Genomic DNA, 57062 nt, shown 5'->3' with positions numbered 1-57062 from the left:
ATGCGGATATATAATATACTAGCGGCCCAAAAGAGTGCAGCAATCAGGATAAGGCCGTTGCCATAAATAGAATCGATATCAGCCCATGAAAAATCACCGGGATTGAACAAGACGAGCAAACCAACTAGGCCCAAAAAAGATCCCACTGCCCGTGGGCGTGAAAGCCTTTCACCTAGTAATAAATAGGCGGCAGGTATTACCCAGATCGGCGTCGTATAGGCCAGGACCACCGAGCGGCCCGCTGTGACGTATTGTAGACCCAAGCTGACGAATGCGGAAAAGGCTGTCATATGCAGTAACCCGACGGATAGCACTACCGGGAGGTCTTCTCGCTTAGGCACGACCAAGCGTCTACAAGCAAAACACACGACTAACAGTGCCACTGTGCCAACGGCTGACCTCAAGAACACGATCCAGAGAGGCGGAATGTCTTGCAACAATAACTTTCCGACAGGCCAATTCAGTCCCCAGCAAAAGGCAACCAGGACAAGCAGTGACAAGGCTCGATATTTATTCATGATTTTTACTCTACAGAAGGCCTTGGCATCTTGAGCCTATAGGCTGCATCATACTTCAAGGTACACGATGGTCACGTATCAGCACCAGCGCCGTTGTTTCGTAGTGTCCTTGTTTTGGAAGCGGGTGCTTTACCGGACACACGAAGTGATGGCTTTCTGCCAATTCAACGATTCTTCAGCTTTCGTCCTCGCATGAAGCAGAACATTGCCACCGCCTGGACCAGAGCCACCACAGCGAAGAAAAGCATCGACGAGTTCATCGGGGGGCCTGTCGACTCGCGCAGCAGGCCGAACATTACCGGGGCGAACGCATAGCTTGCCTGTGAGATCGCGACGATCATCGGAACGGCTCGCCGGGCATCCTCGCTGGTAAACTCGACCTGTGCGATGAGGGGGGGTAAGGAGGTGGAGTTACCGATGCCCGAGCCGAACAGGACCACGCCAAGCCAGACCAGGACCAAGTGATCGCCCGCCAGCATCAGCACGATCGAACCCCCGAGCTGTGTCGCATAGCCCATGCCGGCTACCAGACGCCGGTCTGTATTCGGCTTCAGCAGCCAACCGACCAACGTTCGGCCGATAATCGCGCAGAGGGTGGCGAGTCCCATTGCCCAGCCGGCCCATTGCTCACCAAGCCGGGGTGCCAGCAGCGAGAACAGGTGTGCGATCAGGCCGATCTGGGCGAACAGTCCCAGCGACATCCCCGTCGCCAGAGTTAGGAATCGCCGACTCATGAACAACAAATTCCCTGGAAGCGACATAGCTGCCGAGGCGGCCCTCCTGGTCGACGTGTCGGCACCGCCACCATCCACATGCTGACCGAGCTGTTCGGGCGTGCGCGAGAATACCAGGGTCGCCAGCGAACTGACGATGGCGACCAGCAGCAGGCCAACTCCCCAGGCGGCGGTGACGAAGCCGAAGGCACCGATCAGCCAGACCCAGAGCGGTGAAAAGATCAACCCGCCTAGGCTGGCCCCGTTATACGCCATGCCTAGCGCCGCGGGCCGTGCGCTGATGAACCACGGCGCGATGATCGCATTGACCGCCGCGGCGCCGAGCGCTGCCCAGCCAAATCCACTGAATAGCGCCGCAGTGAACAATTGCCAGGGCAAGCGAGCCGAGGCCCAACCGAGCACGCCAATCGCGAGCAGCGCTGCACCCAGCACCGTGATGATGGGAATGCCGAAACAGCGATAGAGTCGAGGGAGGTTGGCCACCACCAGGGCGCCACACAAGAAATGCAGCGTTACGGCAGCCGATACCCAGGAGACCGGCCATCCCGTTCGCTGGACGACTGCATGCATGAAGATCGGTGGCCCATAGAAGCCCACGCCCCAACCGCAGGTCGCCAGTACGAAGGTGGCTCCCACCACCGTCCAGCCAAAGAACCTCGTCCGTTGCATGGCTCGGAATCCACGTGGCATATCGAAAAATGCAGTATGCTCAAGACGGACAATCGACACTTCGGGATATATCGAACCATGGATGCGGAAGCGGTCGATCTCAGGCTTTCCGGCACCGCTGCGGCCGTTGCCGATCCAGCGCGAGCCCGTATGCTTTGCAGCCTGTTGGATGGCCGGGCACGAACCGCGACGGAGTTAGCGGCCCTGGCCGATATCGGTGCCTCTACGGCCAGCGGCCATTTCGCAAGGCTCCGCGAGCAAGGGTGGGTCGAGGTCACCGCGCAGGGCAGACATCGCTATTACCGGTTGGCTAATAAGGAAGTGGCAACGGCGCTGGAAGCCTTGCTGAGGGTCGCCGGCGCCTCCCTGGCAACGTTCGAACCCTCCACGCCCCTTGGATTGAGACATGCACGCACCTGCTACGACCATATGGCTGGTGAAGTCGCGGTCATACTGCACGACGCATTGGTGCAGAGCGGCTGGCTACTGCTGGAGGGTACGGATTACCTCCTGACGGAAAAAGGTGAGGAAGGGTTCGTCAGGCTTGGCGTGGATCTCCTTGAAACCCGCAAAAAGCGCCGGCGCTTCGCCTACCCGTGTCTGGATTGGAGCGAACGACGTCCTCATCTGGGTGGGGCATTGGCCGCCGCGCTATTGACGCTGATGAACGAGAAAGGTTGGTTGGTTAAGTCACTGGACTCCCGGGCCTTGCAATTGACGGCCAAGGGCGCTGCACGATTCAATACGCATTTCGGTGCCGAGGTCGAGACGACGAAAGCTGATTGCTCCAGATCCAACAGCGCTCTCCGCTGAGAAGCCCTGGTATTGTCTAGGGCTAGGCTAACCAGCAAGATCTGCCAGATACTCGACCTCAGCGCACACACCGCCGACAAGTCCTGGAAGTCCGCGTGGAAAATCGCACCATCACGGCGTTGAAGTGCCTCATTGCCGGCTGAGTCCCTTTCCGGGAGCAGGGCTATGGATAGCGTAGAGGCATCCCACTATCTGTAGCGTTGACGTAGCGCAAATAGTAAGGTGCTGGAAGCAGAGATACTTTGAGGATAAAAAGATTAACATGTGGTGGTGGGGCATCGGGTGCTGACGGCTGATATCGGGCCAGAGCGGCCATTAGAACAATCACGGAGAAAAGGGCGCTCTGCTGTGGTCAGAGTCACGTCCTTGTTGCCGATGAACATGCCGAAGCGTTCATGCATCCTTTGATAGATACGGCTCTGCCGCTTGCATAGGAACGCCAGTATATTTGGCTGAGTGCCTGTTAAGAGAAATTTCTAATATATTTGTTTAATAAGTAGTTTCAAGATTTTTTCCCACTCAGGAAATACGCAACTTGGGAAGACGATGATGGAGTGTTTCTACATCGATGAGAGCGGCTACACAGGGTTCGACCTATTGAATCCGGAGCAGCGCTTCCAAGGTGCTGCGGCGGTGGCCATCAGCGATGACGAAGCGGCACAGTTGATCCGAGAGTATTTCCCAAAGCTTCAGGCGGCCGAACTTAAGTACCGCGCGCTGGCACGCCGACCGGGCTACCGGCAGCCGCTGATCGACTTGCAGCGCGCCGTGCTCTCCCAGCACAAGTGCGTGACCTACGTTTGCGACAAGCGGTTCCTGCTGCTCCTTATGTTTCTGGACTACGCTGTCGAGCCGTTCTACTACGAGCTTGGTCAGGACTTCTACAAGGATGGGCAAAACTATGCCCTGGCTTCGCTTCTGTACACTGTCGGTCCCACTTTGCTCGGCAAGTCGGCCTTCAATGATCTGCTTGCGGCCTTTCAGAGGGCGATGAAGGAAAAGACCCCGCAGGCCCTGGAGGCGTTGGTAAAGGCGGCCAGGAAGCTCAACTGGAGTGAAATCCCCGAAGCACTGGGGCCGCTTGCGTTTAGGGCGCCTGTGTGCCTGTCCGCGATCGCCACGCCGGGGGTCTCGACCGATGCGGCGATGGTGGTGCTCCAGTCCCTGATCACCCGGATGGAGGTGATGGCATCAGGTCCTTACTTGGTCATGCACGATCAGTCGAAGAACCTGCTCAGGTATCACGAGCTCCTGCAGCGCTACATCGGCCATCAGGATGAAGTCGAATTCAGGCAGACGCAGATCGCGAGCATCCGTTTCCCGCTCAAGCTATCTTCCGTGACCCAGGTCGATTCGAAGACCAGTCCAGCCGTGCAGATCGCCGACGTTATGATCGGCGCCGCCATCGAGGCCGCCAACGGACTGACCGGCCTGCGCCCGCCACTATTGAACCCACAGGCCGTGCTATCTCTGTACGCCGATGAGCAGTTCATTCACTTGGTGCCATCGATCAACTTCGATGAACAGAAGCAATTCCGTGAAGGTGCGCAGGCGGCGGAAATGATCGACTACTTCGCCAAGCACTTCGGCACGAAACCCACGTGAAGCTGCCACGGACGCATACCAGCAGGGAGGAACTACATGGCACGAATCAGGAAAATCGAGATCGCCAACTTTCGCGGCATCCAGCGACTAGCCTGGTGTCCGGCACCGGGCATCAACTGCTTGATCGGTCCGGGTGACAGCGGTAAGTCTTCAGTGCTGGATGCAATCGACCTGTGCCTTGGGGCCAGGCGCAATGTCCAGTTCTCGGATGCGGACTTCTTCGACCTGGACATCACGTCCCCGATCAGTATCACCCTAACGCTCGGTTGCCTTGACGATGCCATGAGGACACTGGAGAGCTACGGCGCTTTCCTGCGTGCTTTCAACGCCACCACCGGCGCCGTCGAAGATGAACCATTGGTCGACGCGGAGGTCGTGCTTTGTCTGAACCTGACCGTCGCGAGTGATCTGGAGCCCTCTTGGACCTTGGTTTCCGAGCGCGCGGCACAGCAAGGCATCGTCAAGACGCTCGCGTGGAAGGATCGCGTCGCCCTGGCTCCCACACGTATCGGCGCGTTCGCAAACGTCAACCTGGGATGGCAGCGTGGCTCCGTTCTGAACCGCGTCTCGGAGGAGCGAGCTGACGCATCAGCCGCCCTTGTCAAGGCAGCCAGGGATGCACGTAGCGCCTTCGGAGACCAGGCCGAACAACAGTTGGGAGAAGCGCTGGGGATTGTCACAGACACCGCTCAGGAACTGGGCGTCAACATCGGCGCTAAGGCCAAAGCGCTCCTGGATTCGCATTCGGTGTCGTTCGGTGGCGGCACCATCTCCCTGCACAACGAAAGTGGCATCCCGCTTCGCAGTCTTGGTGTCGGCTCCACGCGCCTGCTCGTCGCCGGCCTGCAGCGCCAGGCGGCTGGCAAAGCGTCGATTGTGCTCTCGGATGAGTTGGAGTATGGGCTGGAGCCGCACCGGATTGCCCGGTTCCTGGGCTCCCTCGGTGCGAAGGACGACGCTGCTCCGCTGCAGGTGTTCCTCACCACTCACTCCCCCGTGGCGCTGAGAGAACTGTCGGGCGACCAGCTCTTCGTGCTGCGCCGTAGTCCTCAAGGCCACGAGGCCTACCCGGTTGGGACCGACAATGGCATCCAGAGCACGATCCGCCTTTATCCTGAGGCCTTCTTGGCAGGGTCTGTAGTCGTGTGCGAGGGTGCCAGTGAGATCGGTTTGCTACGCGGCTTGGATCTGTTCAATCTCGAGCAAGGAGGCGTGTCGCTGGCGGCGTTGGGGGTCGCTCTCATCGACTGCGGTGGCGGGGATCCTGATCGACCGTACACTCGCGCTGTGGCCTTCCAGATCCTAGGCTATCGGGTCATGGTGCTGCGCGACGACGACAAGAAACCCACGCCGGCAATCGAGCAGGCATTTATCGAGAGCGGCGGCGCCATCGTCGCCTACCGATTGGGCCGTGCGCTGGAGGACGAGCTATTCGGCAGCCTCACGCCAGAGGCGTGCAAACAATTGATCACCTATGCCAATGAGCTGCATGGCGACCTGATTATCGAACACCTGCGTACAGCCTCGAACAACACGCTAACCTTTCAGCAGGTCTGGGACGAGATTCATAACACCGGTGCGCTGGCAGCGGAGCACAGGGCTACCCTCGGTCAGGCAGCGCGCATCCGAAAGGCTGGCTGGTTTAAGTCCATTTCCTGGATGGAGGATGTGGCCAGGACCATCGTCGCGCCAGACCTGCCTCATTGTGATCCGGGCTTTCGTGAGCTGATAGACCAAGTATTCGGGTGGGCCGCAAATGCGCCCCGCTGAAATCGATCTTCGTGTGATCAGTCGCGGTACCGTCACCGCACCGGCTGGCTGCGGCAAGACGCAATTGATCGCCCACACGCTTGCCGGCCATCAGGGCAGCAAGCCCATCCTTGTGCTAACACACACGAACGCCGGGGTTGCGGCCTTGCGCGGCCGACTGGACCGCGCTGGGGTGCCAACGAGCGCCTATAGGTTGAGTACCATCGATGGCTGGGCCATCCGGCTTATCTCGTCCTTCCCTGGGCGCAGTGCCCACAATCCAGAAATACTGCAGTTAGCAGCACCTGCACACGACTACCCGGCAATCCGTGACGCCGCATGGAGGTTGCTGCAAACCGAGCATATTAGCGAGGTGCTGAAAGCCTCGTATGCGCACCTCATCGTTGATGAGTATCAGGACTGTTCGGTACCTCAGCACCACATCGTCTACTTCCTCTCGCTGATCCTCCCGACCTGCGTGCTGGGCGACCCGATGCAGGCGATCTTCGGGTTCCGTGGCAATACGCTGGTCGACTGGAACCAGCAGGTGTGCACACATTTCCCAGTCGTCGGGGAATTGGCAACGCCCTGGCGATGGCGCAACGCCGGTGCGGAAGCACTTGGGCAATGGTTGCTGGAGGCCCGCGGGAGGTTGGTTACGGGCCAGTCGGTGGATCTGCGCAGTGGGCCACCGGAGCACGTAACCTGGATCCAGGCCGTGCCGCCCAACGATCACACCCAGCGCCTAGCCGCGGCGAGGGCAGTGCCACCTACCGCTGATGGGCGAGTGCTCATCATTGCCGACAGCCGCAACCGGGCAGCTCAACAGAACTTTGCGAGCCAGATACCAGGAGCTTCGACGGTCGAGGCAGTTGACCTACGAGACCTCATTGCCTTCGCCAACGGGTTTGATGAGAAATCAGCTGATGCGCTGGGACAACTGCTGGCACTGGCGCAGAGCGTCATGACCAATCTGGGTGTGCCGGAATTGACGCGGCATCTGGGATCCCTGCAAAGAGGAACCGCAAGAAATCCCCCAAGCGTGGCGGAGAGTCGTGCCCTGGCTTTCGCTCAATCGCCATCGCTCACCGGTGCTACAGAGTTGTTGTTGGCCCTGCGTGCGCAGCCGAACGTGCGCGTGCACCGGCCGGCCATCCTCTACGGTGTTCTCAAGGCGCTCCGGGACGCCTCGCCGGGAACCATCCCATTGGCGGAAGCAGCCAGGCGCGTGCGGGAAGAGAATCGGCTGCTGGGACGCCCGCTTCCCAAACGTGCTGTTGGAAGCACGTTGCTGCTCAAAGGGTTGGAAGCTGAGGTGGCGGTGCTAGTGAATACAGAGGGGATGAGCGCACAGCACCTATATGTGGCCATGACCAGGGGCTCTATGAAGCTCGTTGTGTGTAGCCCGAATCCCGTTGTTGGCTAGCCAAACCCCGGGATGGAGTTGACCCGGAGGCGCTTTCAAACGTTCGCTCTTGGCCCGATAGTAGGAACCTACACAATTCAGGTATCATTCTTGTGTTCATAAGCCACCGAAGGGCCCCATATGGATACAGAATTAGCCGATTTCGAAAAACGGATGCAGAAAGAACTCTATGCCTTCTTTGAGCCAAGTTCTCAACGAGGCAAGTCAGCTCAACGCTCAACGTCTATCCCCACCTTCAAGCCCGAAAAGCAAGATGCCAAGGCGATGAAGACGGGCCACATTGTCAAGCTGGCGGTCCGGACCAAGCAGCTTGAGATGGACTCTGTGTTCGAGTATCACTCATCCAGTATCTCCAAGCTAGAGGCACAGATAGAGGCCGAGAGGGTTGCCAGGAAAGCGAGTTACCCCATCATTGGTTATGTAGTCGATATCAAGCGATTCTGAGTAGGTCCAGGGTTAAGATTGTTTTTCAAAGTCTGTCTTGGAGAGTGCATCCAGGTCATCCGGGACGAACTGGCCCTCGATGATCAGCGCGAAGTCGTCGCAGAAAATGCAGAGATGCCGCTGGACCTGTTCGTCACATAAATGGACTTGCAAGGTGCAAAGGAAGATAAGACATCGGGCAGTCATCCTCGTAGCTGATTGCCAGCAGACGCTAGGTGGTCAGATCCGATAGCCACGGATGAGCGGGTTTCGTGAATGAGGCATGGGAATTCTCCCGTTAGAGGAAAGGCGGAGCCCTTCTCCTGCTGGGCAAGAGCCCAGTGGGTGGAGAAGGTGCGAAGTTCGATCATCAGGAATGGTGGCCGGCCGTTTCGTAAGGGTCGTCTACCAACCGCTGTAGTTGAGGATCAGTGCGCCGATGACTCGCCGACGTTCGAGATCGAGCCCGCCCAAGTCAGCCAGCCCGTGAACGCCGACACGCTTGAGTAGCGCTCCGCCGTCCCCGACGTTGTAGAAGCTCACCATGGCGGCGAGAAAGACCTTCTCGCCGGAACTCATGACGCCGATGGTCTGGTGGATGGCCTCAAGATTCGGGCACAGATCCCATTTGCTGACGGCCTCTTGCAGGCCTTGCTGGGTACCGTCGCCGAACAGTTTGGGGCCGGCCAGCTCGACACCGCGTGCCCAGGCATGGAAGAAGGCGTGTGGTGCTTTCGAGAAGTGCCGATCATTGCGCGCGATCTTATCGAAAAGCACATCTTTCGTGATCGTTTTCATGACAAGGTCTCCTTGAGTTGGGAAGGGGATTACGGAGCGAGGCGTTGCGTTCAGGCACCCGTTGCCAGGGCTCGTCTGCTGAGGAGTCGAAGGACATGGTGCGCTCCTGTTCGTAGAAGATCGGAAGCACCCGATCCCGGCGGGATGAATGCTTCCCGTGGATATAAAAGGCATCGGCGCCAGGTCCTGGCGGCGTCCGCGCAAGCGATGCGAAGCGGACTGGAATGGTCAACGTGGAAGGCCCACGGCGCAGTCTTGAAGACCGGGACTGCCTGGGCATGGTGCTGACGCATCAGCAACGCATAGCGAGACATTGGCGATGCCTTGTCATTGTGTCAGCCGACAATGCGCTACGTGGCGCAACCCGCTTACCGTAAAGCCCGCTGCACCCCTACCGTACTGAAGAGAGGGATGGCGCATGTGTCATCTCCTGTTCGGATGAGAGCGCAAACGCTCTTGGCTGCCTGTTCCGAAGGTTGGCGGCGTGCAGCGTGACGAAGGAGAAGACCAAGGAACTGGAGGCCGTGAGCCTCCAGCGAGAGATGAGGAAACCACCCGTGGGCTGTCGCAGGGAACTGGCCGTCGTCAGAGCCGCCCACTGCACCAGCAATCGCACCCGACCCGTATCGTGGCTGAGGTCGGTATCGTTCGGCACACATCCGCGCACAAAGGGAGCCTGTTGTTTCACCGGCGGGCACCGGCACCGAGTACCGTCCACCCCGGAGGGTCTCCTGGCGGCTCGCGTGAGCAAGGCGTCAGGAGACCCGGCGGAACGGACAAAAGCATGGCCGATCAGCGGCATCGCATGAGGCGATACTAGGAGCAGTTGCCTTCTCGTCCTGCCAGCTCTTCGGCCAGGCGGAACACGCACACCGTTGCAAGAAGGGATCGTGTGCTTGGGAGGCCTCGCATGTGCGAGGCAAGTGCCAGGTCAAAACGCCTTGGGCGCTGATCGACGGAGCTTGCGCGATGTCAAGCGTTTGCGACGACCGGCGGGCGTGATGGCCACGCTGCCCTTGCAGTCGGGGTAGCGGCGGCACGACCAGAACGGCCCGGTCTTGCCGCGGCGTTGGCGAGTCGTCTCACCGCAGAGCGGGCAGGGCGGGCCTTCAGGCACCTTGATCGCCAGGCTCGCGCACTGCACCAGTTGTGTGACCCAGGCCGCCTGCTTGCCGACGAAGGTCTCCAGGGTCATCTGTCCCGTCTCGATCATGTCCAAGGCCTGTTCCCAGATGGCCGTCGTACCTGGGTCGGTGATCGTGGTCGGCACGGCGTCGATCAACGTGAAGGCCGCCTCCGAGGCTCGGATGGCACGACCATTCTTGATCAGGTAGCCGCGCGTCAACAGGCCGTTGATGGTGCCGGCACGTGTGGCCTCGGTACCGATGCCTGTCGTCTCCTTGAGCGTCTGCTTCAAGCGCGGATCGGTGACGAGCTTGGCGACGCCCTTCATGGCCTTGATCAGTTCGCCCTGGGTGTAGGGCTTGGGCGGCAGGGTCTTGAGTGCCTTCAACTCGACGTCGCCGATGAGGCAGCGTGTTCCCTCTGCCAGTGGCGGCAAGACTTGACGACGCTTGGCCGGTTCGTCATCCGCATCGGCATCGTGACGCGGCAGTGCCTGATGCCAGCCGGGTACTGCGATCTGCTTGCCGGTGGCGTGCAGTCTCTCGTCTGCGCACGACAGGCGTACCGCGGTGCGGTCGAACTCGTGATGCGGCAGGAACTGCGCCAGATAATGCGCCCGGATCAACCGATACACCGCCAACGCCTTCTCGGACATGGCCGCAAGATTCGCCGGCTCCAGCGTGGGGATGATGCCGTGGTGAGCGCTCACTTTCGCGTCGTCCCAGGCACGTGAACGTTGAGTACGATCCAGCCGATTAAACAGCGGGCGCAGGTCTGGGTCGGTAGCGAGCAGGGCATCGAGGACTGTGGGTACGTCGGCCAGCATGCTCTCGGGCAGGTAGCCTGAGTCGCTGCGGGGGTAGGTGGTCGCCTTGTGCGTCTCGTAGAGCGACTGCGCGATATCCAGCGTCTCCTGCACATCCAGGCCCAACTGCCGGGAACACACTTCCTGCAGGGTACTCAGGCTGAAGGGCAGTGGTGGTGCCTCACGCACACGCTCGGTTTCCACCGACAGCACCTGCGCCTCGTGGGCGCTGCGGATGCGCTCGGCGGCCTGCTGCGCTACTGTCTGTTGCAGGCAGCGGCCCGCTGCGTCCGCGCTGTCGTCCGGAGGCACCCAACTCGTGCTGAAGGACTGGCCGGCGGTCGACAGATTGACCTCGACGGTCCAATACGGCACAGAAACGAAACATGCGATCTCACGGTCGCGATCCACGACGAGGCGCAGCGTCGGCGTCTGAACGCGGCCCACCGACAGCACACCGTCGTAGCCGGCCTGGCGGCCGAGCACGGTGAATAGCCGACTCAAGTTCATACCGATCAACCAATCGGCGCGCGAACGTGCCAGGGCCGAGTCGTAAAGTGGCAGCGTCTCAGCGGACGGCTTGAGCGAGTCCAGTGCCTTGCGGATCGAAGCATCGTTAAGCGCCGATAGCCATAGCCGTTGTATCGCGCCTTGGTAGCCGCATAGCTCGAGGAGCTCGCGGGCGATCATCTCACCCTCACGGTCGGCATCCGTCGCGATGACCAGGTTGGTCGCCTGGGCCAGCAGTCCCTTGACGATCTTGAATTGCTTGGCGGTGGAGGCCTTGACCTCGCTGCGCCAGCGTTCGGGAATAATGGGAAGCTGCTCGATGGACCAGTACTTGTACTGTTCACCATAGGCTTCCGGTGGCGCGGCTTCGATCAGATGACCGATGCACCAGGTGACGACGATACCGGGGCCGTTGTAGCAGCCGTTGCCGCGTTGCTTGGCCCCCAGCACACGCGCGATATCCTTGCCTTGGGAGGGCTTCTCGCAGAGATACAGCCGCATGTCGCCTCCTCGAAATAGCGTGGTGTTCGTCGAATGAGCACCAGCATGTCCGTGGGAGCGGCGACAGGCAGCAAGGAAGGGGGACGCCGTGACCACCGGCTTATTGGCGGGAGAGAGCAGCGCTGCGACAGTAGTGTTCTGCGCTGACCGCAGATCGTTGTACAGACACGTCGTATCGGGAGGGTGACCGGAACTCGGTGGACTTCCTTGACCCTATACCCCGGGTATAGCGATAGAGGATCGGTACTGCCATCGGTGGGACCAGGAGAATGTAGTGGGTAAGCACTGGCGCAACGAGGGCGACAGTAAGTGGCTACTGCCGCCCTCGCGGCACGGTCACGACTCGCTCGGTGGCTCGGGCTCGGACCCCGAGGGTTTGGCGCTCAGGGTGACCTGCTCCAGGCGATAGGGCAGGATGCCGACACTACGCGCGTTGATCTTGTATGTGACGCGGGGATTCTCCTCGCTGTCCTTCCACTCGTCGCGCTCCTGGCGACCGCTGACAACGACGCGCATGCCTTTCTGATACAGCGTCCGCCAGTGTTCGGCGTCGGGATGCCACAGCTCGACCGGTGCCCAGAAACCGCCACGGTCTTCATAGCCGCCATCCTTGGCCGGGACCGGATTATCGAAGTAGACGTTCAGGCGCAGCAACCGGCGCGGCTCGTCGTTGTCTTGCGGGAACTCCCGGTAGTCGGGCGAGGAACCGATATTGCCCTCGCCAAAGAAATGCGTGCTCATGTGGACTCCTTCGGAGTGATGGGGACGTGGCCATGGACACGTCGCTGGTGGATTGCCTCGGCCTGCGCCATCCTGCTGGCGCACTCCTGGGCGTGGCGGGCGATGCTGTGCATCAGGCTGATCTGCATGTTCAAGGTGATGCGCTGTTGCTCCATCGCATGCAAATCGTCGATCAAGGTGCCCGGTGTCGCGGCGCTTCTGATCAATTCCTCCCACAGCGCCACACCCATCGACGATCGGTCGAGGTTGCGCCAGCGCAGGAAGGTCGTGCCTGCCCCCGTGGTCTGCTGAGTCAGTCGCACGGGCAGCAGACTGAAGGGGTAGCCACGTGCCTGCACCAGGACTCGCCGCTGTGCCAGGGTAATCAGGTCGTCGCGCAGCGCCTCGCAGTGGCTGGCCCAGGTCGCAAGCTCCCCATTACCTTTAAAAGGTCGTAAAAGGCCTTTTAGGTAGGCTGCGTGTTCCAGCCGCTGGAAGTCCGGCTGTTCCAGCGCCGTGAAGCGGTTGAGGGAGGTCATGTCGGTGCATCCCCGTCGTCCAGTGACGATGCCTCTGCGACCGATGCCTCACTGGATTCGACGGAGGCTTCTTCATGGGACTCGGCGGCCGTCGTATCGATCTTCGCCGGCGCGGCCAGTGATGAGTGGCGAACGAGTGGCGGTGCGAAGCGCGAGCGCCGGGTGCCTTCCAGCACCTCCTGCGGCAACGGCCCGTACTTCTCCAGTGCCGCGCGTGCCGCAGCGTTATTCGCGGCAAAGTCATCGCGCTGGGTACCTGAGTACTTATACTGCTGAGCCAGCGAGAACAGGCTGCGCAACTCATGAGCGCCTTCGTCGAGCCAGCGTTCCAGGGTGCTGCGATCGATCAGGGCGGTGTGGTGCGCCAGGATCAGGCGCCGAGCCAGGTCGTCATAATCGGCCAGCAGGTAGACCGCCAGGTAGCCGAGCTGGGCATTGATGAATAGGGGAAGCTTGACGGGCTGGACGTTGAGATTTTCTCCCAGGCTGAGCGCTGATGGGACATCGGCCAGGGCCTGGTCGACCTGCTCGCGTAGGGCCTGGAGCTGCTCCTTGGTGGTACCGAGCTTCTCTTCGATGCGTAGCATCCACCAATCGGAATACGGATCGTCCTGCTCGGCGCCGCGCTTCATCTTGTTCATGATGCTGATGAAGCCATTGAGGCCAACGATGCCCGGCTTGCCTTCGGCGAGGGCACGACCATGCCAGATGCGCGAGGCGTGGTGGGTGTGCAGTGTCAGCGAGATCGCACTGCGCAGCGATCCGAGATTCAATTGCAGTTCGTTGGCCATGGAGACTACTCGTCGGTGATGAACGAATCGCCAGCCTAGGAAAATGCCGGAAGGCCATCAGTGAACAAAGCGTATCCGGCGTCGGCCTGTTTACGATGGCCCGGAAGGGAGTGTGTGCCGCTATACCACGGGTATAGATCTATTAAGGGCTATGGTTGTCACATTAACGGGCTTGGTGACTGCTTGCGATCGAGGCTGTGTGAAAACGCACCGGCCGTTATACTTTGCCAAGGTCCGCTGAGGAAATGGTGATGAAGCGATTCGTGGTAGGAGAAGCCCGAGGTCAAAGCACGTTGTTCCCCGCGCTTTTGGACGACTTCATCGCAGACGATAACCCGGTCCGTGCTATTGAGGCGTTCGTGGAGGGCCTCGATCTCAGAGGGCTTGGTTTCAAGGGCGTCGATCCGCATGCGACAGGAAGGCCCGCCTATCATCCCGCTGTACTACTAAAGCTCTATATCTACGGCTACCTCAATCGCATCCAGTCGAGTCGCCGCCTGGAGCGCGAGACGCAGCGTAATATCGAGCTGATGTGGCTAACGGAGCGCCTGACACCGAATTTCAAGACGATCGCAGACTTCCGAAAGGATAACGGCGAGGCCATCCGCCGTGTCTGTCGAGAGTTCATTGTGCTTTGCCGGCGGTTAGATCTGTTCTCACAAGCCATCGTGGCCATCGATGGCAGCAAGTTCAAAGCCGTCAACAACCGCAACCGAAATTTCACGGCGACCAAGATGAAACGTCGCCTTGAGCAGATCGAAGAAAGCTTCAACCGGTACCTTGGTCAGCTTGATGCAGCCGACCGAGACGAGCCTGCTCTGGTCGAAGCCAAGACAGCGCACCTGAAGGAAAAAATCATGAAGCTCCGGGAAGAAACTGCACGATTACAAGCAGTTGAGGAAGAGAGGCTGAAGTCTCCCGATCAGCAAGTGTCTTTGACGGATCCGGATGCCAGAGCGATGGCCACCAATGGCAGAGGTATCGGAAGTGTGGGCTACAACGTACAGGCTGCGGTCGATAGCCAGCACCATTTGATTGTGGCGCATGAGGTGACCAACATCGGGCATGACCGGGGGCAGCTCTCTAACATGGCCAAGCAAGCGCGGGAGGCCACTGGCATCAAGGAGCTGAAGGTCGTGGCTGACAGAGGCTACTTCAAGGGCGAGGAGATTCTGGCCTGTCACAAGGAAGGGATCACTACCTATCTCCCCAAGCCGCTGACATCGCCAAGCCAGGCAAAGGGCTTTTTCCCAAGAGACGCATTTCGGTATCTCCCTGAAAGTGATGAATATTCCTGCCCCGCTGGACAGCGGCTCACATGGCGGTATGAAACAATAGATAAAAGGATGAAGCTGCATGCTTACTGGAGTTCGGCATGTGCAACCTGCGCCATGAAAGAAAAATGCACGACTGGAAAGCAACGACGGATCAAGCGTTGGGAGCACGGAAATGAGTCTTCATATGTTGGCGTACAACCTGAAGCGTGTCATAAAGATCTTGGGAGTCAATGGGCTGATGAGGGCTGCGAGGGTGTAACAGCCCTTTTTCTCATGTTTTCAAAGACCATAAGGGCGAGATATGAGCTTTCTGATGGTTTCATGATTTCCATATCTCACAACAGCATCAGTCGCCAACCATCCAAGCAATGGCTTGTGTGGGCTCAACAGGAAGCTGAGGGGGCAGATTCTTGAGTCAGGCCAGATTTTATCTGTTTTCACACGGCCAGGACCCTTAAGGGGACATTCCGGCAAAGTCATCAGGCCGTACTAAGGTCGTGACGTTTATTCCGGAAGTGAGCCATTAAGCAAGGATATGTAACCTTTGAAAGCAGACCCAGCAACAAGAGAAGTTGAATCCAGTGATACCCTTGACGAAAACCCACCAAGCTAACGGTTGGAAGTTGCGCGGTGGCCCAGCGGGACTCCACCTATTCAACCGCACCACGGGCCTGAACGCCCTTATTGATGAGATCACTGTTCCTGCGTCGCTCTATTCCCGAGCACCACGACAGGTCTCTATTGCGCTCACGAACCGCTGCGATTTAGCCTGCGCTCATTGCTACGCGCCGAAGTCCCGTGACGCACTTCGGTTCGACATCGTCACCCAATGGCTGGCCGAGCTCGACTCGCTTGGTGCCTTCGGCGTCGGTTTCGGCGGCGGCGAGCCGACGCTCTACCCTGAGTTTGAGAGGCTCTGTCAGCACGTGGCGCGGGAAACCGGGCTTTCAGTATCGTTCACGACCCACGGGCACCATATCGATGAAGGTCTCGCCGAGGGCCTCAGCGGCAGCGTCAACTTTGTTCGCGTAAGTATGGACGGCGTAGGAGAGACCTACGAGTCAATCCGCCGGCGATCCTTCCCCGCGCTTCTCGCTCGTCTGAAGCACATCCGATCCATCTGCCGTTTCGGCGTCAACGTCGTGATCAATGAGCGCACATTGCCCGACCTAAATGAAGCCGCCATCGTTGCCGAGGATGCTGGCGCCTGCGAGCTGCTGCTGCTGCCACAGATTCCCGTGAGCGGCGTCCCAGGGATCACGCCGTACATATTGCACGGACTTCGACGTTGGGTCGATGATTACAGGGGGGCGCTTAAACTCTGCATTAACGAGGCGAGCGCCGAAGGGTTTCCGACTTGCAATCCCTTGATCGAGGAACGAGGTCTTCGCGCTTACGCGCACATTGACGCGATGGGCGTGCTCAAGCACTCCTCCTATGCTGAGACCGGCATTCCACTTGGTGAGGGCAGTTTGCTGCCGGGGCTCGACCAACTCGCCCACGACCTCGCGGAGAACGACACATGAAGATCTGGTACCAATATGGCTCCGAGCATTCTGCGAACTTGGTGATGATCGGGCGCTTCGAGAGCGCCGCTGAGGCTACTAGGGCCAAAGAGATCATTGATGCGTTGATGAAACAGGTCGACAAGGATCATTCCAATGGCACTCTCACTTTGGGCAGCCCTTCGGATCGGTACAGCAATGAGATGCTCGATTTGATCGCACGCTTGAACGTCTCCATTGGACCGCAGGAGGTAGAGCAGTTCGCATACGAGGTCACTGTCGAGGTCGATGAGAGTGATATCGTCCTGTCGACGGAGGAACTCGACATCTCAGCATTCCTCAAGGTGATGTTTCTGAAGGGCGCGCGGATCGAAGTCTATTCGGCCCACGACTACCCGGACACTGCTTACGGGAGAGGAAAGTGAGCGTGGAGCCGCAATGCCAGCACTAAACTGGGAGATCTTCAAGGGATTGCCAGCGAGCGCCGAGAACAACTTCGAACTGCTCTGCCGAGGCATCGTACGCCTAAAATTCGGCAGATTCGGTGTCTTTCGCGCCCTCGCGAACCAACCAGGTGTTGAGTTCCATCTCAAGCTCGACGAACGATGCGAATCGCTCGGCGACCCGGGCCGTTGGTGGGGTTGGCAGTGCAAGTGGTACGACCTCGCTGCCAACGGTGCGTTGGGCGCGACAAGGCGAGCAAAGATCGAGGAAGGCATCCGAAAGACAGAGGCCCATCTTCCTGGCCTTACGGATTGGGTCTTGTGGACGCGCCGTACGCTGACCAAGAAAGACCAAGAGTGGTTCAATGGGCTCTCATCGAGGATGAACCTCCACCTATGGACCGGAGACGAGATTGACAACCTCCTCAGCGGTCAGGCCACCGTTCTCCGTAACACCTACTTCGGCGAGCTGGTGCTGACGCCGGACATTCTGCGTGAACTCCACGAGCAGGCTGTCGCTCCGATTCGAGCAAGGTGGCAGCCAAACGTGCACCACGTAGGCGAGGCGGAGCGGGAGCTGTGTCGAATGCTCGGTGAATCAGAGTCGTGGGACGTACTGCGAGTGTTGTCGCGCGATCTGCGCGCGACTACACAGACGGTAGAAAACTCGCCACCAGTGCCCCCTCTGCTCGCACCGCTCGTGTCGGACGTCGTAGCAACGGCAAGGCAATCAGCAGACACACTGGACAGGGTCGCGGAAGGCATCAGCAGCGGCGACCTTGATCTGCTTCGCGACGAACTCAGAGCCAGGCCCCATGTGCTTCCTGAAATCGTGGCGACAACCCCTCGGCGACTTCGAGCCGGAAACCACCGAGCGGGCCTCTACGCGACGAACGCTGTCGCTGGATGCCACGATACCGTACGGGCCCTCGGAGACGTCGAAAGCGCCTTTTCATCTCGAATCGTCGCGGTTCTGGCACCGGCAGGTTGCGGGAAGACGCACCTCGCAGCTCAACTCACCGCAGGAGCACCTGCGCGTCCCCATGGCGTGCTACTGCATGGCCGAGACCTGCACGCGAACCACACCCTCGACGACTTGGCTCGCCGAGTGTCGATCGCGGCTCAGCCCGTTCCGAGCATGGAGTCTCTGCTGGCAGCGGTAGATGCCGCTGGTCAGCGCGCGCGTCACCGGCTGCCCATCCTCATCGACGGGCTAAACGAGTCGGAAGAGCCACGGATATGGAAGCCTCTCCTTGCCTCCTTGGAGACCACGCTCGCGAAGTACCCCTACGTGCTGTTGGTCTGCACGCTGCGCCCCGAGTTTGTGGACGATGCGCTTCCCCATGAGACACGCCGCGTCGAGATCATAGGATATGGATCTGAGACCATCGAGGCAATTCGTGAGCACTTCCGCCACTGGAAGATCGACGCCACGGACGTGTCGTTGCCGGTTGAGCTCCTCGAACACCCGCTGACCCTAAGACTCTTCTGCGAGGTGACGAACCCGACGCGGAAGAAGGTTGTCGGCGTCAGCGCGATGCCGGGCTCTTTAACTGCGCTCTTCGAACGCTATCTGGAGCAAGTAAGCGTTCGGGTGGTCGAGTTGGCCTCTCGTGCACACCGCTTTTACGGGCAGGACGTGAACGCGGCACTTTCGAAGATCGCGAACAAAATGTGGGAGTCGAGAACCCGCGTCGTAGAGTTCGACGAGCTACGAAACCTTCTCGGTGACGCACAACGCCCGTGGGACCAGAGCCTCGTGCGGGCACTGGAGCATGAAGGCGTCCTCCTCCGTATGCCTTCGAACGGGAACGATGCGTTCGTACCCGTCTACGACCTCCTGGGTGGGCACATCATCGCCAACGCGCTGCTTGCGACACATGGTCAGATCTCCTTCGGGAGTTGGATCAACACGCCCGACGCAACGACCTCGTTGGCTGGTGACTACGAGGTCCGACACCCGCTCGCCGAGGATATCGTCCTATCGTTGGTTGGGCAGGTTCCTCGACGGTTTCCCGCGGAGCAGCTCTGGCAGATGGTGGATGTGCCTCTGCGGGGGCATGCTCTGCGGTTGGCGGCATACCTTGAACCAGCGTCTCTGGATGCGTTGACAGTCGACGCACTGCTTGAACTTGTATGCGAAGGAGACGCTGGGCTCCTTGAGCGCCTGTGGGAAGTACGAGGGATGCAAGGCCATCCGCTTAATGCCGAGGCTCTGGACCGAGCACTGCGGACGATGACGGTCTCAGACCGCGACCTTCGGTGGACGGAGTGGCTTCGGAGGAACGCAGACGACGTCCTGGCGAGAGGCCACAGTGTGATCCGTGACCTAAAGTACCTCGAGGAGCGTTGGCGAAGCGAGCAAGTGCGTACAGGCGATCGCCTGCGTGTTCGCTGGGTTATGTGGACGCTAACGAGCACGGTCCGACGACTGCGGGATCAGGCGACATGCGCGCTTTACTGGTTCGGACGCGTCGACCCCGAAGGGCTTTTCACGCTGACCATCGACTCCCTGACGGTAAACGACGCCTACGTGGGTGAGCGCATGCTCGCAGCCTCGTACGGCGTTGTGATGAGTCACCAGCGCACAGACGCGCAGTTTGCGCTCATCCTGAAAACGTTTCTCGAACAGCTCGCATCCTCGCTCGTGGGGACGTCGGCAACCGCCCCCACACACCATTACCTTGCGCGACTCTACGTGAGAGGAATCGTCGTCTTCGCTGCGAAGTTCTACACATCCAGTCTTCCACCCTCCCTGAGTGCCACATGGTCGTTCGCAACGCCTGCACCTGTTCAACCCCTCGTAAAAGGCGCTCCGGGGGCTGACGAAGCAGGACAGACGCTCCACATGGACTTCGAGAACTACACGCTGGGGAAGTTGTTCGACGATCGCAGGAACTACGACATGAACCACACAGGGCACCAAGCAGCGGTGGCTCATGTGCGCGGAGTCGTGCGGGCTCTCGGATGGCGAAAGGCAACCTTCGAGAGGCTGGACAGTAGAATTGATGAGGATGCCTATCGGTATGGCCGAGGAAACCAGCCGCCTGCGGAGCGCTACGGGAAGAAATATGGCTGGATCGGCTATTTCACGTACGCTGGCGTATTGGAGGAGCGCGGGCAGTTTCCGCGTGAGAATCACCCCTTCTCCGATGTCGATATCGATCCATCTTTCCCAGAGACGCCGCCCACTGACGGGGACACCTCGGTTCCCGAGGCATGGCTATTGCCAAACGTGAAAAGACACGAGAACTGGATACGTACGACCACCACGTCAATGCCGCTTAGCCTCCTTCGACGGGATAGTATCGGCGAGTTCGCCGGTCCATGGTTTGCTGTCCACGGCTTCGTCAAGGCCGCCGATCATGTCCTTGGGCGCGAAGCCTGGGCTTTTATCTCGGCCTTTGTAACGGACAAGATGAACGCGCCGTCTTTGTGCGCCGCTCTAGAAGCCGGGACGCGACCGCGGCGGGCTGGGAACGTCCCTAACGACCACTACGTTTTTGCTGACGAGATCCCCTGGCACCCAAACTTTGCCTTCTTAGCCCTCGACGAGGACGCGTACCGAGAGAATGTTCTCATCGGTACCGATACGGTGAACGTCGAGGTGCTAGCGCACGAGTACGCGTGGGAGAGCTACCATAGTGAAATGAATCGTGCGGGCAGCACCCGAGTTCCATCGAATCCCTTCTCCGCTCGGTTCGACCTTCGCAGCGCTCCACAGTCCTTTGACCAGTTCTTACCCGACGGAACTCGAGCCACGATCACACTCGGCGGAGTCGATGGATTTGATGCTGACATTCTCTATGTTCGAGAGGACCTGCTCGAGCAGTACGTAGGCGAGCGCACCATCGTTTGGTTTGTGTTTGGCGAGCGGGAGCTACGACCATATCCATCGTCGCAACCAGAATGGCTTCTGGAGGCGAGCCGGCAACAGGAAAACGCATGGTGCGAGGTGCTGACCGATGCAGACCTCAAACAGAATGCGAAAGTCGCCGGAAGGAAGCGGTGACCACGCCACCACACAGTTGCCTGTGGAGCCGGCTGCAGCGGAGCGTTAAATGAATTTGCGAAATGACCGCTTTTGGCCGCTACTAGACGACTATTGCCATGCCATTCGCTAGCGTGCATCCAATCTACAGAACAGCCTCCAGGCCTTTGCGGTCAAGCAGGTTCAATAGCTTCAGCGATGGCCCGCTGGGGTGCTTGTCGCCTTGCTCCCACTTCCTGACCGTGGATACGCTGGTGTTGAGCACTGCGGCCAGTACTGCCTGGCTGAGTTTGAGCTCTTCGCGCAGGGCACGAATCTTCTCGCTGTCGTAAGCCGGCACTGGCTCGATGCACAGGGCGTCAAATCGCGCCATCTTGCGCTTGTCGATGAATCCCAGGCGGTGCAGATCCTGGGCGGTTTTATGCACGGCATCGAGAATAGGGCTATTGGCATTGGTGTTCATGACAAATCTCCTGTAACGATCCGTCCTGCACGGCCTCATCAAGCTGACGGGATGTGCGCATCAGCAACTCGGCGGCGATGGACTGCAACGCTTCTCGCTCGGACGCCGTGATATTGGCACGGTGATTCTTCGCAAAGCCGAAGACGAAGAACCAGCGGTCGTGCTGGTTGGTGGCGACGAGGGTTCGCACGCCGCCACGTTTGCCGCGACCGGCCAGGCCGACGCGCTTCTTGACAACGCCACCACCCAGATCGGCATCGATCAGGCCCTGGCGCATTTCGCTGACGGCAGCGCAGAGCGCGTGGTCGGTCAGCTCCGTCTTGCGCATCCAGCGCTGAAAGTAGCGTGTCTTGAACACTCGATCCATATGAAATATGCCACTTAGTGGCACCCTTGTCTAGTGAGAACGATAACCCGGAAGGCTGCCTGTTCCGCTATACCACGGGTATAGCTCGCCATTTCTGCTTGGTTGTTCAGGGCAGTCCCAGGGACGAGCGCAATCGGGCGATATGTTCCTGAGCCACCGCGGGGTCGACAGGTGGTTGCGGGGGTGGTCGTGGCTCTGGTGTCGGGCCGGCCCCTGGTGTTTGCTGTCCCGCCCAGGGGTGGAACTCGCCGCGCATGGCCTTCTGGATAAGCCCGAACAGATAGCCAGCCGGGTTGCGTACCGTGCTGGCCCGGCAGCGGGCCTCCCACTCGTCGAGAATCGCCTGGTGCATTGCCGGTTCCACCGATTGCAATGCTGCCAGAGCGCCCGATTGCTGTTCTGCCTTCAGCGCCTTGAAGCGCGCGGGCAAGCGCAGGTCGCTTTGCGCGCGCGGTACCGTACGTACGTCTTTTCTATTACTACGTACGGTACGGTCCGTCTTCGGATACCGAAGAACGCCGGTTTTGCTGGGTTTTCCTCCTGCTTCGGATGCCGAAGAGGGCGGCGGTAAATTTCGAAGAAGGTCGTCCTGGCCGTCTTCGGATTCGTGACCCGCTTCATCCTGTGGATAACCGGCGGTGCCCGCCCAATCCTGGGCCGCCAGTCGCTGCGACAGCACCTGCAGCCGGGTGGGCAGTAGCCGGCCGCTCAACATTGGATCGTCGGCCATCTCCTTGAGCGTATGCACACCGACCCGCTGCACGGCCTTGCTGGCGTGAGCCAGTGCCTGGCTGACCAGGCCCAGGTAGTCCGGGTCGAGCTGCATCGCTTCAAAGGGTGTCAGTGGTTCGTCGTGCAGTACGTACAGGTTGCCCTGTATCCGGCCGCTCGTTGGGTCACGCCGACGACGCACCAAGCTGATCCAGCGCGTCAGCCGCAGCAGGATCAGCGCTCGCGCCACGGTTTCGTGCGAAGCCCTGCCCGCGCAGGGCTTCGACGCCAGGTAGGGACTGAGTTGCTCGTAGGTGGGGAAGGTGGTGATGCCGTCGTCGTTGAGCAGCAGCCAGCACACTTGCCAGGCGTTGCGTTCCAGCGGCGTCAGCCGTGGGTCAAGCAGCAGCGTGCGTGGCACACTGTCATGGCGGTTGCCGCTGAAGAGGATACCATCGCGCTGCGTAACTTCTGGCGGCGACAGCCGTTGCTGGGCCTGGTCGAACAGCGTGTTCAGCGATACCGGCTCGGTGAAGGAGGGCGCGCTCATGGTCAGACTAGCCCTGCATCGATCCATCCGTGGATAGCGCCCCAGATCACCGAGATCGGCAGGTCCATGCGCTCGGCCAGCTCTGCCGTAACGGCGAGCATCGTCATGTCGTCATCGTGGGCGACGTCGCGTTGCTTGACGATGGCCGACCATTGCCGCCACAGCTCCGCGTCCTGCTCTTCGGTAAGCACGGGGTGGCGGCCCTTGCGCTTGGGCAAGCCGAGCACACTGCGACGCAACGCGATCTCCTGGTGCGATAACCCATAAAAACGACTGATCATCTCCGTGCTGGCGCCCAGGCGCAGCAGGCGATCGATCTCTTCGATCTCTTGGGTGGCATTGTCCACTTGGCGTAGCAGGCGCTGTAGCACCTCGCGGTTGACCGTCACTGAGCACCACGACACCCTGGCGTTGACCAGCACGCTGATCAGCGCCGGGTGCTTGAGCGCCTCCAGGTCTTCGTCATCGAATCCTATTGCCTTGCAGCGACGCAACTGGCCGTTGCGCAGGTCGTGCAGTGCCTGGGCGATCACGGCCTGATTGAGCGGATGGGGGCCAGACATGACGTGTTCCGCCTCATGTGCCCGGCATGGCGTCGCCGCCATCCGCCATGCCCGCTTCGATATCGAGCAGGTAACGGGCCAATCGAATCAAACGGAAGAGCTTGACCAGGCCGTCGTCGCTGAGCCGGGGCAGGGCCGGATCTGTCGCCAGCGTGCCTTGCAGTAGGGCGGCCAAGTCAGCGGCCAACGCCGAGGTGCTAGGGAGTGGCGCCGAAGCTGAGGCGGGATAGCTCAACGTCAAGGCGTGGAGCAGGGCCAACAGCACGCGGCGCGGTGGCATCTGAACGCCATCATCGTCCGTATAGCAACGAAAGCCGATGCCATCGTCGATCGCCTCGATATGTGTCGCCAGCTCGGCCTCGGCGGCGATCTCGCTGGCGAACTGCGCGATGTGGATACGTAGCCGCTCAGGCGTACCCAGACTGGGATCGATGTACCAGACATCGGAGATCGGGTAGAGGCCCCCCGCCTGCACAGGGATGGCTTGCAGGACATTGCCCTCGAAATCGGGCGGCGTGTCGCCGGTATGCTCGGCCACCAGGCGCTGAATCGATTGCAGACGCTCGGTGGTAGGCACGGGTGAGACGATATGCTCCTGAAGCAGTGCGCTGCGCTCGTCTTGATCGTCCTGATCGTTCTCGTGTTCCGATTGATCGCTCGCGCCTGGATTGTCCTCGAGGGACGGCGACGGTGGTACTGGCTTAGCCTGCGCACTGGGTGACCGGGCGAGTTTGGACTGAGCCTGGCACTGAGGCGACGTATCGGAGGGCGGGGACGCTGACGTTGCCGCATCGCTATCCTCCGATGCGGCTGATGGTGAGAGCGAGGACGGGATAGCAGGACATGCGGGCGTGCTTTGCCCGGCATCGGTGGGTTCCGTGCTCAGCAGACGCCAGCGTTGGTCGGAATCGTCGATCTCCAGGGCGAGCACGTCGTAACCCGTTCCCAGCAGGTCGACCATCTGGCCGATCAACTCATCCTGGACCCGCGTGACGGAGAAGCTATCGGGATCGCCGTCGAACGTCGCCAGCACGTCCTGAAACAGCGTGGGAAAATCGACCTCCAGCCGGTTGGCCGCGACGCGGGCGGACCACGTGCGTTCGCCGGCGCGCCGCAGGGCGGTCAGTTGCTCGACCTGGTGCCGTCCCAAGCCGCCATACAGCACGCTCGGAATGGCCGGTAACAGGTAGCGCACGGCGTCCTGCATGCGGCTGATGTGAGGTTGGGGCACGGGGTAGCCGTCCACCTTCAGACGCCGGGCCAGTTCGGACTGCGACAGCGACTTACCGTCTTCCTGCTCATAGAGTTCGCGGACTTTCTCGACGGCGAGGGCTCGCTCGATAAAAGACAGGCCGCCATGTAGCTCGTTCTCGGCCAGATGGCCGGTCAGCGCAATGATCTCGCCGCGTTCTGACCAGGGCCGGAACAGGCAGGGGATGCGGAAGAAGCGCGCGTCCTTGGTTTCCGTCCACAACTCCTTGAGGATGGCGAGCCGTGTGTTGCCGCCGTTGCGGATGATGTAGACGTCCTGGCCGGGACGGCGGGTGATCGCGGGTGGGGCGTCCAGGCCGCGTTCGCGGATCGAGGCCCTGATTTCGTCGTAGCGTGGATTGCGGGTGATGCGTGGATCGTGCTCGTAGGGATGAAGCTGGTCCAGTGTCACCACCATCGGCGTATCCGCGAGCGGGTCGCTGAGTGTTGTCGCTGTCGTCTCATCGCGCTGAAAGCCATCGACCAGCAGCTTGGCAGTCATGTCTTGGGGGGAGCTCTCAGCCATGCGATGGCCCTCCCTCCGTTGGTGACGCCTGCGGCTCGTCGGCCTGTCGCTGCGCTCGGCGTAGTTGGGCACGGGCGTTGCGTATGGTTCGGTGGTCGCTGGCGGTCGAGCTGGTGTAGATGGCCGGCAGCCCCGGCTTGACGAATTTCAGATGTCCGCCCGAGGTGCGCATCACCTGCCAGCCCTCGCTCTGGGCAAAGTCGATCAGCGGTTGCAGCCGCTTGTGGCCCCGGGCCAGATTACGGGTGTTGGGCATGGGGCACCCTCCCATCGGGTTTTCCGGAGACTTGGGCGAATGTCTCCCGCCATGGCGGGAACAGCTCGCTCGCCAGGGCGCGGACGATCTCCAGCGCGGCCGGCGCCACCCGGCCCGAGGGGCGCCGATGCTCGACGCGATGGACCGGCAGGCCCTGTGTCGCGGCGCGGGGGAATGCTTCGATCGCCGGCACCTCGGTACGCAGGACCCGGACATCGGCGCGATCGTGGAAGATCTGGCGCAGTGTCTGCTGGATCAGCCGCGCATTCGCTGACACCGAAGGCACCCGGTTGAGGAGCAGATGCAGCGGTGGAGGTGGGATGCCGAGGTGGCGGTAGGGGGCGATCTCCTCGATGAGTTGCAGCGTGCCACGCCGCAGTTCCCGCGCCGCCAGTATCTCGGGCGTGACCGGAGAGAGCGCCAGGTCCGACACCAGCACTGCCATCTCCAACAGCACGCTGCGTGCGCCTTGGGTGTCGATCAGCAGCAGGTCATAGTGGGGCTGGAACACCGGTAGCAGATTGCGCAATCGCAGTCGTCCGTCCGGAGCGTGCAGCAACAGGGTGTTCAGGCCACTGGTGTCGTTTGAGAGCACCACGTCCAGCCCCTCGATGACGGTGCGTGACGCCAGACGCGCGATGTTTCCCTCGTTGAAGGTCAGCAGTTCGTAGATGCCGTTGGGCGCACGGCTGTTCAATGCGAAGTAGCTCGACAGTGTGGGCTGGATATCCAGATCCAGCAGCAGCACGCGAAGGCCCGCGTCGGCCATGAAGCCGCCGAGGTTGGCGGTCGTCGTGGTCTTGCCGACGCCGCCCTTGGTGGAAATGATCGAAATCACCTGCATGACGTCGCTCCGTATCGGGTGAGCACCTGAACGGGCGGTATCAACCGCGCTCCTTGAGACGATCGGCGATCCACTGGTCGATCTCCACGGAATCCCAGCCGACGGCGCGTACCCCCAGGCGCATGGCTTGAGGAAACTTGCCCTCCTTCATCAAGGCGTAGATATGGGCGCGCTTGAAGCCGGTCTTGGCTTCGACTTCGGTGCGGCGCAGGATACGGCGCTCAATGGGCACTGGGGGATGTGTTGCACTTTGATCAAACATGATGGTCACTCCTGAACGCTCATTGGCGTTATTCAGATGTGACTCCAATTAAATATGGCCTGGCGGTAATGGACACCCTAAATGGGGTTTTCGCAGCCCCGGATAGGGTCTTGCCAATCCATGCAATTACAGTCGCCGCTTTGCCTCCGCGAACTTGTTTTCCAGTGTACTTTGAGAGATGCCCAGTAGGTTCCCATGATGGGCGACCAAGGCACTGATGATGGCGTCTTGTGTCTTGAAGTTGGAGTACGGAATCCCCGATGGCGACGTGCTCAACATGAGGTGCACGAGGCCGCCGATGATATGCAGGTAGGTGGCCTCTGCCCGGTGACTCATTTCATTGGGCTGGGAGATTTTTCCCAGTAGACTGGCATGCTGCTGGGTCAGCGCCTGATGCGTGTCCTTCAGGCTCTGCAGTCGCCGATCGGCATGGTTAAACTTATCTCGCCAGACGTCACGCTCAATCAGTAATGCCTGAACGGATTGCAAGGTAATAGCCGGATGAAGTTGCCGCTCGAGATCGTCGAAGAGGAAGGACGGTTTTTGGTTGGGGTAATAGCGTTGCATCCAGCGACGAAGATCGACATGTCGTATTGTGAGGTCTGGATCGTCTAGCAATGATGGATCATTGCATGTGATACCGTACTTCCCATATGGTAGTTCACCATTACGTGAGGCATCCAGAATGCGTTCGATATTCAATCGTAGCAATGGCCACTGTGATAACTCACCACAAGCAGGAATAGTATTGTTTCCTACGACATTGAGAATGTGTGACTCGAACCTAACCAGTCCACTCCAGCGGATGGCTGCTTCAATGGGACGATAGTAGACTTTGGAATAGTAGTGACGGTTATCTTTGCGCATTTCCGGCCCCCTGTCTAACCATTTCAATATAACTGAGTCCTCTTGGTTCGGACGTCGTCATGCTATTGCCGAAGTTGGACGTAGCGTCGACAGTGCTAGTTTGGTAGCAGAGTGAGGATGGTCGTAACGATGTATATGAGCTACTACAGCCCCCCTTTCTTTAATGAAGTCCCTCAACCATTAACGCCAAGCCTCCTTTCGACGAAAAAAATTCTCGGTAGGGTGCCGAAAATTTAGAGCTTCTGGAGTGAAATAACCCTTGTTTCATGATAGGAGTAAGATACGGGCGATAAAGTTGTCATGTTTCATATGCTTAGCCTAATATGGGGTGCTCAATAATTCGGGTCGATTGGGGCGGTGGTATACAATCAAGAGAGGTTGAATCAACTAGACAGTTTTAGCGATAATATGAAATAACTCACAAAATTTGTCCTATGAAAATGATTTGATGAATGACTGTTGAACCGTACCGGCTTTCTCGGAGACCCGTTGGTTTGAGTCAGGCCGCCTTCTTGGCCTGACCCTGTTGCTCATAATACAGCGCTTCTCGTTCGGCCGGCGGCATGTTACCGATCGGCTCCAAGAGCCGCCGATGATTGAACCAGTCGACCCACTCCAGGGTGGCGAACTCAACGGCCTCCAGGTGCCGCCATGGCCCGCTTCGTCGGATCACCTCCGTCTTGAACAACCCGATCACTGTCTCGGCCAGCGCGTTGTCATATGAGTCGCCGACACTCCCGACAGACGGGGCGATGCTGGCGTCCTCTAAGCGCTCTGTATATCGAATCGAGATTATATTGAACGCCCCTGTCGCTATGGTGGATCAAGTCGCGGTCAGGTCGCTGAGGACGCTCATGGAGCGCCTGCTCCAGCGCATCTAACACCATATCGGTGCGAGGTGAGCGGGAGACTCGCCAGCCGATGATCCGGCGGGCAAAGGCATCGATGACGAAGGCGACATAGACGAAGCCCTGCCAGGTCGCGACATACGTAAAATCCGATACCCATAGTGCATTTGGCTGAGTCGGCTGAAACTGCCGCCGCACCAGGTCCGCTGGAGAGGCCTGGTTGGGATCTGGCACGGTCGTTCGGACCGGCCTGCCTCTCACCACGCCACGTAGCCCCATCAGGCGCATCAGGCGCTCGACGGTGCAGCGAGCGGAAGGGATCGCTTCTCGATGCAATTGGCGCCAGACCTTGCGAATGCCATAGACACCGAAGTTCTCGTCCCAGACGCGCTGGATTCCAGCGCACAGCCAGCGATCACGCTGGATGCGGGGTGGCGCGCGATCAGGCTGGGCGTCACGGGCCTTGTGCTCGTAGTAGGTCGCCGGGGCGATCGGCAGCACGCGGCAGATCGGCTCGACCCCGTACGACGCCCGGTGATCGTCGATGAACTCGATCATCACTTGCCGCGGCGCAGGCGGCTTGCCCGTCGCACTCCGTCTGGGCAAAATACGCGGACGCCTTACGCAGGATCTCGTTGGCCTGCTTCAACTCCCGGTTCTCGCGCTCCAGCGCCTTGATCCGCTCACGCTCTGAGGTCGTAGTGCCTTCACGACGACCCGCATCACACTCTGCCTGCCGGACCCAACTCCGCAGGGTTTCCGGTGTGCAGCCGATCTTGGGGGCAATGGCGTCGATGGCCGCCCACTGCGAGGGGTAGTCAGCCTCGTGCTCGAAGACCATGCGAATCGCCCGCTGACGGACTTCGGAGGGAGTAACGTTTTGATGTGCTCATGGCTCCATCTGTGATGCTTTTTGTACGGCCGATCCGGTCGTGTTGAGTTGGGGCGGATGCGGGACGTCTGACTCTTACCTCCACTGGCGAGATGCCTTCGAGAGGACATGTCGATGCCCGTATTCGTCCCGGCTCGCGCCAAGTGGAGCTGGCTTGATCAGGAGCTTGACCGCTGCACGCGAGTGCAGCGTGTCCCATCGCAGATATGCCGCAGCTTGGTCCCGCGATCGCCGACCTTGAATCCAAACTGTTGCAGGAGCCGAGTTATGGTCGCATTAACCCAGACTACTGAACTGGTGGTCGGTGTCGATCCCCATAAACACACGCACACGGCCGCGATCATCGTCGCCTCGACGGGGGGACTGCTCACCGATTTAACCGTGTCGGCGGATCCCGATGGCTTCGAATCGCTTATGACAACAGTCCAGCGCTACAGTGGGACGCGATGCTGGGTAATCGAGGGTTGTGGCCAATGGGGTCGCGGTCTCGCCGCCTGGTTGATGGCTCGTGATGAGACCGTGCGTGAAATCGACAGCCCGCGTCGCGCGGCGCGCCGCATGGGTAAGAAAGACGATACGATCGATGCGTTGCGGGCTGCCCGTGAAGCCATAGGGCGCAACAATCTAGCTGAGCCGCGAGGACTTGGAGATCGCCAGGCGCTGGCGATGCTCATGAGCGCCCGCCGCTCGGCGGTACAAATGACCGGCGACACCGAGCGACAACTGCATGCGGCCGCTGCCACATGCCCTGAGCCGTTGGCTCGCCGCCTTCGAGGACTTAAAACACATCGGCTTGTCACGCTATGTGCCCAGTGGCGCCCCACGGGCGATAACGTGACTCAAAGTATCGCGCAAACCATGCGCAGGATGGCGCGACGCATTCTTGAACTGCGGGCCGAAGCGTTCGCTTATAAGCAGCGAATCGAAGCCTGGGTTAGAGTCTGCCGGCCCGATCTACTTGATCTCGTTGGTGTCGGTCCGATTACAGCCGCGCAGTTGCTAATGACGTGGTCCCATCGCGGTCGGTTCCGTAATGAGGCGGCCTTCGCCATGCTCGCCGGCGTGGCGCCGCTGCCGGCATCTTCCGGTCTCATTACCCGCCATCGGCTGAACCGCCGAGGCGATCGGCAACTCAATGCCGCACTACACGTCGTCGCGATACAGCGCCAGCGTCACGATGCGCGAACGCAAGCCTACTTCGAGAAGCGGCGTGCCGAAGGCAAAAGCGATCGTGAGATCCGACGTTGCTTGAAGCGCTACATCGCGCGCGATCTATTCCGAGTGCTGGAAAAAACTGCTTGACAGACAATAGGAGCGTCCTCTCAAGGTTTGGAGCCTCCGGGAATCCCGGTACGGTTCACTGTTGTAATATCACAAACAACAGGGCAGCGAGTAGTGCAGTAGAAAATTGAGGTGACCTTCCCCTGCCCACCTTCTGAGAGGTCAGAACGCAATGTTCTTTTCATAAATGCTAGAAGGAAATTTACAGTACGTTGATTTACATCAAGCCTGGTGTTCTTAATTTTTATACATTGGCCTTACTCTGCTGAACGCCCGAGATGAGGTAAGTTATTGCTTCGTTATAGAAATGTAACTATGCGTAGATATATGCAGCTGTATAGATGGGGAGCTTCCGGCACCGTACCGCCGAAGAGCACGACCGGGTTGCGCCGCGGCTGATGACGCTCAGCCTGAGATCAGCTACAATGGTAAGTACACCATCTGTGTAGATTGTATTTCTAAAGGCGACTTAATATATAGCATATTGTTTTAATAAAGTTGCTGCCTAAGGGTATGGTTTAATGGATGTGGTATAGGGGGGGTATGTTAAATATTGTTGAGGATAGGATAAAAGAAATAGCGTCGAAAGATGAGTTTGAATCATGCATTGAAGATATGCTTTTTTCCTGTGGGGTGGAAAGGTATTCGTACGTTTACTTTCCTATATCCCCTAGCCAAGCAAGTGATGTCTATATTTTTGGAAACTATGATATAAACTGGGTTGATATTTATAAAAAGGAAAGGTTTTATCGAAAAGATCCGGTAATTATTGAGTCATCGAGGACTTCGCTTCCGTTTTACTGGAGCAAGCTCTCGGGTGAAACAGAAAAAGATTCTAATATCTTCGACCTTGCTCATGATTATGGAATTGAAAAAGGTTATTCAATACCTATACATGATCCGGGGAGTGGGTTTGGGTCAATTCATGTTGCAGCAGAGTTAAATGATGCAAAATTCGAAAGCAGAATAAAAGATAATTTATATGCGTTAAGGTTGCTTTCTATAATGGCTCACCATTACCTTTCTTTGGATGGAATGATGAGCTGCAGTATATGTTTCAGTGGAAGAGAAGAGGAGTGTCTTTACTGGGTGTCACAAGGGAAAACATACGGGGAAGCTGCCATTATAATGGGAATTACGGAGAGGACAGTAAAGTTTCATATGAATAGCATGGCCAAAAAGCTGAACGTTGTGAATGCCAAACAGTTAATAGCTAAATCTATGTCAATGAATCTTATACCTGCAAGGGTGAAATAACTTACGAAATAAGTATTATGCTGATGTTTATAAGTGATTGTTTTCCTCTGTCAAGTATAAAGAATGGCGATATTGATGAGGAATTTTTATTGGCCAATCTATTAAATGAATAAAACAGTGGCTTAGTGCTAGTCTGTCCAGCTTGTAAGATGGAATAACCTGAGTGATAGAAAATTTTCATTGAAGCCGCTCATGATCTCTATAGCTTTATGTCACCATATGTTGTATGTTTATCGATAACTTTAATATATCACATTTGGCTGCGTTGTTTACTGGCCTAAAGTACAGGTGGGTTCGTTTAACTAAGTTTTACCTAGAGAGGGTCTTGAGGGTCTCGCGAATCAAGGAGACGCTTGTTTATTTCTTCACCGTAAGATATGGATTATTGATCGGTGGTTCCTCAAACAATCCCGTGGGCTCGCGGAGCAGGTACCCATGCAGCTGCCGCGACTTTCTTGGCCCCGTGACTTCGCACGTCCAGATGTTGAGTCCGTTGGGTTGCTTGCGGTGTAGATGTAGCCGCTCGAATTGCTTCTGCACCCATTGCCAGTCCTGCACCTGTTGCTGCTTGGCAAGCGGTGCGATCTGCGGATGCTCCTGCGCATAACGCTGAAACACGCCTGGACTGACCAGGTAGACGGTGTCCGCGATGGTATGCACCAATGCCTTGGCGTCGTTGATGATGAGCTTGCGGGTCTGGATGCCTTGTCGCAGCCACTCGAGGAAGTGCTGGCCTGATGGCTTGGCGGTGGCGGCAGTCTCTAGTGTCGTAGGTATCGAGCACGTAACGTGCGAAGCGTCAGGCGGATCGTCCTGGTGATTGGGGGGCACCTCAAGGCTTGTGGTGTTGGTGGCTATTGGTTCAGTTGGGGCGGTCGCTGGCATGCCCAGCAGATCAAGCAGGTCGTCCACGCTATCCCCGGCGTCAGAGGCGGGCTGTGTGGATGGCTCCGTGTCCCTGGTCGGTGTGGCGTCGGCCATCTTTGAATCGCTTGCCGGTGCTGCCTGGGACGCTTTGCTGGGCTCCTGTTCAACCTCGACCGTGCCGGTGAATGGCTCTGGCCGTTCCATCGACGCCCAAACCAGCGATGGCGCCAGTTTGAGAAAGGTGAAGGTATTGGACCAGCCGCCGGGGCTGGTGACGGTGGCTCGCCAGATAGCCTTGCCGTCCGGGGTCGCCTGAGCGATGCTGTGATCCTGGAGCACATCGAACACTGCCGTATTGCTGCTGGGGATGCCCTCGATGCCCTGTGACAGCAAGTGCGCGCGCAGTTTGTCCGAGACGGTCTTGCTCACCAACCAGAGTGCATCTTGGGTCAGCCAACCGTCCGACGCCTCGGGCTGGTTCAGCTTGAACGTTTCCCTGAGCAGGTAGCGCAGACCGTCCAGGAGTTTACGTTGCAGCGCGTGCTTGGGCGCGGTCAGGGCCTTGCTAGGGTCGCCGCCGAGTGCCTGAGCCACCGACGCTTGGTCGGCCTGCACGACCAGTTCGCCCAACACGCCAGCGTGCTCGTATTGACCGGCCAAGACATAGAGCAGTGCTGACCATAGCGCAGGATAGTCACTGAGCCAGTCGAGGATCTCGCGATCGAGCACATCGGTATAGAGCAACCCGGTGGCGGCACCATGCAGCCGGTACTGACGGTCTTTGCGATAGCGGAAGCGGTACGGCTGTAGCAGCGGGCCGTGCCAGGGGTGCCAGATAGCGCCATCCGCGTACTCGACATGCAGGTCCACGGCGATCTTGCCGATGTCGTGGAGCAGGGCGGCGTAGGCGATACCAGCGGTCCAGGCCTCGGCTTGAGCCGCCTGCGTTTCCGGCGCTGCGCCCACAGGGAGCAGGTGTGACTGCCGCAGCTTGAGGGCATAGGCGACGATTTCCAGGCCGTGGTCCAGCATGCCGCCGGGATACGCATGGTGATGGCTTTCGGAGGCGGGGAACTGTTGGACCAACTCTGCGTAGCGTTCCAGTGGCGCGTGGTAGAGCATTGCGAACTGCTTGCGCGAGAGCGATGTGCGCTGCCAGATGTGTTCCAGCAATCGTTGCCGACGAGGCGTGGCCAGCAGTAACGCGGCGGATTCGGGCCGTGTCAGCCCGTTGGGTGTAGCCTCGAGCCGGGAGCCCCTGGCCGGTGGTGCCGTTTTGAGCTGGAACAGCGGGAACATGGCGAACCCTGTCGTGAGGTTGTCAGCGGAGCCTTTTGTCTTTTCGCCTTTTGGGGTAGGGCCTTTCCCCTTGGTCCTATTCCCTTGGCGTTTCCTCTTTTCTGTCCTTTTTGTGTCCATGGTGTCTAGCCACAATGAGGGAAGGAGCCGTGCGGATTCTGGGCTTGATTTCAGTAAGCATGGATATACAATTAAGATGTGTATCCAAGAGGTGATGCCATGCAAGTAGCGAAGTGGGGTAACAGCCTGGCGGTGCGCCTGCCGGCGCGCCTGGTCGAAGCGCTGGAGCTGCGCGAGGGGGATGACATCGAGATTGTGATCGACGATCCGAGGACCTTCGCGGTGCGCAAGAAACCGGGCGTCGAGGACAGGCTTGCGCGGTTGCGGGCGTTCCGGGGCAAGTTGCCGGCGGACTTCACGTTCAGCCGCGACGAGGCCAATGCGCGTGACTAAAATCAAGGTATTCATCGACAGCAACGTGGTGCTCTATCTGCTGTCGGAGGATGTCGCCAAGGCCGACGCCGCCGAGGCCCTGCTCAAGCGCAAGCCAATCATCAGCGTTCAGGTGCTCAACGAGGTCACGAACGTATGCGTGCGCAAGCTGGGGATGGCCTGGGACGAGATCGGACAGTTTCTCGACCTGGTGCGCAGCTTCTGCAAGGTCGTGCCGTTGACGGTCGAGATGCACGACCGTGCTCGTCAGCTTGCCGAGCGACATCGCCTATCATTCTACGACGCCTGCATCGTGGCGACCGCCTCGATCGAAGGCTGTCAGGTACTGTTTACAGAAGACATGCATCACGGACTGATCATCGAGGATAGCCTGACGCTGCGAAATCCATTCGCGAGGTAACGGGCCTCGCCGAGCGAGCGGGAGCATGACGATGACAACGCAACCAAACACATGGACTCATCGGCTGGGCCGACGTGCAGGGCATGGCTGGCGCTGGCTCGTGCTGCGTGACCGCCAGGCGGAACGCTGGCTGGTGGCGCATGGTGTGCCTACCGGTGGTGCCAAGGCATTGCTGTGGCTCGTCAAACTCGTGCTGCTGGGTGGGCTGCTATACGCCGCGTTCTGGTTGGCTTTGCTGCTTCTATTTGTTGTCGTTGTGGCTTGGAGTGTTCGCGACGCAGGCGTCGAAGCGGAAGAGTGGGCCATTGGTGAACAAGCCGAGTACAAGCAGAATCCCGGCTATGATCCCATCAACTACGACGATACCCCTGATCCACGTTTTGCTGATCCACGCTTCGACGACGATTGATCCTTGAGGCCACAAATGGTTGCCATGTCTCATCTGAGCTTGTTGGACACCATTCCTGGCCCCTTAGAACCGGCTTGCCCGGCAGATTTCGTTCCTTCTGACAACCCTTGAAGAACACCGCCAGTACGCAGTCCGGCCCAAGCAAGAGTCCCAACCCAAAATGTGGGCAACAAGATAAACATCGTCGCCATCACGAAGTTCAGCAACATGTCCCCGAAGGCGTTGTTCAAGCCCATCAGCGGATTGAAGTTCGAGTGTGGCGAGTGCCAGCCATAGAGCGCATCGAGGATGGTACTGTCGATCCAGCGGGCGAGCTGGAACCAGAAGTCGACGAAGAACAGCGCGAACTGTACGCAGCTTGCCGTCACCACCGACTTCAGATCGTAGGTGCCGATCAATAGCACCAGCGGGAGGCAGATCACCAGCGCCATCTTGAGAAACGACAGCACGATCGGCAGCGCCTGGCGCACCACGTCCATTGCCGGAAAGAAGCTCAGCGAGCCCACGGTCAAGCCAATATCCGAGGCGCCGCGGGTAATGACGTTGGGCAGCGTCTTGTCGATCTGGCCGCCGTAATCGGTGTAGACCTGGCCCTGGTTCATGGTCTGCTGCCGGGGCGAGGCAATGGCACGGATCACCGAGTTATCGATCTCGGTCTGCGACAGAAACCCCGCCCAGTTCCCCAGGCGTGACAATAGACTCGGATCGACCTGGGCCAGCAGGCGGTCACGTAGGCCATCGCCATCATCCGACCACCACTGCCGGCAGGTCGGGTAGCCACCGCCGCTGTCCACCTGGGCCAGGCCCGCGTCGCGGGTGTCATCGTAGGGCCAGGCGGTGCGCGGCGTACTCGAGCGGTAGGTGTCGTAGTAGCCAGTGGTAGTGACAAAAACATTCGAGCCGATCCAGGCCACGTCATTCCTCTGCTCGTCGGAGAGTGCCGGCCGGCTCATGAACAGCTTGGCGCGGGCCGGGCCATAGCAGTCGTGGGTGAAGTCGGCGACCTCCTGGGCCAGCATCGGATCGTCGATGCGCGTGCTGTCGATCTCCATACGTATCTGACGCAGGTCGGTGCCGCAGGGGATCGCGGCCACGGTGGCTCCGGTCAATGCCTTGGAGATGGCGTGCATGAAGAACCACCACACCGGCACCTTGGCACTCTGGTCGTTGAGGATGGTGAAGGAGCGCTCCCAGCCGGTCTCCGAGGGCTGGGGTACACTCACCTGGCACTGGCTCGAGCGCGACGGGTCGAATTCGAGGCTGGACAGATCCACGTCGATGAAGGGCACGCCGGCGAACAGGATGACCACGATCGCAACCCACACCCGATTCTCGATCCGCGCGGCGGAGAGCACTCCCTTGTTGCCCTCGTCGGCGCCTTCGGCGCGCGCCTTGAGCCACTCCTGCACGACGATGGCGAGGAACGGCAGCGCGAAGACGCCGCTGGCCACCAGCGTTGCCCACAGACCATTGTTGATGATCCAGCCTACCAGGGTCAGGTAGTACTCCAGGTAGTCCGTGGTATAGAGCGTCATTGCGATTCGCCTCCGGCTACGGCGCTGGCAGCAGCACACTGCCTTCCAGCAGCACGATGGCCAGCACCGCAGCGACCTCGGTACGCATCAGGCGCGCATGGGTCTCGGGGGACCCGTCACGCCGACGCAGGCGCTGTCGCATCCACCACCAGCCCCAGGCGGTCACACCGTAGAGGCACAGCCGCCAGACCAGGAACACGCCGGCATGGCGGTCGAGCCAAAGGCGCCAGTCCTGCGCATCGCCGACGACGCGAATCCCCACCAGATTGACCGCTATCGCCGCCAGCACGACCAACCCGGTCCACAGCAAGATCATCGCTAGGCGGTGGGTGAGTGCACTACGCAATACGCCGAGGTTCATGGCTCGCTCCCGGCCTCCGGCAGCCGCTGGATCTCCTCGAGACGATCACGGGTGGGGTCGCCGTCATAGATACCACGCGACCCGGCGGCACGTGCGCCGTGGCGCTGGATGATCGCCATCGGCGAGTTGTTGGCCAACTCGCGGCGCAGCTCCATCTCGGTCTTGAGGTTGTGGATCTCACGATCGAGGATGTCGCTCTCTTGGGTAACGGCCTGCTGAGCCAGCTGATTGGCGGCGATATTGGGTTCCTTGATGCCGGTCAACAGCGTGCGTTGCAGCAGCAGTGCCTTCTCCAGCACGCTGGACAAGGCGACCTCGGAGGCCAGACGGCGGGCGAGTACCTCCTGGTCCGGTTCGTCGCGTAGTGCTTCGATGACGCCACGGGTGATCGGCAGCGAGGCGCTGCTGGCCGCCTGGAGATTGTCGAAGGTGGTGGGCTGGCTGCCGGCGATCAGCTCCCGAAGGGCGTCCAGCGTTTGCTCGTACTCCTCCTGGATCAGCGGTGTGAGGCCCACGCCCGGTGTGGTCTCGGTCTTGGTGCAGGCCTCGCAGGTACGCTGCTCGCGTTCGCCGAGCACGCGAATCGCCCAGGCCTCGACGGCGTCGGGCGAGTCCCAGGTCTGGCAACTCAGATTACCGTCGCAGGTGCCCGGGTCGATCGCGCTGGTGTCGGTGACGTCGCGGTCGTTGAGCAGGTTGTAGCCGGCACGGGTGACGTCGCCGACGATTCGCACCGGGCGCTGCCCGGCGCCGCCGGCGTTGTCGCCCCCCACCCACGGCACGCCGTCGTTGCCGCGATTCGTCTCGGCCTGTTCGATGGCCGACACCGCGTCGGTACTGGCAACGGCCTGGGTCAGCGTCATGCCCTCGGCGAGCTGGTTCCACCCCGTCTGACCGCCCGCCGTGTCGGCCATTCGCTCGGCGATGGCGCGACAGGTCATCTTCGAGCGGTCGAAATCCAGCCGCGCCTGCAGAATGCCGTTGGTCAGCAGGTTGTACAGACCCGGGTCGGCGCGCTGGATGATCAGTGCCGGCAGCGACGCCACCGCACTGGTGGCGTTCTGGATCACGTCGCTCATGATCGACTGGAAGCCGTCGGTCACGCCGTTGAGCTGATTCTTCAGCGTGGTAGTCAGGCTCATGTCGCCGCAGATCAGGTTGCTGTTCCAGCCCATGCCGGCCCCGAGACTGCGCATCGGCCCCACGGGGCCCATCGACACCGCCCGGCCACCGCCGATGCTGTAGAGCACCTCGTCACCGATAACGCTGCCGCTCTGGTGGACGCCGTAGTCGTCGCGGGTCTGCGCCTCCAGTGTGGGCCCGCTGGCGAGCGCCAGACCGCACGCCAGAAGGACGCCACAGCAACGGTGCAGGGTGGATAGGGCAGGGGGGTGTCCCAGGCGCTTCATGCCAGTGCTCCGCTTAGTCGATATCAACGCTGCCCAGGAACACCTGGCCGCGCCGCTGACAGCATTCGTAGGGCCGCCACAAGGCCCAGGCGTAGTCGCCCCGTTGGGCCTGCGCCCGGGGATTGTCATGCGGGAAGGTCATGCAGGTGCTCGACAGGTGAGGCGTCAGCTCCTGCCACTTGCCCGTCGAGGCGTCGCTCTCTATTAGCGCCTCCGCCGGCCAGTAGCCGTCGCGGGATTCGGCAAGCAGGGGCTGATAGACATGCGGCTGACCCTCGCGCGTGACGATATCGCCGGCGCGTTGAGCGACGACCGCGGCGGCTTTGTGGTCGTCCGTCTGATGCAGGAAGCCCCCACGGGGGTAGACACTGCCCCACAGGTCGAGGCCGTCGCGTGTGCCGATCTCGCGCATGCCGGGCGTTAGCGCCTCGGGATAGACGGTTTCCGGCAGGTTGTGGCGCCAGGCCAGCGTGTCGAGGATGCTGAGCAGATAGGGCATAAAAGCGATGCCGGCCCCCTGACAGGCGGGACCGAAGTCGGCGGCGAAGTCGTTGAACACCGACCCTGTTGGGTGGCCGATGACATCGGCGTTCTTGAACTTCGCCAGGTCGTTCTCGTGGACTTCGCTTGTGGTGCCGTCGCCGCCAGCCTGCGCGCTTGGGATGGGCTGGCTCATCGGGCGCATCTCCACCCACGGGTTCTCCCCGGTGTTGGCGTAGCTCGCTACCACGGCATCGGGCACGTAGTGCTGTACCTTGACCGAGGCACGTACCGAGCAACCGAAAGCGCTGCAATAGAGCCAGTAGCAGACGCCCGTCACGCGATAGGAGAGGCAGTCCGGCGACAACGCTGAGGCGGTAAGCGTGGCGGTATCCAGGGCAGCGGCGGAGGTCGCGGCGCCCAGCAGTGCGGCCGTCAGCCCCCTGCGCAGACGACGAAGACGCGTGATACGGGGCTTCATGGCGGCGTCTCGCGATACTGCTTGATACGGGCCACCGCACGTGCAAGGTCGTGCTCGCCATAAACCACATAGCGCTGGTCGACGACGACCGCGGGGACCTGGGTGATGCCCAGGCGCTGAGCATCGGCGACGTCCTGATAAGCGAGCGACAAACGCTGCTGGAGCACGGAATCGTTCCGATCCAGGCGCTGTTGGACGAGCGCCGCAGCCTGCTCCGGATCGTTGGGCAGCCGGTCGGACAACTCGGCCTCAATGCGCGCTGGCGCGTCCAGCTCGATCAGCCGATCAGGCGTTCCTGACACCGAATGATGCCGGTCGGTGACGACCCAGGTCTCGGCGGCCGCGACCGTCGTTGTAGCCAGCAGCACCGCGCACACGCCGACGCGTAGCCATCGTGCCCAGGGGAAAACACTGTGGGATAGGAGGTTGAGCATGTCGCGCCACCGGATCGGTCGGATACGGTGGTAGTCGAACCGACCCGTGGCGATAGAGCGATCATGAATGCGACAACGAAGGGCACCGGATTGCTGGCGGGAGGGGGAGAGTCCAAAGTGCTAATGCCTGCGTGGAGAGGCTTAGCAGGGGTGAGCTATCGCATTAACTGAGTAGGTCTGGCGCTATCGTCGGAAGCACTGGCAAAGCTATAGTTGCCTCAGTCGTCGGTGCCGCCGCCCGTCCCAAAGTAGGACGCCTTGCGCTCAGCCGTGACATTGGGGAGAAGGGCTTCGACGGGATAGAACTTGCACTCAAAATGATTGTTGTTCCAAATGAAATCCGATGCTCTGATGCCGGCCCAAAAGAGAGCCAAATCCTTATCGCCCGTGCATAGCAAAATCTTTTCGTTCGGGAGTAGCGCGAACAGCTGCATTAGGACCTCCAGGGAGCGGAGGTCAGCGAGCGCGTTATACGCAAGCTCCGCCGAGTAGTTAGCTTCGTTCAGCTTCAGAAGTGCCTTCCCTGGGCTTTTCCCATTCGGAACGCATACAGCGCTGAGAGCGGCAAGGACCACGAGCGAACGCCTCGGCACGGAGCATTCATCAGCCGTCGTCAGCACTTCGTCCCAGAACTGCTGGAGCCGGCGTGCGCTCACCGGTGCGCGGAGCTTAGGGGCAAGGCGGATCAAGAAGTCCTGCTTGAGTGCCATGCCGGCTTGTGTGTCGTTAATGATGCCCACGACACCTTGCAGCCCGCCTTTTCCAGAAGGGGCCAATTCCGCCATAGGTAAGGCAGCACTGATTTTGGCGCACACCTCATCAAACTGCTGCTCGACGGTCTCAGGGGAAGGATTTGCCCTTAGGTTTCCTTCCAGGGCATAGAGAAGCGGATTGATGCGAACGCGGTGATCCGCGAACAAGTCAAGAAAGTCCTTGTCTGCATCGTCCGTTTTTGCGCCGTTACGAAAGCGCCCGGCCAATTCGCTGATGGTGCAGCGATCCGGCATGACGACCATGTTTTCCTGCAAGGCCAGTCCAGATGGAAGCCAACCATCCTTCACCAGACCGATTGTCCTAGACGAATAGATGCTCTCTAGCTTGGTGTTCCCAGAGGCTATCGTCTCGACAGATATGCCGTCGATAGTGCTCTCAATAACGCGGGCATTCTTCCAGTTTAGGGGAATGGCGACTTTAGTGCCGAGCTTTTGGTCGATGAGATCGGAGTATTGAAGGCCCTGAAACTCAACGCCAACAAAGGATGCTCTGCGCCCTGTCGGATCGCCGGCGTCATCGACCTCTATGTATTGCAATACTCTCTCGCTGGATTGGTTAGCTCTTGCGGCTACCTCGGATTTTTCAGGCGCGATTGTTGGTGTCGAGTTCATAACGGTCTCTGTTGGTTTCAACAAATATCTGTATGGTCTGGCCAGTGAGGTCTAGACCCTACCCCAGGTCATTCAAGACTGAGAGCGGATTGCGCTGCTATCGCAGCCCGTATTTCAGCAACGGAGTATGGTGGGCTTTTTCTATGTACGACGTGATGGCATGTCGCGCAAAGAGGTACCAGATCTCGTATCGGGTCTACTTGGTAAGCCTCTCCTATCGCCGACAGTGGAGTGACATGGTGGACATGAATGAGATCCGCGCCTATTGGGCCGTACTTATCTTCATAGACCAAGCCGCACGCTTGGCACGTTGCCCCATAGTGCGCAATGCAAAGCTTGCGTGCTTCAGCGTTTCTCTCGTAGAGCGTCAACTCGACCGTTTTCAATGCCCCTTCAATGAGCGCCAGCGCTTGTGGAGCGGTGTTAGATGCGGGCTCACGTACGAGGGACGGGGGCAGCACTCCGATAACAAACTCGCCCGCGACGCCTGTAACGGTCGTTTCCCATGCGCCCCGTTCACCAATGGTGAGGCTAGACTTAGGTGGGTGCTTGTGAAGGCGTGATGCCATTTGTCCAGTTTTCGGATCGCACCACATCTCCTGCATGTCAGTATTACGCTCATGGAGGTACCAGGCTGGCCATTCTCCCAATTGCCCTACCCATGAATGGCCTCGTGCGTAGCTTCTGCGAGCAAGCGCAAGACACTCCTCTGCAGGAGGGAGGGCAATAGTAATGAAAAATGGTGGCGATGACTGACCGGGGGGAGGTGTCATATAGGCGTAGTTTTTGGTCTCCTTTACGAGCGTCCAGTCTCTTCGAGGGAGGATGACGCTCAGCGTCAGTGAAGCGCCAAATCGATAGGTCGTCGGGCCGTACTTCTTGGGTGCCTTGCCACTTGGAGTGATTTCAATCGTCTGAATGGGCCAGCCTGGAGGGGTGTGGCTCCGTGCTGCAGGTTCATCAAGCTCAAACTTCTTTTCGTTATCCGTATTCATTCGGCTTCTTCCATAGTCGGGCGCTGCGCCGCTCACCCGGCTGTGCCGGGTAGGGCTGGATCTCTATCGCTCGGGCCGGAGATCAAGGCGATCAAGGTCTTCTAGCGTTTGGACGACCGATTCGACCAGCTCACCATCAAAATCATCACGCCCGGCTTCTTCGTGCGTGCCCTTGTTGAGGTAGGTCCACACCAGGTTGTTAACCGGAATGCCCAGAATGCGGCCATAAGCAGCTAGGAGCGGTACCTTGTTGGCGTGGTCAAAGGTCTGTGCCTCCCTCAACTTCTTAACCAGCGCTTCACAAAGATTCCTTAACGCGGGCCCGGCACCGACGCCTGCGAGCATCAGATTCAAGACACCTTGATTGTGGCTGCCGAGCCAACGCCATACCTTCTCGGACAGCATTTCCAAGGCTTGACGTGACGCAGCAAGGGCCTCTCTATCATTTAGGGCCTCCCGTGCGGCCCTGGCTTTTACAATGTAGTTCGCACTAGGGGTGTTGCCCGTCACTCTGGGCTGGTAATTGCCGTCATGATGGCGGAACAGATAGACTTGGCATCCATTACGTCGCTGGGCAGGAAGATGTTGCTGGATGTCCTTGATGAACTCATTGCTGTGGCAGGTGACGATTAACTGGGTTTGCGCGAAGTGTTCGCTCTCAAAGACCGTTTCACGGATGCCGCCTCGATGGTCGTGGTCGATCGCATTGATGGCGTCGTCGAAGACGATGATAGGGCATTCTATGCTCTTCGCCTTGGCCATTAGGATTGCCAACCCAAGGCAGCGAATGTGCCCTTCGCTAAGTACGTGAAGTGCATCGACCCGAGCACCTGGATTGCCGCGAAAACAGATCTCAATCTTCCCGTCACCGCCTAGTGGAAGATGCAGTGCGGACAGCTTGTCCTCATCTCGATCGTTGCGATTGAATGCGTTGTAAATATCCATGGCAGCTTCATTGAGTCCCGCCATCAACTGACTAGGGAGCTGGTCCCTGTAAGACCTCAGCTCTTCGAGGAATCGGTCATACGTGGCCTTGAACGGGGTGTCGCGCTCTATGTCGCACTTTTCCTGGTCCGCTTGGGCAATCAATCCTGCATTCGTTTCGTCGAATGCCTTGATACGGTTGTTCGCGACCACAATGCTCTCCTGCAACTGCTGCCGCTTCAGATCCTGTGCCTGCACTCTAAGCTGGAACTCGCTAAGCCGCCGGCGCTCGGCGATATGCGGCTGCCGGTCCTGCTGTGCGCGTTGTGAGGCATCGTCTTGGACTGCAATGCGATCCACCAGAGTCAGGATTTGTTCGAGCGATGGCATCCCTGCTTGAACTTCCGGCGCTTGGGGGTAAATGTCTGACCACCAACGCCCAGTTGGTTCGTCTGGAAGCTGCAGAAGATACCAGCTTATCGGTGTACCTTCTTCGTTCTGAGCGCCGATGAACGTTGCAACGGGACCGAGCATCTGACGCAACTCGCGTGACGCTTGCTCAAGTCTGGCCTGCGCGGTCCGCTGCTGTTCCTGAAGTAGGCCAAGCTCTTCAAGCTGCCTCAGTCCTTCGGTCGCCTTCTCGTATGGATTTGTCGCCACGTGAATCGTGCCGTTCATTGGGGTGTCGCATGCAGGGCAGCGTTCTCCCACTACCTCCTGTAGCGCGAGAACGGAGTCATACAGTGCCTTGAAAGAGACTTGGTCGCTCTTGGCTTGGAGCGTCGCGACGATAGCGTCGAGCTCCTCACCGCATTGATACGCCTTCTCAAAGGCATCTAGAAACCCTTGACGCGTCACACCGACTACATTGGGCGGTACCTCCTCCAGAATAGCTTCAAGCTCTTGAAGGTGGCCTGGGGCTTCGGCGGTGCCGATCAGCTGTTTGAGGGCCTCATACGTTGTCCCGGCTGCGTATGCCTGCGCCAGAGAAGCTTCCTCTTCGGCCAAGACTTGCTCGGATGCCGGTTCTCCGTCAACCGTTGCTCGATCAGCAGCTAATGCATTCCGGCGCAGAGTCAAAGTGGCCTGTCGTTCACCGAGTAGGGTGAGCTGCCCATCGATGCTCTCATTGAAATGGCTCACGAACTCATTGAACTGGTCCATGCCGAATAGAGTGGCAATCAGTTCAGCACGCTGGGCGTTAGGGCGTGCGGCGATTCTAGAAAAGGCGTCTATGCGGTTCTTTTCGATGAAACAGAAGCGGTAAGTATCGGGATTGGCAACAACATCGACTTCCCGACCATGGTGATCGGTCGCTTTCAGTATTGGTGCATCGAATCGTCTATCGTGGACATTAGTGAGATAAGTCCGGGCTGCGATGCGCTTGATTCCTGCTTCTTCGACATCGCCCAGGAGAGCGTATTCCAGCCCTTCGCACAGACTGGTCTTGCCGCTGCCATTGGGGCCATAGAAGAGGATGACCTGCTTTGTGAGGTCGAACGGCTCGGGTGCCCGGAAGCCTCGGAATGGACCGAGCGTCAAATGCCGAAGCCGCGCCCACGGCCATGCACCAGCATCAGCGTCAGCCGCGACGGCTGGTGCAGCGTCAGCTGTGTGCACTAGCTCTCGACGAATCAGACCGACGAGATAGATGGATCGCTGATTACGCTGCCGTGAGGTTCCTGCCAGCCCATCGAAATTGGCCAGTGCAAGAGTGGCTAGGCGGCGTACATCAATCGGAACTTGTTTGTTCGGCTGATAAAGCCATCGCACAAAACGCTCGAAATCCTGTCTAGCAGACGCCATACCCCCTCCATTTATTGGCGGCTTTGCGTCTAGCTTACCGTAACGACAAGTTACTATGGTGGCGTCCGCAGCTAATACGTTAAGGATTCGGGCGTCCCCGGCCAAAAGGCGAGGCCGGTCTCGCTGTCGTGCTCCGCATTGAAGCGGTCGACACCGAGGCACTCTAGCCCAGCTCAACCCCCTCAGTTCGGGCCTGGATGAAGAGGTATCCTATAATAGTAGGGCCTGCGGACTGGGCGTTTGAGACTGTGGAACAGTGCCTCTCGACCCTGCAACGACTCGGTTTCGACACTGCGACCGTCAACGCAGGCTATGGAATAGCGCTCGATTTCGTCATGGATGGGGTCATCAATGCTTTGGGAGCGGTAAGCCAGCGCTGTGGAGAAACTCGTGAGGTCAGCATAGGTAGCAGCAGGGCACCGGGAGAGAACAGAGTCTTCAGCTTCATGTATCTTGTATGTTGATTGACAATCGTGTTGCAAGAGTTATCGCGCCGTAAATTGCTCCATCTCCCGCGCCAGTAAAAGCTTTGCGCGGTTGACGGTAAAAGCGACGGAATCACTCATGTTGATTACGGATAATTTTTTATAAACAATGTGTTATAAGAATTTTTGACGATTGGGTGGTGACGACAAGAGTGCTCGATAACGGGCGATGGGCATCCACCACGGCTTAGCGATGGACGTTCGCGCGTGGGATGCGGTGCGAACGGGAATGATCAACGCGGGCAAGCCGCGTCGCAGCCTTGAAGGTCATGGCTGCCTGGGCATGTCGCCGATAGTGTCGGCAGGCATTTCGGGTGTCGATGCCGTGTCGTCTTGCGGCGGGTCCGTCAGTAGGTCCAAGGCCGACAGCAGCGCATCGCCCTCGACCGGACCGAGCAGGGTCAGTGTGTGGTCGGTCTGTTGATCCACCAGGCGCAAGGTCGGCGTCGCCGTGATGCCGTCGCGCTGAGCGGCGTCGCGTTGAGTGTGGATGATGGCGTCTGGCCGGGAGCTGTCCAGGCAGGCACGCAGTGCATCATCCATACCGGGATACTCGACGCCCGACGGCAGCCCCTGGCCGTCGCCCCGAGTGTGGCGGTAGAGCCAGACGACAGCGCGCCAGAATCCTGCGTGACCCTCGGTTTCCCCAACACACTCGGCCAGCCGGGCGTGTTGGGTCGCTGCCGGCTCGTGCATTGCTAGCGGCAGGTGATGCCATTGCAGGTCGACGCCGGGGTGTTGGTCGATCCAGCCCATCAGCATCGGCGTATAGGTCTGACAGTGTGGACACTCCAGGTCGGCGTATGCGATCACGGTGAAACGAGCCTCCGCGTTGCCATAGCGCCACGGCGGCCTCGGCGAATGATCGTTTTCCACTTCACTCGCCGGCCGCGCTCCGCTATTGAGCATCGTCCCTGTCCAGGCGAGCAGCATGAACATGGCCAGCACCATGGTCACCGCCATTGGTAGTGCTAGGCAGCGCCAGGATTGCCATACCGCTCGGGGAGTCGCCATGCATCATCTCCTTGGGCTTACCCTGGCAGATCGAGCGGCAAAGGCTCGATCCCGCGTGCGCGGTCGATCTCCTCGGCCATCTTGAATGCCGCGTCCAGTTCGCCGATACCGTGCTGGCGCATCAGTCGGTAGCGCTCGGCTTTCTCCTCGGGCTCGGTCATGGCCAGCGCCAGGTACAGGCTCGGTGGCACGGCGCGGAACAGCAGCTCCATGGTCTTGGATAGCACCACGCCCTCCGAGAACTTCCCGGTCTCCTTGCGTGCCGAGAGCATCAAGGCTTTCTGTGAGGCGTTGAGTTCGCGGAAGCGCGCGATCTTCTCCACCTCGTCGGGCGGCATCGACAGGCAGATCCACCACTCGATCATATTGAGCATCGGCTCGGCGGCCTTGGGCAGATCGTCGAGGTTCTGTGTCGCCAGCCAGAACCAGGCGCCCAGCTTGCGCCACATCTTGGTGACCTTGACCACGTAGGGCGCGAGCAGCGGGTTCTTGGTGATGATGTGGCCTTCATCGGTGACGTTGATGATCGGCCGCCCCAGGAACTGGTCGCGCTCGGCGATGTTGTTGACCGTGTTGATCAGCGAGATATAGGCGATCGAGAGTTGCGCGTTGTAGCCCTCGCGGGCAAAGGTGGCCAAGTCCACGAGGGTGATGTCGGCCTCCGGCCACGGTGTGCCGGGTCGGTCGAACATCACGCCGTCGACGCCCTGGCAGAACATGTCCATGGCGTCGGCCATCTCCAGCAACCGCGTGCGGCGTGTTTCCGGTAAACTCGCATCCCGTCCACGCTCGCGCAGCGCCTCGCGCACGTCGCGGGTCAGCACGGTGCGTTCGTGCTGCGTACACTGACGCGCCGCATCGAGGATGCACTGGCGGATCAGGCTGCGGTCGGCACGGGTCATCCGTGTCTCTTCCTTGTCTTCTCCGCCGGTGATCATCAGTCGGGCAGTAATCTCCAGCTCGCCCAGCACGTCGCGCTGCTCGTCGGCATCCGCGCTGGAAGCGGTGCTCTCCTGCTGGTTGTCGAGGGGAGTGGGGTCGTCGAGGTCATCGGCATCCAGCGTGTGCACCTGGCCGGGGGTGTCGACCAGGCGGCGTGCGTCGGCAAAGGGTGCCAGGCTGACCCCGGCGCCGGGGGCGAGCGTGACTCGGTGCACGGTCAGGCCCAGGCGCTGGGCGAACTCGCCGAACAGGCCGAAGCTGTTGCCGGCCTCGACGATGAACAACCGGGGGCGGTAGATCGCCACGACCTGGTTGAGGATATTGTTGAGTGTGGCCGACTTGCCCGAGCCGGTCGGTCCGAACAGGAACAGATGCGCGTTCATCTGGCGATCGAGGCGGTTGAGCGGATCGAAACTGATGGGCGCACCGCCGCGATTGAAGAAGGTGATAGCCGGGCGGCCAGTGCCCTGAGTGCGGCCCCAGACCGGGGCCAGGTGGGCGGCGTGCTGGGCGAACATCAGTTGGGTGTACCACTGGCGGCGGTCCTTGGCCGGGTCGAACAGACATGGCAACCAGCGCAGATAGCTGTTCAGCGGTGCCACTTCGTCGTCTTCCCGCACCGGCTGCAGCCCGGCGTTGAGCATGACGTTGGCGAGCTGCACGCCACGGGCATCGAGTTGGTCGAGATCGTGCCCGCGCAGGTAGAACGCCAGCGCGCCGCGATAGAGCTTGTGCGCACTGCCGATCAGTCCGCGTGCCTGCTGCACGTCCTGTCGCGTTTGCTCGGAGTCCAGGGTGTCGCCCACCGACTTCCTGCCCAGGTGGTTGAGGTGCGCCTCCAGCACGTCCTGGGGCATGGCGACCAGGGTCAGGCACATCACCGTGTCTTCCGGCATCTGATCGAACAGCGCGTTGATCGCATCGCCTCCCTTGCGCGTCTCGCCGGTCAGGTGGCCGATGGTCGGAGGGCTGCGCAGCCGGTCCGTGACGATCACCCGATGCGGCAGGCCATCGAAATACCAGAGGCCTTGCTCGGCATCCGAGTGTGGCTGGCCGAAGAACAGCCGCTGCGAGAAGTCGGTGCCGCTGGCCAGTTCGATCTCGCCCGGCTCGGTCTCCGGTGGGTAGGCGGCCAGCCGGTAGAAGCGTTCGCGGTCCTCCGGCGCGGGACCGAGGCACGTCGGCTGCGGGTTGAACCAGCGCAGCAGCCAGGCATGGATGCCCGCCGCGTCCAGGCGCTGGGCCCGGATGCCGGCATTGGTCAGGCCGCCGACAAGGCGGTCGCAAATGGTAGCCAACGCTTGCTCGGGCGACTGGCCACGGCGCGTCGTCGTCGCTCTGGCCCGGCGATAGACCACCATCCGTATCCGCCGCGACTGGCCACGCCAGGGTAGACGGGTGACCGTGCGGTCCTCGAACAGCCCACCCGGCTTGGCGATGGCGCGTAGATGGTGCTCGAAAAAGCACAGATAGAAATCACTGAATGCGCTGCCTTGGGCGCGCGGTTGCAGGTAATTACGCAAGGTTTGCAGGTAGTCGTCGAAACTGGCGTCGTCCTGGGCATAGAGCTGTACCACCCAGGGGTGGTCGTCCCACTCGTCGAGGCTGTCCTGCAAGGCGTTTTCCAATGCGTCGCGTGCCTGGGCCAGCCAGCCGGCCTCACGGCCTTCGGTGCCGATGGGGGTAAGCTCGAAGAAGGCCGCCACCGACCGACCGTCTTCCAGGAGCATGCAGCGGGTCTCGGGCAGGTATTCCACCCAGGGCAGCAGATCGACGAACGACGGCGCGACGTCGTAGAGTGCCTGTTCATCGGCCCGCGTGGCTGGCTTGGCCTTCGCGTGGCGCGCGGCACCGGGCTCGGCAATGCCATGGTCGCGCAGATCGGCCACATGGCGTTCCCAGGCGTCGGGAGCGGTGTCGGCACTCTCAGTGGGAGAGGCATCCGCCTTGCGTGACCACGGCAGCGACCAAGCCATCAGTCATCCTCCACGCGCTCGCCGGGCATCGCGTACTGCACGCGCTGGTACAGCGGAAAGACCGTGCTGTAGCCGGGCACCGGCACCGGGTCGCTGCCGGCCAGATGGGGAAACACGTACATGACGAGATCGGGATTCGGCAGGCGAGGGAACTGCCGGTGGATCTCGTTCGCCGCCGTGCGGGTGTAGGTCGCCTGTATCGTGGGCGCTGCTTCTACCTCGGTATCGGTGAGGGGGCGGCGTAGCGACTGTCGGGTATCGAGCAACTGGTGCGAGGCCTGGTCGCCCTGAACGCCGCCGCCGGTCTCGGCCTGCCAGATATCGAGCATGGTCTGGTCGCCATGGCTCAGCAGTTGCTCCTTGCTGGTCGTGCAGCCCGCCAACGCCAGGATCGCCAACCCGATGGCCAGCACCAGGGGGGTACGTTCAATCGAGGTCCAATGCATGGGGAGCTCCCGTGCTGAGGGTGTGATTGACCCGGCGTGCCTCGGTGTCGTAGTCGATGGCCAGTGTCTCCTCGATATGCACGGCAACCCGGGCGCCCGGTTCGACATAGACGGCGGCGAAGGCTTCGCCGTAGAGCCGGTTGACCCACTGCGACATGTCTTCAACGCCGCCAGCGAGGATGCGGCCCACGGCTTCATTGCCACTGATACCCACGGTGCCGATGGCGCCGTCGCTGCCGACGTAGGACGCCCGGCCGCTGTCGGCGTCGATCAAGGACGCCGCGCCGGCACCGGCGGCGGTGATCAGGGCCTGGGTCCCGAGGTACTGCTGGGCGTTGCTGCGGCGCTCGCCGCTGACGCAGGGGATACCGTGCGGATCGCTGATCCAGCCCAGACCATCCTGGAGGTTGTCGCCGCTCTGCTGGCGGCTGCCGCTGCGTTCGCCGTCCTCGGGCACCGTGCGGAGGGTGCCGTCCTGGAACACGAAGGTGACGCTCCTGATCTGCCCGCGTACGCAGGAGAGCGTCCAGTCGCCCGAGGCGGTGCCGCTGACCACTGCGCCAGCGACGTCGGGGATCTCGATACCGTTGGCGGTGAGGTTGTCCGGGCCGATCAGGACCTTGAACGGGTAAGGGTCATTGACCGTGCCGTCGACCGGTACCCGACCAATCAGAGCGGTCATCGCGATGGAGCCCATCAGCGTCGAGTTCGACGGCACGGTATAGACCGCCTGCGCTGTCGAGCTGCCCACCGCCTCGGCGGCGCTATCGGTTACCTGTCCGGCGGTCGTTTCCAGGGACGTCCGGGCCGGACCGAAGGCGGTTGGGAAGTCGAAGCCGCCGGAGGCCTCGTCGTCCTCGGCCGATCTGGCATCGTCAGGCTCGACCCAGCGCACGTCATCGTCGCCGAACTCCACACCGTCGCCTTCCTGCAGGCCCAGGCCGATGGGCAGGTCGGCCTGCTCATCCGCGTCGCCGAGACCGTCCAGGCGGCGTTGCAGATCCTGCAGCAGTGTCTCGCTCTGCTGCCGTTCGCGGGTTAGCCGCTCGCGGTCCTGTTGCAACTGGCGGCGTTCACTCTCCAGGGCGCTGTTGATGCGCTGGTCGATGGCGCCTTCGCGCTGACGCAGCCGCTCGTTCTCGGCTTGCTGTGCCTGGTTGTCGGTGAGCGCGCTTTCCAACTCACCACGTAGCTGCCTGACCTGGCCGACCAGGGTGGCGACGGTATCGTGCGGGGTATCACCCTCGATGCCGAGGGCCTCCATTTCATCGGGCGTGAGTTGGCCCGCGGCCTCGATCGGTGTGGCATCGTCCGCCGGGCCGTTACCGGAGAGCAGCCTCACCACGACCACCACTAGCAGCAGCGCCAACGGGATCATCAGCCACTTGAGCAGGCCGTTACTCTTCATCGGTGCCTCCCCTGGTTGGTGTCACTGGCGGCAGGTTCATCGAGGCGTCGATGGGGCTGATCGTGGGCAACAGCGATCCAGCCAGCCCACGGCCACGGGTCACCAGATAGACCACCGTGGTGTCGGACGGCCGGCCCGCCGGGCCGAGATCGGCATGCTGGAAGGTCGCGGTCATGATGTCGCCTTGCAGCGCGCGTGGATCCAGATCGAGCCAGCCGCTGGACGTGTTGGTGAGACGTACGGCGGTGACCCATCGGTCGTCCAGCCGCCAGGCTGCCAGCGGCGTGGCGTTTACCGGCACGCTGGGCAGCAGGCTATCCAGGGCCAGATCGCGTGGTAGGTTGACGCGGGTGATACCGGGCACGGGCTCCACGGTACGCAGTGGCGCGTACAGGTTCTGTGCCGCGTAGCGCGTCAGCACCACCGGAAGGGGCGTTTCGCGCCGAGGGGGCTCGGCTGCTGCCGGCTCGACGGGTGGGGACGACGGTGAGGTGCCATAGCGCGTGGCTGCGGCCTCGCCCTCGACGATGCGCACCGGCTCCAGCGGTGGCTCGCTGCCATCGGCCGGCTCGGCGGCGATGTCCAGCAGGATCAACTCGCCGGTCTCGACGTCCTGCACCTGCAGTCGGGTGGGCTCGATGGTCTCGCTGGCGCGCAGGTAGAGGGCACCGCCTGCGCTCTGCACGCGCAGGCGATCGTCCAGTGAGGCGGGCACGCCGACGCGGACATGGCGGTCGACGAACACCACACGCTCCTCGCCGACCACCAACGGCACGGCCAGGGGCATGCGCTCCCAGCGCAGGATCTCGATAGCGTGGGCACTGCCGATCGGCATCAACATAAGGCCCAGGCAGGCACACAGGACGAGGGAGACAGCGGAGCGGGTGATGAGACGTTTCATGGCAGCGTGCCTCCCGCATCGTCATCCGTCGTGGACGGCTCGGAGGGTGCGATGCGTTGCGGCGTACCGCGGTAGCAGTCCAGTGCCAGCCCGTACGGATTGCGCTCGGGATCGACGTCCATTCGCACCACCTTGAGCGGATAGCGGACCAGGGCGCGCTTGACCCGTTCCGAGCCGACATACTCGTCGGCGGTCATGTCGAGCGTGACGAGCCAGTCGTGTTCGGAGAGCACGCGCACGCGGGTGACTGGATCGTCACCGTAGCCGCGTCCGGGAATCTCATAGATGCCACGGACCCGCTGACGCAATTCGCCGGCGGCGCGGCGGTGGTCGTAGTCGTGACGCAGGAAGGTCTGACAGCCAGGGGTCAGGTAGGCGGCGAGGGTGCGGATATTACGTGCGTAATCCTCGTCGCCGTTCGTCGGCCAGCGATGCAACTGCTGCCAGATATACAGCGTGAAGGCATACACGTTCTCGGGGGGCACCTCCCACCACGACCGCGTGCTACCGGAGCGTAGGTCCGGTGGCACATGGATGGTCAAATCGCGCGGCGCGCTCCACCAGCCGACACCCAGCACCAGTGCCAGGCAGAGCAGGGCGGTCGTGCCCAGACGCAGCGTCTTGATGTGGGCCTCCAGACGCAGCACCTCGTTCTTGAACCGGCTCACGACGCCGTACTCCTGCGTGTGGTCCAGTCGCCTGAGCGGGTTACCAGTGCGGTGGCACCGACGAACGGCACCAGCGCTGGGTAGCACCGGGCGATCCGCCATTGCAGCTCGCGATACAGCCAGGTGTTGGGGCGGCCGCGCTTGTGGCGGCGTAACAGGCCACCCCCAACGAAGATGCCCAGGGTGACGGCCGCGACGATGAGGGTAGGGACCACGGCAATGGACGATATCAGCCAGGCCAGCGGGATGCCCAGCAGCAACCCGACCACCGCCGACAACCCGGCGCAGATCCACAGCTCGTCGGCAGTCAGGCCGCGTACCACCACCGGCTGGCGGTTCAGCCGATGGGGCAGGAAGGCCACGGTGCCATCCGGCAGGGTGTCGGTGTCCTGGCGCTCGAGCATCTCTCCGCCTCCCTAGAGGACGCCGGTGGCTTCGGTGAGCAACCAGATCCCCACCACCAACAGCACGGCGCCGACCGCGACGGACAGGCCGAACTGGCCCCAGGTAGCGCGTCCGGTGTGGATCTCCGAGTAGCGGGTATAGGCGTGGTAGCAGACGCCGACGAACATCGAGGCGACGATCAGCAAGGCGATCAGCATCACGATGTCGTAACCGTAGTTACGCAGCGTCTCCATGATGCCGCTGCCGGTACCGCGCGAGGGGTCTTCCAGCGTTGGCAGGCCCTGGGCCAGCACTAGGGATGGCGGGGCCGATGCGACGACGGCCAGTGTGGCAAATGCCATGCGACGCATTAGGGGATGCATGAGTGGGTAGGGGATAGGGAGGCGTTTCATGATAGCGAGCCCTGGTTGGTCACGAGAGCAGGAAAAACGTCAGCACCAGATACATCGCGAAGAAACGCATCGCGACACCGAGGAACTGACGCTGGGAAATACGCTGTTCGGCCCAGCCGACGTAAGCCGTGCGCAAGGCCCATGCCCCCCACAGCAGCAGGGCCGTGAGCACGGTGCCTATCAGTGCGGCGGAGACGGTCGATGGCGTAAACCCGCCGTTGGCCTGGAAGGCGCTCAACTGGGCGGCGGTCATGGCGCGACCTCCATGTCGTTCTCGCGGCGATAGTCGCCGAGCAGCATGGCTGGATCACGGGGCTGTGCCCGTTGAGGTGTCAGGTAGTCGTCGATGCCGGTGCGGATGCGCTGCAGGTCGGCGCGCAGGCGCGCGTAGTCGAAGTGGTAGCGGGTACGCTCGCCGTGAGGGCGATCGACGCCCACTTCGACGAGCCGTTCGATCATGTCGAGCTGACGGATAACGGCGGTCAACTGCTCTCGCTCGTTACCGTCATCAGCAACGGCAGCATGTTGGAGGAGCGATACGCTGGCGATCAGCAGCAGGGCGATCGGGAGCCGCTGCCATGCAAGCGTCGAGCTATGAGACCGTGCCATCGTGCCACTCTCCGTTGAGGCGAATGGCACGATAGTGCGGGGTCACTAGGAGCTATACAGCAAACAATGGGGAGTGCCTGCCCTCCGCTTTACCGGCAGTGCTTTGCTGGCGTGGTAGCGCTTGGCGACGTAGTTCTCGTTGATCTTTTCCAGTCTATCGAGATCGGACTACACGACACGGCTCGCAGACGAAATCCGTGAGCCGTGGCGTGTACTATATTCACGCTTTTCTGTAGAGAAGCTCTTACTGGACGTCAGGATCGTACTGTCCCGCTCGTAGTGTCGGTTGTCACCTGCACGGTAACCGGCCACGGCGTGGCTGCCACGTTCATGGATAGGATCAAGCGCTAAGAGTGCGGATCCTTCCTGCCCGCGCATCGCCATCTATGCGGAAGCACAGCTTCGTGTCTCTCAAAGATTTTCTGATGCTGCTGGGGTGCCAGCAGCACTGGCGATCATTCTGAGGGGAGAGTGGGAGTCGGGAGCCCCCGGGCCTGCATGCACTCGCTCCAAGCAGAGCCTGGCGTGGTGCCATCCAGATACGAAGTTTCAATAACAGGAATGTACTGGATCCTGGCGTCTCGTGAGTAAGAGGTTCCAACCTGGACTGCTATAGCGTGCTCATAAGGGACTGAATAGAGATGCATTTCGCCGCGCGTCTGCTGTTCTTGCTCTGCTCGCGACTGCTCGAGAATGGAATCCGTGCATGCAAGTGCGCCGGCCAGCACATCATCGATAGAGCTTGAATCGGCGGAGACTGCAGAGCTCACAGTTAAAGACAGTGCCACCAGCGACAGCGCGAAAGCAGATTTCTTCATCATTCCTTCCTTCTGGAGTAAAGCTGTGAACTCGTTTTATCGGCAAGAGCTTGAGGAACTTGAATGCCCGCTCCGCCGCGAGCTTGAGGCGCCCTACCTGTAGTTGAGCATGTGCGCATAAGTATCGACATCTCGCTGGTCATGAAAGGTCTTCAGAATTTCATTAGTCTCAGCATCTACCACGTCCCACAAAATCCCGAGGACGTAATCCAGTGTTCCTGCATCGGAATTTGGGTGATCCCTATCCGGCATCCTTAACTGAACCTGGTATTGCTCATCTACATCATACCTCCGGGAAGTCAGGAAAGGCTGTATGGCCTGTAATCCTACGAGCGCCGCCGAGAACGTATCAAGGAGCACGCAGCCTCTGGACCTTTTTCAGCAACGCTTTCATGCTATGCCATATATCGAGACACCGGAGTCGGAGAGCCTGCAGAACATTCATCCGTTCTATTTGCGTGAGCTGCCTCGCAGCTTGTGCCTTCTCGACGTATTGGAAACAGTACCTAGTACTACAGCCGTAGTTATCATGGTGATCGAGCCTTCATCATCCGTAGGTACTGGTGGCGACAATGGCATTGCCAGGCGCGGTACTGATGCCGTCGTCGCCAGTTCGACCAGAGCAGCATGTGTGATAAAGTCTGGTTTCCCCGCATGAACCAGCGATTCATCAATCGCCGGAGTTCAGGTAAGGTCCAGGCGATACGCGTCACGGTGTTTTTTTTCCTGCGGAATGGCCTGCCGCATGGCGACCAGCAAAGCGTGCGCCAGAAGCGCCAGGGTGATATGGCGATGCCAACTGCCCCAACGCCGAACTTCATAGTCATCCAGCCCACATTCCCCCTTGGCTATCTGGAAGCCTTGCTCGATTTTCCAACGCTGACCGGCAACCCGCACCAAGGTATGAATCGATGCCTGCTCTCGCGGGGCAAAGACCACATAGTAGGCCCGCTCGTCCGGCTATGAGCGGCTGCGTCGGATCAGCAGATAATGCCCCCAACGACGATCCTCCTCGTTGAGTTGGAGGCGCATCAACGGTGTCAACGCCCACTCGTACCATCGTTCTCCCTTGCTGCCAGCGCCGGCAGACAAGGTCTGCCACGCATCATCAGGCAGGGCCGCCATGCTCTCATCAGCCCGGGTGTACTGGAAGCTCTTCCACCACAAGGGTTCATTGCAAGCCACTTCCAGAACAAAGGGTTGCGATCGCTGCTCGAGCCAGAAGCGCAGGCGGCGATTGCCTCCGTAGATGCTGTCTCCTGTTACCCAGGAGGCCGGCGTGCCGTGATCCAGGGCACGCTCCAGCATGCGACGAGCAAGCTCCGGTTTGCTGGCAAATTCGACGTCATCGGGAATCCCGGCACGCCGGCAACGATGGCGATCCTCGGTCCAGGACTTGGGCACGTACAGGGCGCGATCCAGGAACGCATGCCCAGCAGGACTGGCGTAGAGAAGAAAGACCCCAATTTGGCTGTTTTCGACACGCCCGGCCGTGCCACTGTACTGGCGCTGTACGCCGACGGAGTGCTGGCCTTTCTTGATGAAGCCGGTCTCGTCCAGCACCAGCACACTCTCAGGATCGCCCAGCAACTCGATGACCCATTGGCGAAGCCTATCCCGCGCGTCATCCGCATCCCAGCGCGCCCGATCCAGCAGGTATTGGACGCCATCAGGAGACACATCGCCCAACCATTCGGCGAGTTGCCAGCCATTCTTGCGCTCACATCGGCTGAGCAATCCTTTGATATATCCCATGGCCCGCTCGCGGGTTTCCGAGCGAGGAAAGAGCGGTCCAAGTCGTTGGGCCAGGTCATCGAAGCGGTCGACAATGGCGGTTTCTAGTGACGGCATATCTCATCCACGAAAACGTTAGGATTCAA

Annotated in this window: 49 protein-coding genes, 3 pseudogenes and 1 other annotated feature (1 of these 53 running past the window's edge); of the genes and pseudogenes, 15 read left to right on the top strand and 37 right to left on the bottom strand. The window is 60.2% G+C overall.

Annotation, left to right across the window (positions count from 1 at the left end; genetic code table 11):
* Window positions 1–518 carry the 5' portion of a DMT family transporter gene (locus tag C1H69_RS10350; RefSeq protein ID WP_102653327.1) on the bottom strand. Its footprint begins 415 nt before the window's first position, so the window shows 518 of its 933 coding nt (coding positions 1–518); its start codon is at window positions 516–518; its stop codon lies beyond the left edge, outside the window.
* A 164-nt stretch (window positions 519–682) separates the two neighbouring features.
* The gene (locus C1H69_RS10345) at window positions 683–1921 is read right to left on the bottom strand and encodes an MFS transporter (protein ID WP_102653326.1); all 1239 of its coding nucleotides are present in this window, start codon (window positions 1919–1921) and stop codon (window positions 683–685) included.
* Between the two features lie 36 nt (window positions 1922–1957).
* On the opposite strand from C1H69_RS10345, the gene C1H69_RS10340 reads away from it, so the two are divergent.
* From C1H69_RS10340 to C1H69_RS10320, 5 genes are all read left to right on the top strand, one after another.
* Window positions 1958–2734, top strand: coding sequence for an ArsR/SmtB family transcription factor (locus tag C1H69_RS10340; RefSeq protein ID WP_205738457.1), 777 nt, complete (start codon window positions 1958–1960; stop codon window positions 2732–2734).
* Window positions 2735–3280: 546 nt separating this feature from the next.
* A complete protein-coding gene (locus C1H69_RS10335) occupies window positions 3281–4339 on the top strand; it encodes a DUF3800 domain-containing protein (RefSeq protein ID WP_240609901.1) in 1059 nt (352 codons plus the stop codon).
* A 36-nt stretch (window positions 4340–4375) separates the two neighbouring features.
* Window positions 4376–6109 (top strand): ATP-dependent nuclease, encoded by a 1734-nt coding sequence (locus C1H69_RS10330; RefSeq protein WP_102653325.1) that lies wholly within the window; start codon window positions 4376–4378, stop codon window positions 6107–6109.
* Window positions 6096–7514, top strand: a complete 1419-nt coding sequence (locus C1H69_RS10325) for a UvrD-helicase domain-containing protein (RefSeq protein ID WP_102653324.1) — start codon at window positions 6096–6098, stop codon at window positions 7512–7514. Before C1H69_RS10330 ends, C1H69_RS10325 begins: the two co-directional genes overlap by 14 nt.
* 120 nt (window positions 7515–7634) lie before the next feature.
* A complete protein-coding gene (locus C1H69_RS10320) occupies window positions 7635–7958 on the top strand; it encodes a hypothetical protein (RefSeq protein WP_102653323.1) in 324 nt (107 codons plus the stop codon).
* Between the two features lie 384 nt (window positions 7959–8342).
* Here the strand turns inward: C1H69_RS10320 and C1H69_RS10315 are convergent, their stop codons facing one another.
* The 5 genes from C1H69_RS10315 to C1H69_RS10295 form a co-directional block, all read right to left on the bottom strand.
* Entirely contained in the window at window positions 8343–8735 is a 393-nt protein-coding gene (locus C1H69_RS10315; RefSeq protein WP_102653322.1) for a hypothetical protein, read from the bottom strand.
* Window positions 8736–9666: 931 nt separating this feature from the next.
* Entirely contained in the window at window positions 9667–11676 is a 2010-nt protein-coding gene (locus C1H69_RS10310) for a DNA topoisomerase III (RefSeq protein WP_102653321.1), read from the bottom strand.
* A gap of 336 nt (window positions 11677–12012) precedes the next feature.
* A complete protein-coding gene (locus C1H69_RS10305; protein WP_102653320.1) occupies window positions 12013–12417 on the bottom strand; it encodes a single-stranded DNA-binding protein in 405 nt (134 codons plus the stop codon).
* A complete protein-coding gene (locus C1H69_RS10300) occupies window positions 12414–12935 on the bottom strand; it encodes a DUF3158 family protein (RefSeq protein ID WP_102653319.1) in 522 nt (173 codons plus the stop codon). Before C1H69_RS10300 ends, C1H69_RS10305 begins: the two co-directional genes overlap by 4 nt.
* Entirely contained in the window at window positions 12932–13726 is a 795-nt protein-coding gene (locus C1H69_RS10295) for a PFL_4669 family integrating conjugative element protein (RefSeq protein WP_102653318.1), read from the bottom strand. Before C1H69_RS10295 ends, C1H69_RS10300 begins: the two co-directional genes overlap by 4 nt.
* 251 nt (window positions 13727–13977) lie before the next feature.
* Between C1H69_RS10295 and C1H69_RS10290 the strand changes: the two are divergent.
* The 4 genes and pseudogenes from C1H69_RS10290 (at window position 13978) to C1H69_RS10275 (ending at window position 20963) form a co-directional block, all read left to right on the top strand.
* Window positions 13978–15262 (top strand): annotated as a pseudogene (locus C1H69_RS10290) (IS1182 family transposase).
* 331 nt (window positions 15263–15593) lie between these two features.
* A complete protein-coding gene (locus C1H69_RS10285) occupies window positions 15594–16529 on the top strand; it encodes a radical SAM protein (RefSeq protein WP_205738456.1) in 936 nt (311 codons plus the stop codon).
* Entirely contained in the window at window positions 16526–16933 is a 408-nt protein-coding gene (locus tag C1H69_RS10280; RefSeq protein WP_102653317.1) for a DUF6375 family protein, read from the top strand. Before C1H69_RS10285 ends, C1H69_RS10280 begins: the two co-directional genes overlap by 4 nt.
* 13 nt (window positions 16934–16946) lie before the next feature.
* The gene (locus C1H69_RS10275; RefSeq protein ID WP_102653316.1) at window positions 16947–20963 is read left to right on the top strand and encodes an NACHT domain-containing protein; all 4017 of its coding nucleotides are present in this window, start codon (window positions 16947–16949) and stop codon (window positions 20961–20963) included.
* Between the two features lie 124 nt (window positions 20964–21087).
* On the opposite strand, the gene C1H69_RS10270 is transcribed toward C1H69_RS10275, so the two are convergent.
* The 10 genes and pseudogenes from C1H69_RS10270 to C1H69_RS10225 all read right to left on the bottom strand — a co-directional run bounded on the left by C1H69_RS10270 (window position 21088) and on the right by C1H69_RS10225 (window position 29343).
* Entirely contained in the window at window positions 21088–21405 is a 318-nt protein-coding gene (locus C1H69_RS10270; protein ID WP_102653315.1) for a helix-turn-helix domain-containing protein, read from the bottom strand.
* Complete coding sequence (locus C1H69_RS10265; protein WP_102653314.1) at window positions 21386–21772, bottom strand: type II toxin-antitoxin system RelE/ParE family toxin; 387 nt, start codon at window positions 21770–21772, stop codon at window positions 21386–21388. The genes C1H69_RS10270 and C1H69_RS10265 overlap by 20 nt, the downstream gene beginning before the upstream one ends.
* Window positions 21773–21878: 106 nt before the next feature.
* The gene (locus C1H69_RS10260; protein ID WP_102653313.1) at window positions 21879–23033 is read right to left on the bottom strand and encodes an STY4528 family pathogenicity island replication protein; all 1155 of its coding nucleotides are present in this window, start codon (window positions 23031–23033) and stop codon (window positions 21879–21881) included.
* 2 nt (window positions 23034–23035) lie between these two features.
* Window positions 23036–23596 carry a DUF2857 domain-containing protein gene (locus tag C1H69_RS10255; RefSeq protein WP_102653312.1) on the bottom strand — a complete coding sequence of 187 codons (561 nt, stop codon included), beginning with the start codon at window positions 23594–23596 and terminating at the stop codon, window positions 23036–23038.
* A gap of 13 nt (window positions 23597–23609) precedes the next feature.
* Window positions 23610–25373, bottom strand: coding sequence for a ParB family protein (locus C1H69_RS10250; protein WP_102653311.1), 1764 nt, complete (start codon window positions 25371–25373; stop codon window positions 23610–23612).
* Window positions 25366–25629: a hypothetical protein gene (locus C1H69_RS10245; RefSeq protein WP_102653310.1), complete on the bottom strand. Its 264-nt coding sequence runs from the start codon at window positions 25627–25629 to the stop codon at window positions 25366–25368. The genes C1H69_RS10250 and C1H69_RS10245 overlap by 8 nt, the downstream gene beginning before the upstream one ends.
* Window positions 25613–26473: a ParA family protein gene (locus tag C1H69_RS10240; protein WP_102653309.1), complete on the bottom strand. Its 861-nt coding sequence runs from the start codon at window positions 26471–26473 to the stop codon at window positions 25613–25615. Before C1H69_RS10240 ends, C1H69_RS10245 begins: the two co-directional genes overlap by 17 nt.
* Window positions 26474–26513: 40 nt before the next feature.
* The gene (locus C1H69_RS10235) at window positions 26514–26735 is read right to left on the bottom strand and encodes an AlpA family transcriptional regulator (RefSeq protein ID WP_102653308.1); all 222 of its coding nucleotides are present in this window, start codon (window positions 26733–26735) and stop codon (window positions 26514–26516) included.
* Window positions 26736–26861: 126 nt separating this feature from the next.
* Complete coding sequence (locus C1H69_RS10230) at window positions 26862–27602, bottom strand: receptor protein-tyrosine kinase (protein WP_102653307.1); 741 nt, start codon at window positions 27600–27602, stop codon at window positions 26862–26864.
* A 499-nt stretch (window positions 27603–28101) separates the two neighbouring features.
* Window positions 28102–29343, bottom strand: a pseudogene (locus C1H69_RS10225) (IS3 family transposase).
* Window positions 28934–29064: a sequence feature (AL1L pseudoknot), on the bottom strand. (Overlaps the previous pseudogene by 131 nt.)
* A gap of 266 nt (window positions 29344–29609) precedes the next feature.
* Here C1H69_RS10225 and C1H69_RS10220 point away from each other — a divergent pair.
* Window positions 29610–30644: an IS110 family RNA-guided transposase gene (locus C1H69_RS10220; RefSeq protein WP_102653306.1), complete on the top strand. Its 1035-nt coding sequence runs from the start codon at window positions 29610–29612 to the stop codon at window positions 30642–30644.
* 522 nt (window positions 30645–31166) lie between these two features.
* Window positions 31167–31880: a helix-turn-helix transcriptional regulator gene (locus tag C1H69_RS10215; protein ID WP_165789458.1), complete on the top strand. Its 714-nt coding sequence runs from the start codon at window positions 31167–31169 to the stop codon at window positions 31878–31880.
* Between the two features lie 357 nt (window positions 31881–32237).
* Here C1H69_RS10215 and mobH read toward each other — a convergent pair whose 3' ends face one another.
* Entirely contained in the window at window positions 32238–34046 is a 1809-nt protein-coding gene (mobH, locus tag C1H69_RS10210) for a MobH family relaxase (RefSeq protein ID WP_102653304.1), read from the bottom strand.
* 219 nt (window positions 34047–34265) lie between these two features.
* Here mobH and C1H69_RS10205 point away from each other — a divergent pair, with 219 nt between their 5' ends.
* From C1H69_RS10205 to C1H69_RS10195, 3 genes are read left to right on the top strand one after another with little or no spacing between them, the layout of a single operon-like run.
* A complete protein-coding gene (locus tag C1H69_RS10205) occupies window positions 34266–34499 on the top strand; it encodes an AbrB/MazE/SpoVT family DNA-binding domain-containing protein (RefSeq protein WP_102653303.1) in 234 nt (77 codons plus the stop codon).
* Window positions 34492–34899, top strand: a complete 408-nt coding sequence (locus C1H69_RS10200; RefSeq protein ID WP_205738455.1) for a PIN domain-containing protein — start codon at window positions 34492–34494, stop codon at window positions 34897–34899. The genes C1H69_RS10205 and C1H69_RS10200 overlap by 8 nt, the downstream gene beginning before the upstream one ends.
* Before the next feature lie 25 nt (window positions 34900–34924).
* Window positions 34925–35308, top strand: coding sequence for a DUF3742 family protein (locus tag C1H69_RS10195; RefSeq protein WP_205738454.1), 384 nt, complete (start codon window positions 34925–34927; stop codon window positions 35306–35308).
* A gap of 29 nt (window positions 35309–35337) precedes the next feature.
* On the opposite strand, the gene C1H69_RS10190 is transcribed toward C1H69_RS10195, so the two are convergent.
* The 18 genes from C1H69_RS10190 to C1H69_RS10100 form a co-directional block, all read right to left on the bottom strand.
* Window positions 35338–36843, bottom strand: a complete 1506-nt coding sequence (locus C1H69_RS10190; protein WP_102653300.1) for a conjugal transfer protein TraG N-terminal domain-containing protein — start codon at window positions 36841–36843, stop codon at window positions 35338–35340.
* 16 nt (window positions 36844–36859) lie between these two features.
* Window positions 36860–37204, bottom strand: coding sequence for a hypothetical protein (locus C1H69_RS10185; protein ID WP_102653299.1), 345 nt, complete (start codon window positions 37202–37204; stop codon window positions 36860–36862).
* Window positions 37201–38613: an integrating conjugative element protein gene (locus C1H69_RS10180; protein ID WP_102653298.1), complete on the bottom strand. Its 1413-nt coding sequence runs from the start codon at window positions 38611–38613 to the stop codon at window positions 37201–37203. Before C1H69_RS10180 ends, C1H69_RS10185 begins: the two co-directional genes overlap by 4 nt.
* Before the next feature lie 13 nt (window positions 38614–38626).
* Window positions 38627–39574, bottom strand: coding sequence for a TIGR03756 family integrating conjugative element protein (locus C1H69_RS10175; RefSeq protein WP_102653297.1), 948 nt, complete (start codon window positions 39572–39574; stop codon window positions 38627–38629).
* Window positions 39571–40008 carry a TIGR03757 family integrating conjugative element protein gene (locus C1H69_RS10170; protein ID WP_102653296.1) on the bottom strand — a complete coding sequence of 146 codons (438 nt, stop codon included), beginning with the start codon at window positions 40006–40008 and terminating at the stop codon, window positions 39571–39573. Before C1H69_RS10170 ends, C1H69_RS10175 begins: the two co-directional genes overlap by 4 nt.
* A gap of 218 nt (window positions 40009–40226) precedes the next feature.
* On the bottom strand, window positions 40227–41393 hold the full coding sequence (locus tag C1H69_RS10165) for a hypothetical protein (RefSeq protein ID WP_102653295.1): 1167 nt from the start codon (window positions 41391–41393) through the stop codon (window positions 40227–40229).
* Window positions 41394–41461: 68 nt separating this feature from the next.
* A complete protein-coding gene (locus C1H69_RS23810) occupies window positions 41462–42388 on the bottom strand; it encodes an HNH endonuclease (RefSeq protein ID WP_205738453.1) in 927 nt (308 codons plus the stop codon).
* Window positions 42389–42451: 63 nt separating this feature from the next.
* Window positions 42452–45118: an AAA family ATPase gene (locus C1H69_RS10155; RefSeq protein WP_102653294.1), complete on the bottom strand. Its 2667-nt coding sequence runs from the start codon at window positions 45116–45118 to the stop codon at window positions 42452–42454.
* Between the two features lie 752 nt (window positions 45119–45870).
* Complete coding sequence (locus tag C1H69_RS10145) at window positions 45871–46617, bottom strand: DsbA family protein (RefSeq protein WP_240609900.1); 747 nt, start codon at window positions 46615–46617, stop codon at window positions 45871–45873.
* A 17-nt stretch (window positions 46618–46634) separates the two neighbouring features.
* The gene (locus C1H69_RS10140; protein WP_102653291.1) at window positions 46635–49535 is read right to left on the bottom strand and encodes a conjugative transfer ATPase; all 2901 of its coding nucleotides are present in this window, start codon (window positions 49533–49535) and stop codon (window positions 46635–46637) included.
* Window positions 49535–49981 carry a TIGR03751 family conjugal transfer lipoprotein gene (locus C1H69_RS10135; RefSeq protein WP_102653290.1) on the bottom strand — a complete coding sequence of 149 codons (447 nt, stop codon included), beginning with the start codon at window positions 49979–49981 and terminating at the stop codon, window positions 49535–49537. The genes C1H69_RS10140 and C1H69_RS10135 overlap by 1 nt, the downstream gene beginning before the upstream one ends.
* A complete protein-coding gene (locus C1H69_RS10130) occupies window positions 49962–51389 on the bottom strand; it encodes a TIGR03752 family integrating conjugative element protein (RefSeq protein ID WP_102653289.1) in 1428 nt (475 codons plus the stop codon). Before C1H69_RS10130 ends, C1H69_RS10135 begins: the two co-directional genes overlap by 20 nt.
* Entirely contained in the window at window positions 51379–52290 is a 912-nt protein-coding gene (locus tag C1H69_RS10125) for a TIGR03749 family integrating conjugative element protein (RefSeq protein ID WP_102653288.1), read from the bottom strand. The genes C1H69_RS10130 and C1H69_RS10125 overlap by 11 nt, the downstream gene beginning before the upstream one ends.
* Entirely contained in the window at window positions 52287–53045 is a 759-nt protein-coding gene (locus C1H69_RS10120) for a PFL_4703 family integrating conjugative element protein (RefSeq protein ID WP_479688539.1), read from the bottom strand. The genes C1H69_RS10125 and C1H69_RS10120 overlap by 4 nt, the downstream gene beginning before the upstream one ends.
* Window positions 52955–53362 carry a TIGR03750 family conjugal transfer protein gene (locus tag C1H69_RS10115; protein ID WP_102653286.1) on the bottom strand — a complete coding sequence of 136 codons (408 nt, stop codon included), beginning with the start codon at window positions 53360–53362 and terminating at the stop codon, window positions 52955–52957. The genes C1H69_RS10120 and C1H69_RS10115 overlap by 91 nt, the downstream gene beginning before the upstream one ends.
* Before the next feature lie 12 nt (window positions 53363–53374).
* Window positions 53375–53704 (bottom strand): TIGR03745 family integrating conjugative element membrane protein, encoded by a 330-nt coding sequence (locus C1H69_RS10110; RefSeq protein ID WP_240609899.1) that lies wholly within the window; start codon window positions 53702–53704, stop codon window positions 53375–53377.
* A 70-nt stretch (window positions 53705–53774) separates the two neighbouring features.
* Window positions 53775–54008, bottom strand: coding sequence for a TIGR03758 family integrating conjugative element protein (locus C1H69_RS10105; protein ID WP_102653284.1), 234 nt, complete (start codon window positions 54006–54008; stop codon window positions 53775–53777).
* Window positions 54005–54364 (bottom strand): integrative conjugative element protein, RAQPRD family, encoded by a 360-nt coding sequence (locus tag C1H69_RS10100; RefSeq protein ID WP_102653283.1) that lies wholly within the window; start codon window positions 54362–54364, stop codon window positions 54005–54007. The genes C1H69_RS10105 and C1H69_RS10100 overlap by 4 nt, the downstream gene beginning before the upstream one ends.
* Before the next feature lie 693 nt (window positions 54365–55057).
* Between C1H69_RS10100 and C1H69_RS23270 the strand changes: the two genes are divergently transcribed.
* Window positions 55058–55285: a hypothetical protein gene (locus tag C1H69_RS23270; RefSeq protein ID WP_133154967.1), complete on the top strand. Its 228-nt coding sequence runs from the start codon at window positions 55058–55060 to the stop codon at window positions 55283–55285.
* Between the two features lie 581 nt (window positions 55286–55866).
* On the opposite strand, the pseudogene C1H69_RS10085 reads toward C1H69_RS23270, so the two are convergent.
* Window positions 55867–57033: pseudogene (locus C1H69_RS10085) on the bottom strand (IS701 family transposase).
* Window positions 57034–57062: the final 29 nt, after the last annotated feature.

Source organism: Billgrantia endophytica, assembly GCF_002879615.1.
Taxonomy (GTDB): Bacteria; Pseudomonadota; Gammaproteobacteria; order Pseudomonadales; family Halomonadaceae; genus Halomonas; species Halomonas endophytica.
Note: the sequence above shows the minus strand (reverse complement) of the source record. Positions and strands in the feature narration are given on the sequence as shown.

Excerpts from the sequence above, each read along its gene's own strand:
- C1H69_RS10280 (WP_102653317.1), top strand. The coding sequence starts at position 16,526 with ATGAAGATCTGGTACCAATATGGCTCCGAGCATTCTGCGAACTTGGTG.
- C1H69_RS10145 (WP_240609900.1), bottom strand. The coding sequence starts at position 46,617 with ATGGCGACTCCCCGAGCGGTATGGCAATCCTGGCGCTGCCTAGCACTA.
- C1H69_RS10195 (WP_205738454.1), top strand. The coding sequence starts at position 34,925 with ATGACGATGACAACGCAACCAAACACATGGACTCATCGGCTGGGCCGA.
- C1H69_RS10140 (WP_102653291.1), bottom strand. The coding sequence starts at position 49,535 with ATGGCTTGGTCGCTGCCGTGGTCACGCAAGGCGGATGCCTCTCCCACT.
- C1H69_RS10345 (WP_102653326.1), bottom strand. The coding sequence starts at position 1,921 with ATGCAACGGACGAGGTTCTTTGGCTGGACGGTGGTGGGAGCCACCTTC.
- C1H69_RS10220 (WP_102653306.1), top strand. The coding sequence starts at position 29,610 with ATGGTCGCATTAACCCAGACTACTGAACTGGTGGTCGGTGTCGATCCC.
- C1H69_RS23810 (WP_205738453.1), bottom strand. The coding sequence starts at position 42,388 with ATGAATACGGATAACGAAAAGAAGTTTGAGCTTGATGAACCTGCAGCA.
- C1H69_RS10300 (WP_102653319.1), bottom strand. The coding sequence starts at position 12,935 with ATGACCTCCCTCAACCGCTTCACGGCGCTGGAACAGCCGGACTTCCAG.
- C1H69_RS10295 (WP_102653318.1), bottom strand. The coding sequence starts at position 13,726 with ATGGCCAACGAACTGCAATTGAATCTCGGATCGCTGCGCAGTGCGATC.
- C1H69_RS10190 (WP_102653300.1), bottom strand. The coding sequence starts at position 36,843 with ATGACGCTCTATACCACGGACTACCTGGAGTACTACCTGACCCTGGTA.
- C1H69_RS10115 (WP_102653286.1), bottom strand. The coding sequence starts at position 53,362 with ATGCTCGAGCGCCAGGACACCGACACCCTGCCGGATGGCACCGTGGCC.
- C1H69_RS10215 (WP_165789458.1), top strand. The coding sequence starts at position 31,167 with ATGTTAAATATTGTTGAGGATAGGATAAAAGAAATAGCGTCGAAAGAT.
- C1H69_RS10240 (WP_102653309.1), bottom strand. The coding sequence starts at position 26,473 with ATGCAGGTGATTTCGATCATTTCCACCAAGGGCGGCGTCGGCAAGACC.
- C1H69_RS10155 (WP_102653294.1), bottom strand. The coding sequence starts at position 45,118 with ATGGCGTCTGCTAGACAGGATTTCGAGCGTTTTGTGCGATGGCTTTAT.
- C1H69_RS23270 (WP_133154967.1), top strand. The coding sequence starts at position 55,058 with ATGGAATCCGTGCATGCAAGTGCGCCGGCCAGCACATCATCGATAGAG.
- C1H69_RS10105 (WP_102653284.1), bottom strand. The coding sequence starts at position 54,008 with ATGACCGCCGCCCAGTTGAGCGCCTTCCAGGCCAACGGCGGGTTTACG.
- C1H69_RS10180 (WP_102653298.1), bottom strand. The coding sequence starts at position 38,613 with ATGAAGCGCCTGGGACACCCCCCTGCCCTATCCACCCTGCACCGTTGC.
- C1H69_RS10100 (WP_102653283.1), bottom strand. The coding sequence starts at position 54,364 with ATGGCACGGTCTCATAGCTCGACGCTTGCATGGCAGCGGCTCCCGATC.
- C1H69_RS10325 (WP_102653324.1), top strand. The coding sequence starts at position 6,096 with ATGCGCCCCGCTGAAATCGATCTTCGTGTGATCAGTCGCGGTACCGTC.
- C1H69_RS10165 (WP_102653295.1), bottom strand. The coding sequence starts at position 41,393 with ATGAACTCGACACCAACAATCGCGCCTGAAAAATCCGAGGTAGCCGCA.
- C1H69_RS10275 (WP_102653316.1), top strand. The coding sequence starts at position 16,947 with ATGCCAGCACTAAACTGGGAGATCTTCAAGGGATTGCCAGCGAGCGCC.
- C1H69_RS10110 (WP_240609899.1), bottom strand. The coding sequence starts at position 53,704 with ATGGCATTTGCCACACTGGCCGTCGTCGCATCGGCCCCGCCATCCCTA.
- C1H69_RS10255 (WP_102653312.1), bottom strand. The coding sequence starts at position 23,596 with ATGTCTGGCCCCCATCCGCTCAATCAGGCCGTGATCGCCCAGGCACTG.
- C1H69_RS10130 (WP_102653289.1), bottom strand. The coding sequence starts at position 51,389 with ATGAAGAGTAACGGCCTGCTCAAGTGGCTGATGATCCCGTTGGCGCTG.
- C1H69_RS10245 (WP_102653310.1), bottom strand. The coding sequence starts at position 25,629 with ATGCCCAACACCCGTAATCTGGCCCGGGGCCACAAGCGGCTGCAACCG.
- C1H69_RS10205 (WP_102653303.1), top strand. The coding sequence starts at position 34,266 with ATGCAAGTAGCGAAGTGGGGTAACAGCCTGGCGGTGCGCCTGCCGGCG.
- C1H69_RS10315 (WP_102653322.1), bottom strand. The coding sequence starts at position 8,735 with ATGAAAACGATCACGAAAGATGTGCTTTTCGATAAGATCGCGCGCAAT.
- mobH (WP_102653304.1), bottom strand. The coding sequence starts at position 34,046 with ATGTTCCCGCTGTTCCAGCTCAAAACGGCACCACCGGCCAGGGGCTCC.
- C1H69_RS10265 (WP_102653314.1), bottom strand. The coding sequence starts at position 21,772 with ATGGATCGAGTGTTCAAGACACGCTACTTTCAGCGCTGGATGCGCAAG.
- C1H69_RS10270 (WP_102653315.1), bottom strand. The coding sequence starts at position 21,405 with ATGAACACCAATGCCAATAGCCCTATTCTCGATGCCGTGCATAAAACC.
- C1H69_RS10250 (WP_102653311.1), bottom strand. The coding sequence starts at position 25,373 with ATGGCTGAGAGCTCCCCCCAAGACATGACTGCCAAGCTGCTGGTCGAT.
- C1H69_RS10125 (WP_102653288.1), bottom strand. The coding sequence starts at position 52,290 with ATGAAACGTCTCATCACCCGCTCCGCTGTCTCCCTCGTCCTGTGTGCC.
- C1H69_RS10340 (WP_205738457.1), top strand. The coding sequence starts at position 1,958 with ATGCTCAAGACGGACAATCGACACTTCGGGATATATCGAACCATGGAT.
- C1H69_RS10260 (WP_102653313.1), bottom strand. The coding sequence starts at position 23,033 with ATGAGCGCGCCCTCCTTCACCGAGCCGGTATCGCTGAACACGCTGTTC.
- C1H69_RS10330 (WP_102653325.1), top strand. The coding sequence starts at position 4,376 with ATGGCACGAATCAGGAAAATCGAGATCGCCAACTTTCGCGGCATCCAG.
- C1H69_RS10335 (WP_240609901.1), top strand. The coding sequence starts at position 3,281 with ATGATGGAGTGTTTCTACATCGATGAGAGCGGCTACACAGGGTTCGAC.
- C1H69_RS10170 (WP_102653296.1), bottom strand. The coding sequence starts at position 40,008 with ATGCTCAACCTCCTATCCCACAGTGTTTTCCCCTGGGCACGATGGCTA.
- C1H69_RS10135 (WP_102653290.1), bottom strand. The coding sequence starts at position 49,981 with ATGCATTGGACCTCGATTGAACGTACCCCCCTGGTGCTGGCCATCGGG.
- C1H69_RS10310 (WP_102653321.1), bottom strand. The coding sequence starts at position 11,676 with ATGCGGCTGTATCTCTGCGAGAAGCCCTCCCAAGGCAAGGATATCGCG.
- C1H69_RS10305 (WP_102653320.1), bottom strand. The coding sequence starts at position 12,417 with ATGAGCACGCATTTCTTTGGCGAGGGCAATATCGGTTCCTCGCCCGAC.
- C1H69_RS10235 (WP_102653308.1), bottom strand. The coding sequence starts at position 26,735 with ATGTTTGATCAAAGTGCAACACATCCCCCAGTGCCCATTGAGCGCCGT.
- C1H69_RS10175 (WP_102653297.1), bottom strand. The coding sequence starts at position 39,574 with ATGAAGCCCCGTATCACGCGTCTTCGTCGTCTGCGCAGGGGGCTGACG.
- C1H69_RS10320 (WP_102653323.1), top strand. The coding sequence starts at position 7,635 with ATGGATACAGAATTAGCCGATTTCGAAAAACGGATGCAGAAAGAACTC.
- C1H69_RS10185 (WP_102653299.1), bottom strand. The coding sequence starts at position 37,204 with ATGAACCTCGGCGTATTGCGTAGTGCACTCACCCACCGCCTAGCGATG.
- C1H69_RS10230 (WP_102653307.1), bottom strand. The coding sequence starts at position 27,602 with ATGCGCAAAGATAACCGTCACTACTATTCCAAAGTCTACTATCGTCCC.